Consider the following 57,671-nt stretch of genomic DNA (forward strand, 5'->3'; position numbering starts at 1 on the left):
TCGGTGACCGCTCCCCCGCCGAACCCGACGACGACGTCGGAGCGGGTCAGCGCCGCCTCGGCGCAGGCCTGCCAGCAGGCGGCGAGCGAGTCGAGGGTCTTGCCGGCCTCGGCGTCGGCGACCTCGATCCGGAACGCGGCGAGCCCGGCCGCCGCCAGCTCCGCCCGGGCGGTCTCCGCGCGGTCGGCCAGGGTCGGGGGGTGCACGAGCAGCACCCGCCCCGCGCCGGTCCCGGCGACGACCTCGGCCAGCCGGCCGGCGACGCCCGCCCCGACCAGCACCGGGTACGGCCGCTCGGCGTTCACCGCGATCCGGACCGATCCGTCCGGCTCGCGGTCGCCGGAGGCGTCCGGCAGCTCGGGGAGGCTTGGATCGGTCATCGGGTCTCCATCGGGTGGTCCGTGCCGGGGGCGCCGAAACCGGGCGCCGGCAGTGCCGAGTCGGCGCGCGGGGTGGGCCGGTCGTGCGGGTCCTCGGCGTCCGGTGCGGCGTCGGCCGCCTCGCCGCCGGGCAGCCCGAGCCCGCCGAGCACCGCCGTGACGACCTGGTTCGGGCTGCGCCGCACCGTGCTGACCTGGACCGTCGCCACCTCGGCGTAGAGCGGGGCCCGGTCGGCGAGCAGCGCCCGGAAGGTGGCCCGCGGGTTCACCCCGGCCAGCAGCGGGCGCGCGGTGGACATGCCGGTGCGCCGCATCCCGTCGGCGAGGTCGACCTCGAGCGCGACCACCCGCTGCCCGCGCAGCAGCTCCCTGGTCCGGGCGTCGAGCACCGATCCGCCGCCGAGCGCGAGCACGCCGTGCCCGGCCCGCAGCTGCTCGGCGACGACCTCGTGCTCCAGCTTCCGGAACGCCGCCTCGCCCTCCTGCACGAACATCTCCGCGATCGGCCTGCCGATCCGCTCGACGATCACCGCGTCGGTGTCGGCGAAGCCGAGCCCGAGCCGCTCCGCGAGCAGCGAGCCGATCGTCGACTTGCCCGACCCGGGCGGGCCGACGAGCACCAGGAACGGCCGCCCGTCCCGGTCCGGTCCCGGCACGGGACCCTCCGGCGCCGGGCCCGGCCCGCCCTGCGCGCCGGTCACCGGGCCTCCCCCGCCAGGTAGCCGGCGACGTTGCGGCGGGTCTCGGCCAGCGAGTCCCCGCCGAACTTCTCCAGCGCGGCCTGGGCGAGCACCAGCGCCACCATCGTCTCGACGACGACGCCGGCCCGCGGGACGGCGCAGGCGTCGGACCGCTGGTGGATGGCGGTCGCCTCCTCGCCGGTGACGGTGTCGATCGTGCGGAGCGCGCGCGGCACGGTGGAGATCGGCTTCATCGCGACCCGGACCCGGACCGGCTCACCGTTGGTCATGCCGCCCTCGATGCCACCGGCCCGGTTGGTCAGCCGGGTGACCGGCACGGTGCCCGCCGGGCCCTCGTGCGGCCCGCCGGCGGGGACCATCTCGTCGTGCGCGACCGAGCCGCGGCGGTGCGCGGTGCGGAAGCCGTCGCCGATCTCGACGCCCTTCATCGCCTGGATGCCCATCAGCGCGGACGCGAGCCGGGCGTCCAGCCTGCGGTCGGCCTGCACGTAGGTCCCGACGCCGACCGGCATCCCGTAGGCGATCACCTCGATCACCCCGCCCAGGGTGTCCCCGGCGTCGTGCGCGGCGTCGATCTCGGCGGCCATCGCGGCACCGGATGCCTCGGTGAAGGCACGCACCGGGTTCGCGTCGATCCGCTCCAGGTCGTCCGGGCCGGGCAGCGGCTCGTCGTCCGGGGTGTCGACCGCCCCGATCGCGACGACGTGCGACACGATCCGCACCCCGAGCGCCTGCTCCAGGAACGCCTTCGCCACGGTGCCCAGCACCACCCGGGCCGCGGTCTCCCGGGCGCTGGCCCGCTCCAGCACCGGCCGGGCCTCGTCGAACCCGTACTTGGTCATCCCGGCGAGGTCGGCGTGCCCGGGGCGGGGCCGGGTGAGCGGCGCGTTGCGGGCCCGGTTCGCGATCAGCTCCGGGTCCACCGGATCGGCCGCCATCACCGTCTCCCACTTGGGCCACTCGGTGTTCGCGATCCGGACGGCGACCGGCCCGCCCTGGGTGATCCCGTGCCGGATGCCGCCGATCACCTCGAGCTCGTCGGCCTCGAACGCCATCCGCGGGCTGCGGCCGTAGCCCAGCTTCCGGCGGGCCAGCTCGGCCTGCAGCTCCTTCGTCGTGATCCCGACTCCGGCGACCATGCCTTCCAGCACACCCACCAGGGCCGGGCCGTGGGACTCCCCGGCGGTGATCCATCGCAGCACGGCGTCCATCCTCTCACCCACCGGTCACGGCCCCGGAGCAGGTCACGGTCCCGGACACGACCGGGACCACCGCGGCCGGCAGCACGGCCAGCGCCGCCCCGAGCAGCGCCGGGCCGTGCGGCAGGCCACCGGCCCACCGGGCCCGCCCGGCCACCAGGGCGAGCACCGCGACCACCCCGGACAGCAGCACCGCCAGCGCCGCCGCGACCGGCAACCCGGCCCAGCCGGGCGCGGTCACCGCGGCACCGACCGGCCCGGCGAGCTTCACGTCGCCGGCGCCCATCGCGGCCGGCGAGACCAGGTGCACCGCCGCGTACGCCCCGGCCAGCAGCACCGCCCCCGCGGTGCCGCGCAGCACCGCGCCGGCACCGGCCGGGACCGCCGCCACCAGCACCAGCGGCAGCGCCGGCAGGGTCAGCACGTTCGGCAGCCTGCGGTGCGCCAGATCGGTGCTCGTGCCCGCCGCCGCCAGCCAGCACAGCACCGCCAGCAGCGGCACCCATCGGGCGGCCACCAGGCCGCCCGCCAGGAGCAGCCCGAGCCCGCCGCCCAGCACGGCGGCCCCGGTCACGCAACCCGGGGCGGTCACCCGCGCCCGGCGCCGCAGCACCAGCCGGGTCAGGGTCCCCGCAGCCGCCCCGGCAGCAGCACCGGCGGCGGCATCGGCGGCGGCACCGAGCGGGCCGAGCAGATCGAGGTCCATGCCCCGAACCTGCCGCACCCGGCACCGTCCGGATCCCCGGATCGTCGACCTGTGGATGATCCGGGCACATGGGGACAACCGGGCCCCGGCACCGCTGCGCCGCCCGCGGGCCCGGCAGGATGGCGGGATGGGCGCCGGTACCGAGGTCGAGCACGGGATCGCCGAGCTGGTGCAGGACCCGGACCGGCCCCGGTCGTGGACCCTGCTGCTCGACGGCACCGCCCAGTCGCATGTCGACCTCGACGATCCCGAGCACCTGGAGTTCGAGTACGTCCGGCGGATCGCGCACGTCGCCGACCTGGCCGCCCCGCCCGCGGTGCCGCTGCGCGTGCTGCACCTCGGCGGCGGCGCGTGGACGCTGGCCCGCTACCTGGCCGCGACCCGCCCGGGCTCGGCGCAGACCGTCGTCGAGCTGGACGCCGCACTGGCCGAGCTGGTCGCGCACCGGCTGCCCGGCCCGGACGAGGGCGACGGGCTGCGCATCGTCACCGCGGAGGCGCGGGCCAGCCTCGGCCGCTTCCCGGCCGGCGCGTTCGATCTCGTCGTGCTCGACGCGTTCGCCGGCGCCCGCACCCCCGCCCAGGTGACGACCGCCCAGTTCCTGCAGGCCGTCCGCAGGGTGCTCGCGCCCACCGGCATCCACGTGGCGAACCTCGGCGACGGCGCACCCTGGCCGTTCCTGCCGGGGCAGATCGCTACCGCGGGTGCCGCGTTCGCCGAGCTCGCCCTGATCGCGGCGCCGGACGTGCTGCACGGTCGCCGGTTCGGCAACCTGGTGCTGGCCGGGTCGGACCGCGGGCTCCCGGTGCCCGGGCTGACCCGCCGGGCCGCGGCCGACCCGTTCCCGGCCCGGGTGCTCGACGACGCCGACACCCGGGCGCTGGCCCGCGGCGCCGCCGTCGTCACCGACGCGACGGCCGTGCCGTCACCGAAACCGCCGGCCGGTCTCTGGGGGCAGTGACCGGACCGGTCAGAACGCGCCGACCTCGCGGGCCCTGGCCACGTTGGCGAGGTGCTCGTCGTAGCTCGCGGCGAAGCACGACTCGCCCTCGGTGGTGCACCGCACGAAGAACAGCCACGGGCCGTCCGGCGGGTTCTCCGCGGCCTGCAGCGCGGTCACCGACACCGACGCCACCGGGGTCGGCGGCAGCCCGGTGTTCAGGTAGGTGTTGTACGGCCCCGGGGTGCCGCGGGCCTCGGCGGTGGTGCGCAGCGCCTGCACGTCGAGCGGGTAGTTGACGGTGGAGTCCATCTCCAGGCGCTGGTTCACCGCGAGCCGGTTCTCGATCACCCGGGCCACCCTCGGCATGTCCGGGTCGAGGGCCTCCTTCTCGATGATCGACGCCACGATCAGCGTCCGGTAGGCGCCCTCGCCGGACAGCCCGGCGTCGGCGAGCCGCTCGGCGGAGGTGGTGAGGACCTCGCGCAGCACGTCCTGCGGTGCGTCCTGCGGGTCGATGTCGTAGGGCCCGGGTGCGACGAGGCCCTCCATCCGGCGCTCCGGTGCGGCGTTCCGGTATCCCGCGTGCGCCCACTCGGGCACGCCCAGGTCGGCCGGGTCGGCGTCGGCCATCGCGGCCCGCAGCTCGTCGACGCCGGTGCAGACGGGCTCGCCGTCGGCGCCGCCGAGGCAGGTCGCCTGCGAGATCTGGGACAGCACGCCCGGGCTGACGGTGCCGTTGGGGGCGCTGGTGTCGTCGATCTGCACGCCGCCCTTGACGTCCATGAACCCGACCCGGCGCTCCGGGTCGAGCATCCCGTCGACCGCGGAGCTGCCCGACATCTGCGAGCGAAGCTCGTAGAAGCCGGGCTGGACCCGCTGGATGCCGGCCTCCCGCGCGGCGGCGTCGAGGAACGCGGCCCGGGACCGCACGACGTCCTGGGCGACCAGCCGGTCGCCGATGGCGGAGGTGGAGTCGCCGGCCTGCACCCGGACGACGACCGATCCGCTGCCGGAGCCGACGTAGTCGTCGGGCCCGGTCAGGTAGACCGCCGCGGCCACCAGGACCGCGCCGGCCAGCAGCGCCGAGGCCAGCAGGGCGAGCCGTCGCCTGCGGTAGTGCACGGGCGTCGGGCGGTGGCGGACGGGCGGCGCGGTCACCGGGGCACTCACGTCCGGTCCCGTGTCCGGGACCGTCGGTTCACGTCGTTCTCGCCGGCGCCGGTCACGGCATGGAGGGTAACGGTCCCGTGACCCGGGCGAGCGGCCGGCCGCTGATGTCGATCATGTCCAGGTGCAAGGGTTTCAGCGCCCGGCGTCCAGCCAGCCCTGCAGGATCTGCACGGCCGCGGCCTGGTCCACGACGGCGCGCTGCCGGCGGCCCTTCACCCCGCGCCCGGCCAGCTGCCGGGTGGCGACGACGGTCGTCATCCGCTCGTCGGTGAGCTCCACCGGGACGTCCAGCCCGGCCTGCAGCGCGGTCGCGAACTCGCGGGCGGCCCGGGCGGCCGGGCCGTCCTCGCCGCGCAGGTTCCGCGGCAGGCCGAGCACGACGCCGACGACGTCGTGCTCGGCCACCAGCTCCGCGATCCGGCGCACGGCCGGCTCGTCGCCGTCGTCCCGGTCGCCGCGCGGGACGGTCTCCACCGGGGTCGCCAGGATCCCGTCCGGATCGCACATCGCGACGCCGACCCGGACGGCGCCCACGTCGATGCCGAGGCGCCGCCCGCGCATCCTGGTCATCCGCGGATCGCGGCGCGCAGCCTCTGGATCGCCGCGTCGATCCCGGACGGGTCGGTGCCGCCGCCCTGCGCCAGGTCGGGCTTGCCGCCGCCGCGGCCGCCGACGGCGGGCGCGAACTCGGGGATCAGCTTCCCGGCGGCCAGCCCGGCGTCCCGGGCCGCCCTCGTGGTGGCGACGACGAAGGACACCTTCCCGTCCGCGACCGCGAACAGCGCGACCACACCGGGCCGGTCGCCGAGCTTGCCGCGGACGTCGGCGGCGAGGGTCCGCAGGTCGTTGCCGCCGACGCCGTCCGGCGCGGCGACCGCGACGAGCGCGGTGCCGTCGAGGTCCTCGGCCTGCCCGGCGAGGCTGCCGGCGGAGGCCAGGACGGCCTCGGCGCGGTGCTTCTCCAGGTCCCGCTCGGCGGTGCGCAGCCGCTCGACGAGGCCTGCGATCCGGTCCGGCAGCTCCTCGGGCCGGGCCTTGAGCTGCTCGGCGAGCTGGTTGACCAGCAGGTGCTCGGTGGTGGCGTGCTGGAACGCGTCCAGCCCGACGAGCGCCTCGACCCGGCGCACGCCGGAGCCGATGGACGCCTCGGACAGCACCCGGACCAGGCCGAGCTCGCCGGTGCGGCGCACGTGCGTGCCACCGCACAGCTCGCGCGAGTAGTCGCCCATGTCGACCACCCGCACGCGGTCGCCGTACTTCTCGCCGAACAGCATCATGGCGCCCAGCTTGCGGGCCTCGTCCATGGTCGTCTCGTAGGTCTGGATCTCCCGGTCCTCCTGGAGCACCGAGTTGACCTCCTCCTCGATCTCCACCAGGGCCGCCGGGTCGACGGCGCCGGTGGGCGAGGTGAAGTCGAACCGCAGCCGGCCCGGGGCGTTCAGCGAGCCGGCCTGCGCGGCGGAGCTGCCCAGCGCCCCGCGCACCCCGGCGTGCACCAGGTGGGTGGCCGTGTGCGCGCGGGAGATCGCGGCCCGGCGCACCCGGTCGACCTCGGCGACGACCTCGGAGTCCAGGGTGACGGTGCCGGCGGTGACGACGCCGCGGTGCACCCGCAGGCCGGCCACCGGGGACTGGACGTCGTCCACCCGGATCGCGAACGAGGCTCCGGTGAGCACGCCGGTGTCGGCCTGCTGACCGCCGGCCTCGGCGTAGAACGGCGTCCGGTCCAGCAGCACCTCGACGGCGTCGCCCTCCTCGGCGGCCGGCACCGTGGCGCCGTCGCGGAGCAGCCCGACGATCCGGGCCTCGGAGCGCTGCGCCTGGTAGCCGAGGAAGTCGGTGGCGCCGTGCGTGTCGAGCACCGCCCGGTACACCGAGGCGTCGACGAACCCGACCTTGCGCCCGGCCGCGTCGGCCTTGGCGCGGGACCGCTGCTCGTCCATCAGGGCGGTGAACCGCTCGCGGTCCACCGACAGCCCGGCCTCCTGAGCCATCTCCAGGGTCAGGTCGATCGGGAAGCCGTAGGTGTCGTGCAGCTGGAACGCCTGGTCGCCGGGCAGCACGGTGCGCCGCTCCCGGCGGGCCTCGGAGACCGCGCCGGAGAAGATCCGCTCGCCGGCGGCGAGGGTGGCCCGGAAGGTGTCCTCCTCGGCCCGGATCACCGCGGAGATCCGCTCGAAGTCGGTCGCCAGCTCGGGGTAGGTGGGCGACATCGCGTCCCGGACGACGGCGGCGAACTCGCCGAGGCAGGGCCCGGTGACGCCGAGCAGCCGGGCGGACCGCACGATCCGGCGCAGCAGCCGGCGCAGCACGTAGCCGCGGCCCTCGTTGCCGGGGGTGACGCCGTCGCCGACGATCATCATCGAGGACCGGGCGTGGTCGGCGATCACCCGGAAGCGGACGTCGTCCTCGGCGTTCTCGCCGTAGCGCCTGCCGGAGAGCTCCTCGGCCTTGGCGATCACCGGGCGGACCAGGTCGGTCTCGTAGACGTTGTTGACGCCCTGCAGCAGGAACGCGACCCGCTCGACGCCCATCCCGGTGTCGATGTTCTTGTGCGGCAGGGTGCCGATCGGCGGGTGCCCCTTCTTCGGGGACAGCTCGCCGCGCTCGTCCTGCATGAACACGAGGTTCCAGATCTCGAGGTAGCGGTCCTCGTCGGCCTCCGGGCCGCCCTCGGCGCCGAACTCCGGGCCGCGGTCGACGTAGATCTCCGAGCAGGGGCCGCCGGGGCCGGGCACGCCCATGTCCCAGTAGTTGTCGTCGCCGCCGCGGCGCTGGATCCGCTCCTCGGGCAGGCCGGCGATCTCCTTCCAGAGCTCGATCGCCTCGTCGTCGTCGTGGTAGACGGTGACCCAGATGATCTCCGGGTCGAAGCCGTAGCCGCCGTCGTCCTGGCTGCGGGTGATCAGCGACCAGGCGAACTCGATGGCGCCGCGCTTGAAGTAGTCGCCGAAGGAGAAGTTCCCGGCCATCTGGAAGAAGGTGGTGTGCCGGGTGGTCTTGCCGACCTCGTCGATGTCCGGGGTGCGGACGCACTTCTGGATCGACGTGGCGCGCGGGTAGGGCGCGGGCACGTCGCCGAGGAAGTACGGCTTGAACTGGACCATGCCCGCGTTCACGAACAGCAGCTGCGGATCCTCGAGGATCAGCGAGGCGCTCGGCACGGGCGTGTGCCCGGCCTGCTCGAAGTGGGCGGTGAAGCGGCGGACGATCTCGTGGGTCTGCACCGGAAGGTCTCTCGTGACGGGTACGGCGACGGGTGCGCCGGCGACGCGGGGTCGCTGCGTGGGGACACCGTACGGCGGGACGACGCGGGCGCGCCGGGAGGCTTGCCGATCGCGGGCCGGGTCAGGAGCCCGCGCCGGGCGCTCGGCCCGGGTAGGGCTCGTCGGACGCGGCGGAGGACCGCGCGCGGGACGGCACGCGGGACGGCACTGCGCGCGCGAACCCTGCGGTGCTGGTCACGGCGGTGCTCATCACGGGGCCCTCCCCTCGATCCGTCCGGCCCGGGAACCGCCGACCAGGCTACTCCCCGTGCCCGGACCGGGATCCGCCGGTCACCGGCGGTCGAGCTCGTCGGCGAAGGTCGCCGTCCCGGTGCCCGGCTCCAGCCGGGACCGCAGCTCGCCGTACAGCACCACCAGCGCGGCGGTGGTGAAGACGACCAGCGGGATCGTCAGCAGGTTCATCAGCAGCGCGCCGACGACGGCGGGCGCGTCACCGCCGACGAGCAGACCGGGCAGTGCGGACACGGCCGCCGCCACCAGGCTGTAGACGAAGGAGAGCACCGCGAGCAGCAGCAGCCGGCCGAGCACCCCGAGGAACCGCGGGTTCACCAGCCGGAAGGTGCGGCTGAGACCGCCCCGCTCGATCGTCACCACCCCGAGCAGCGCACCGCCGAAGACCACCGTCAGGTAGATGCCCGGCAGGATCAGCAGGACGTAGCCGACGACGGTGAGCACGCTGCTCAGCAGGATCCAGCCGATCAGCGGCAGGAACCGGCGCCCGGCGAAGCCGAACGCCTCCCCCGGTGTCCATGCCCGGCCCGCCGCGTCCCGGACGATCACGAACACCGAGGCGGCGAGCCCCAGGGTGCCCAGCACGACCGAGATCAGCCGGACGGTCAGCGACTCGGTCTGCAGCACGTAGCCGAAGCCGTAGTCGGGGGCCAGCGCCTCGGCGTCGCCGAACGCGCCCAGCCCGCCGAGCAGGCCGACGATCACCGCGACCGGCACGAACACGGCCAGCTGGATCAGCACCAGCGGGACCAGGCTGCGCCGTACCGCGGCGCCGGCCGCGGCCAGCCACTCCCCGATCGAGCCCGAGACCAGCGGATCCTGCTGCGACCGAACGTCCATGTCGCGCAACCTAATCCGCAGACGGCCCGGACCGCGCCCCGAACACCGCCGATACGCCCGAACGGGGACGGCCGGTGCCGGCGTGCGCCCGAGCACGCCGGCACCGGCCGACTGCGGTCCGCGTCCGCGGCCACCGGTCCGGGGGGGACGACCGGTGATCGGGCGGGCCCGCCGTCCGGTGGGCCGGTCAGACCGCGACCGGCAGGCCGGCGGGCTCGCCCGGCCGCGGCGCCCGGTCCGTCTGATCCGTCTGCTGGGGGCGCCGCGGCGCCGGGATCGCCGCCGGGCCGGCCGGCCGGGCCGGGCGCGGGCGGGGCACCGGCGGGTGCGGCGGCCGGGGCCGGCGACCCGTCCCGGCGGGCCGCCCGCTCCTCCAGCTCGCGGCGCAGCCGCTGCAGCGCCCGGTGCTGGGCGACCCGGACCGCACCCGGGGTCGATCCCAGCGCGTCCGCGGTCTCCTCGGCCGTCAGGCCGACCGCGACCCGCAGGGTGAGGATCTCGACCTGGCGCCGGCCGAGGATGCCCAGCAGGTCGGTGAGCCGGTCGTTGCGCTCGGCGTCGAGCACCACCTGCTCCGGGTCCTCCTCGCGGCCGATCCGCTCGGGCAGCTCCTCGACCGCGTCGCAGCGGTTGCGCGCCATCGCCCGGAACGCGTCGGCGATCTTGTGCCGGGCGATGCCGAACACGAACGCGCGGAACGACATCCCGGACAGCCGGTAGTCCGGCAGCACGGCGAGCACCGCCATGCAGACGTCCTGGGCGACGTCGTCGGCCGAGCCGAGGGTCGTCTCCCGCCGGCCCAGCCGGGCCCGGCAGAACCGCTCGATCTGGGGCTGGACCCGCGACAGCAGCAGCGCGACCGCCTGCTGGTCGCCGGCGACCGCCGCCTGCAGGAGCTCCGGCGGGAGCAGGTCGGGTGCAGCGGTCCGGGCCTCCGGCGGGCCGGCCGGTGGGTCACCGCCGTGCACGGCCGGGCCGGTAACGGCCGGTTCGGTCACCGCGAGTCCGTCATGCATCGTGCCAGCGCTCCTCCGATGCAGCCCCGCCGCATCCCCGTCCCTGCGACCCCGGCGGTTCCGCCCGGTCCCGGGGGGTCGGTCGGCACGCTCGGTGTCCTCCTGCCGGGCCCCGGCGGCCCCGCAGGTCCGCTCGGCCGCACCCCGGCCTGCGATCAACCCTGGCGACACGCCCGATCGGGGTCAATCAACATGCTCAATTTGCGGTATGTGGAGACGCGGGGTAGTGCCTTTCGGCCCTCCGAGGCAACCTCTGCGCCGATCGGGCGTCCACTCCCTGTCACTCCTTCCGGGGTCGCCGCTGTGCGTGACCCGAACGGCCGCGGGCTCGTTGAGCCGGGTGCCACCCCCGCCCGCTCCCCGGAGGACCTCCCCCGTGCCGTTGCGCCGCCCGTACCGCCTGTCGCTCGCCGCCCTCGCCGGCGCCGCCGTGATCGCACTCGGCGTCGCCGTGCCGGCGGCGGCGGCACCGGTGCCGCCGGTGGGCCCGTCGGCGCTCACCGAGACCGCCGCCGCAGAGCTGGTGCCCGCCGTGACCGCGGCCGCCGGTGACGCCATCGCCGGGACCTGGTTCGACGACGGCCGGCTGATGGTGGGCGTCTGGGACCCGGCGCCGGCGGCGGTGCTGGGCGCGCTCGGCGCGACGCCGGTCCTCCGGGAGGGGCCGCGGCGCGACCCGTCGGCGGCGCTGCGGGCGCTCGGCGACCGGACCGCGGCCGGCCTGCCGGACGGGCTGGCGTCATACGGGATCGACCCGCGGACCGAGCAGCTGGTGCTCGACGTCGTCGAGGGACCGGACGCCGGCCGGCTCGCCGACGAGCTGACCGCGGGCCTGGATCCGGCCGTGGTGCGGGTGGAGCGGGTACCAGCGGTGCCGCGGCGGCAGGCCGCGGTGTCCGGCGGCGACACGATCAGCGACGGGAGCAGGCGCTGCACGGCCGGTTTCGCCGCGTCCGACGGCGCGGGTGACTGGGTGATCACGGCCGGGCACTGCCTGCGCGGGTCCGCCACCTGGTACGCCGCGGACCAGAGCACCATCGGCTCCGGTGGGCGCACCGCGGGCGACGGTGTCGACGTCGGTGCGATCCCGGTCGAGCAGGGCAGCGCCTCGCCGACGGTGGCCGGGACCCGGGTCCGCGGCACCTCGGTCGCGCCGGTCGGGTCGTCGGTCTGCCTGCACGGCTCCACCAGCGGCCGGTCCTGCGGGACCGTCCAGCGCACCGACGTGACGGTGGACTTCGAAGGCGAGCAGCAGTCCGGCCTCACCGCGGTCGGGGCGTGCGCCCGGGAGGGCGACTCCGGCGCCCCCTACATCACCTCGGGCGGCCAGGCCCAGGGTGTGCACACCGGCGCGGGCGGCTCGGGGAACTGCACCAGCTACTTCACCCCGGTCCGGACCGCGACCAGCGCGCTGAACCTGACGCTGACGACCGGCTGAGGTCAGTCCCCGGTGCCGCGGACGACCCGGCGCAGCTTCGGGAGCCGCTCGGCGAGCGTCCGCTCGAAGCCACGGCCGGACGGCGTGTAGTAGTCGGTGCCGACCACGTCGTCCGGCGGGTACTGCTGGCGCAGGACGCCGTCCGGGTCGCTGTGCGGGTAGCGGTAGCCGACCGCGTTCCCGAGCTGCTGCGCCCCCGCGTAGTGCCCGTCGCGCAGGTGCGCCGGCACCCCGCCGACCTTCCCGGAGCGGACGTCGGCCATCGCCGCGTCGATCGCCGTGATCACCGCGTTGGACTTGGGTGCGGTCGCCAGGTGCACGGTGACCTGGGCCAGCGCGAGCCGCGCCTCCGGCATCCCGACGAGCTGGACGACCTGCGCGGCGGCCGTCGCGGCGGGCAGCGCGGTCGGGTCGGCGAGGCCGATGTCCTCGGACGCGTGCACCATCAGCCGGCGCGCGATGAACCGGGCGTCCTCCCCCGCGACGATCATGCGGGCCAGGTAGTGCAGTGCCGCGTCCGGATCGGAGCCGCGGATGGACTTGATGAACGCGCTGATCACGTCGTAGTGCTGGTCGCCGGCCCGGTCGTAGCGGACGGCGACCTCGGTGACCGCCCGCTCGACGGCGGCGAGATCGACCACCGAGCCGCCCGCACCGAGCACCCCGTCGGCGGCCGCCTCCAGCGCGGTGAGCGCCCGGCGGCCGTCACCGGCGGAGAGCCGGACGAGCGCGTCCTCCCCCTCGGCGGCCAGCTCCACCGCGCCGTTCAGCCCGCGCTCGGAGGTGACGGCGCGGCGCAGCAGCCGGCGGACGTCGTCCTCGCCGAGGGACTGCAGCTGCAGCACCAGCGAGCGCGACAGCAGCGGTGACACCATCGAGAACGACGGGTTCTCGGTGGTCGCCGCCACCAGCAGGACCAGCCGGTCCTCGACGGCGCCGAGCAGCGCGTCCTGCTGGGTGCGGGAGAACCGGTGCACCTCGTCGATGAACAGCACCGTGGTGGTGCCGCTGCGGTCGCGCCTGCGCCGCGCGTCCTCGATGACCGCCCGCAGCTCCTTCACCCCCGCGGAGAGCGCGGAGAGCGCGACGAAGTGCCGGGCGGGCGCGGTGCCGCCGGGACCGCCGGCCGCCCCGGCCATCAGCCGGGCCAGGGTGGTCTTGCCGGTGCCGGGCGGGCCGTAGAGCAGCACGGACGCCGCCGCGCCACCGTCGAGCAGGCGGCGCAGCGGCGCACCGGGCTTCAGCAGGTCGGCCTGGCCCACGACCTCGTCCAGGGTCCGCGGGCGCATCCGGGCCGCCAGCGGGGCGTCGGGACGGGGGCCGTCCTCGGCGCCGTCCGATCCCGGGCCGGGGTCGATGTCGAACAGGCCGTCGGTACTCATCGCCGTCCAGCCTGCCAGGGCCGGGCCCGCGGAGCGTCAGGCGCGGTCCATCTCGTCGGCCAGTACCGGGGTGTGCACCGGGTTGTGCTCGTGGAACCGGTTCTCCGCGTAGGTGACGACGGCGGCCGCACCGGACACCAGGCCGAGCGGGATGATCAGCACGTAGTAGAGCAGCTGGGCCAGCACGACGCTGATGAACGCGAACGGCACGGTGATCAGGCCGATCAGCACGCCGGCGACCGATATCGTGATCACCAGCAGCACCCCCCGGCCGAGCACCGGGAAGAACCGCGGGTTGACCAGCGCGAACGTCCGGCCGATGCCGGCCCGCTCGACCGCCAGCACCCCGGCCAGCGCACCGAAGAACACGGTGCCCAGGTAGATCCCGGGGAGCACCAGGGCGATCACGCCGACCACGACGAGCACACCCGCGAGGAAGTACCAGCCGACCGCCGCGAGGCCGCGCTGCTTCACGAACGCCCACACCTGCTGCGGCTCGTACGGGCGCCCGGCGGCGTCCCGGATGACGACGAACACCGTCGCCAGCATCCCGAAGGCGCCCAGCACGACCGTCACCACCGAGGTGATCAGGTTCGCCAGCCCTAGCGAGACGACGCTCCCCACCGCGGGCAGCGCGCCGTCCGGCTCCACCCGCAGCCCGGTGAGCATCAGCACCGCCTCCAGCAGTGCGATCGGCACCCAGACCGCGGCCTGCACGACGAGCAGCGGCTTCCAGCTGCGCTGCAGCACACCGATGATCTTGGCGAACCAGTCGTTGAGCGAGAACGGCACCAGCGGGTCCGGGGAGGTGCCTACGGGCGCGCCGGCCGGACCGACCGGCTGACCGGGGTAGCCGCCGTACTGCTGGCCGGACGGGTAGGGCTGCTGGTAGGCGCCCTGGGTGTGCCTGCCGTACTGGTCCTGGCCCCCGTACTGCTGCTGCCCGCCGTACTGCTGGCCCCCGTACTGCTGGTCCCCATACGGCTGCCCAGCGGTGGGCTGCTCGCCGTACCCGTGCGGCTGCCCGCCCTGCGGCGCCTGCCCGGGTGACGTGCCGTACTGCGGCTGCCCGTACGGGTCCTGGGCCTGCTGCCCGCCGTACGACTGCTGACCGTGGGGCGCCTGGTGTCCGGACGCCGCGGCGCCCGCGTCGTCCGGCGTCCCCGCGGCCCCCTGCTGCGGGTCGCCGCCCGATGACGGCTCGTTGCTCATGCGCGCGGACAGTAGCCCTGCTACCGGTGGTCGCACACCGGGTTCACCGGGTCGCACCCGTTTCGTGACCTGGCACGATGATCGCCGCGGACCCCGGATCGTCGCCGGAACGCAACTCCGGCGACGCGCACCGTCACCCTCCGGCAACACGCCCGCGGCACCCTCATGGGGCATGGACACGATCCTCAGATGCCCGCTCTGCACCCGGCCGCGTACGGCCGCCGACATCCACGGCCTCGAGTGGAGCAGCCACCACGGCCCCGGCGGGGTGGTGTTCGTGTGTGGCCCGTGCACCCGGGCCCGGCTCGTCGATCTCGAGTGCGGCCTGCTCGACCCGGCCCGGGCGAGCGCACCGGCACCCGATCGGGTGGCCCGCGCGGCCTGAGCCGATCCGCCGGAGTCGGGTCCGTCACCCACGGCGTGGTGGCCGGCTCGGAACGCCCGGGGCCGACGTAGGGTCGGGCGCGTGCGCGAGATCCTCGAGTTGCTCGAACGGGACGCCTCCCTGAACCACGACACCGTCGCGACCATGCTCGGTCTGCCGGTCGACGAGGTCGACGCGCGGATCACCGAGTGGGAGCGGACCGGGGTGATCCGGCGGCACCGGGCGGTCGTGGACTGGGCCCGGTACGAGGACGGCACGACCGACGGCACGCTCGCCGGTGCCGGCCGGGCCGGTGCCCGGGTGACCGCCTTCATCGACGTCGCGGTGGAGCCCGCCCGCGGGGTCGGCTTCGACGACGTCGCCGCCCGGATCTCGCGGTTCGACGAGGTCCGCGACTGCTACCTGGTCTCCGGCGGGCACGACCTGCGCTGCACGGTCGTCGGGCCGGACATCCGGGCGATCAGCGACTTCGTGTCGCAGAAGCTGTCGACGATCGACCGGGTCCGCTCCACCGCGACGCACTTCGTGCTGGCGACGCACAAGCGCGACGGCGACTCGTTCGCCGAGCCGGAGGCCGACCACCGGCTGCCGGTGACGCCGTGAAACCGCTGAACAGCACGATCACCGCCATCCCGCCGTCCGGGATCCGGCGGTTCTTCGACATCGCCGCCGAGATGGACGACGTCATCTCGCTCGGCGTCGGGGAACCCGACTTCGTCACGCCGTGGCGGATCCGCGAGGCCGGGATCTACGCCCTGGAGCGCGGCTACACCACCTACACCGGCAACGCCGGCCTCCCCCGGCTGCGCGAGCTGATCTGCGCCGACCTGGCGTCCCGGTACGACGCGCACTACGACCCGGCGACCGAGTGCCTGGTCACCACCGGCGTGTCCGAGGGACTGGACCTGGCCCTGCGGGTGCTGCTGGACCCGGGCGAGGAGGTGATCGTCCCGGAGCCCTGCTACGTCGCCTACCAGCCGTGCGTGTCGTTCGCCGGCGGGACGCCGGTCGGCGTTCCGACCCGGGCCGAGGACGGGTTCGCGATCGACGTCGCCGCCGTCGAGGCCGCGGTCACCCCACGGACCAAGGCGATCCTGATCGGCTCGCCGGCCAACCCGACCGGTGCGGTGCAGCCGCCGGAGGTGCTGCGCGCACTCGTCGCGCTCGCCGAGCGGCACGACCTCTATCTCCTGTCGGACGAGATCTACGACCGGCTCACCTACGAGGGCGTGCACAGCTGCCTCGGTGCGGTGCCCGGCGCCCGGGACCGGACCGTGGTGCTCGGCGGGTTCTCCAAGGCCCAGGCGATGACCGGCTGGCGGGTCGGCTGGCTCGCCGCTCCCCGGCCGATCGCCGAGCTGTGCCTGCGGGTGCACCAGTACACGATGCTGTGCGCGCCGCACGTGTCCCAGATGGCCGCGATCGAGGCGCTGAGCAACGCCGAGCGGGACGTCGCGGAGATGGTCGCCGACTACGACCGCCGCCGGCGGGTGTTCGTGAAGGGCCTGCGCGAGGCCGGCCTGGACTGCCCGGAGCCGGCCGGGGCGTTCTACGCGTTCCCGAGTATCCGGTCCTCCGGGCTCGACGCGGAGACGTTCGCGGAGCGGCTGCTGCGCGAGGAGTCGGTCGCGGTGGTGCCGGGCACGGTGTTCGGCCCGTCCGGCGCGGGGCACGTCCGGTGCTCCTACGCGACGGCGCTGCCGCAGCTGGAACAGGCCGTCGAGCGGATCGGGAACTTCCTGCGCCGGCTGTGAACGACGGCGGGTGCCGGTCAGTGACCGGCACCCGCCTGCTCGTCGTACGCCGGGATCAGGGTGCGATCAGGTCGTCGAACTCGCCGTCGTGCACGCCCTGCAGGAACGCGGTGATCTCGGCCCGGGTGTAGGTCACGTACGCGCCGTCCGGCCGGGTCGAGTTGCGCACCGCGGCACCGCCACCCGGAAGTGGGGCGACCTCCACGCAGGCCCCGTTCGGGTTGCTGCGCATGCTCTTCCGCCACTGAAGGCCGTCCGGCAGATCGATCTCGCTCATCGGTATCCCTCCCGACGTTCTGGACTGATGCAATTGCAACCGTAGCAGTCGTCCGCTCCCCCGTTCGCCGTTTACGACACGTCCGGGTGGCGGCTCGAATGCACGGCGCAACCGCTACCATCGGCACGACCGGGCACCGATGTGCACGATCGGGGGCCGGGCCCGTCGGAACGGTCGAGCAAGGGAGCGTCGCAGGAATGGATCGAGCGCGATCGGTCACGCCGTCCGAGGTCGACGTCAGCACACCGAGCGTGGCTCGGATGTACGACTTCTATCTCGGGGGCAAGGACAACTACGAGGTGGACCGGCAGGCCTGCGCCGCGCTCTCCGCGGCCGCCCCGGGCACCGCGGCGCTCGCGATCAACAACCGGCGCTTCCTCATCCGGGCCGTCCGGTACCTGGCGGAGGAGCACGGGATCCGCCAGTTCCTCGACCACGGCTCGGGCCTGCCCACCCAGGACAACGTGCACCAGGTCGCGCAGGCGGTCGATCCGGCCTCGCGCACCGTCTACATCGACAACGACCCGATCGTGCTCGCCCACGGCCGCGCCCTGCTGGAGCAGGACGACGCGTCCACCGTCATCCAGGCCGACGTCCGGGACTTCGCCACCATCTACAGCGATCCCGAGGTCACCCGGCTGCTGGACTTCTCCCGGCCGACCGCGGCGCTGTTCCTGTCCTTCCTGCACTGCATCCCGGACGGCGACGACCCGGCCGGCCTGGTCGCCGGCGTGCTGGACCGGCTGCCGAAGGGCAGCGCCGTCGTGATCTCGCACCTGGCGAGCACCGACGCGGAGGTGCGGCGCAACCTCACCGACATGATGCTGACCAACACCGGGGGCAACTGGGGCCGGGTGCGCACGCCGGACGAGGTCGAGGCGCTGTTCGGCGGGCTGTCGGTGGTGGAGCCGGGCATCGTCGAGGTGTCCACCTGGCACCCGGACGACGTGGCGCCGGAGGTGCAGGCCACCAAGGAGTGGATCGAGTACGGCGGGGTGGCGTTCAAGAACTGACCGCGGGCCGCTCCGGCGGTTCGTTCTCGTACTCGTACGCGTCGCAGAACAGCTTCCCGTTGCGCCCCCAGTTCTCCCGGTTGACGTCGGTGAAGATGAAGTTGATCGTCTCCGGTCTGCAGTCGGCGATACGGGCGAACTCACGGGTGAGCACCTCGGCGAGCTCCCGCTTCTGCTCGAGGGTGCGGCCGGGGAACCAGTCCACTCGGATGAACGGCATGATGTTCCACCTTCGGTGACGGTGGGGCGCCCGTCGGGCGGTGCGCCCCACCGGGGCCGGTGGGCGGCACTGCGCCGGTGGGCGCCCCGGGGTGGGCGCCGGATCAGGTCAGGTACGGCTGCAGGGCCTCATGGACGGCCTTGGCGAGATCGACGGCGCCCGGCGTGTCGGAGTGCACGCAGATGCAGTCGGCGCGCATCGGGATGTCGGTGCCGTCGACCGCGCTCGCGACCCCCTCCCGCACCGCGCGGACGGAGCGCTCGGCGGCACGGGCGGGATCGTAGGCCACGTGTTCGCGGGTGATGATCAGGGACCCGTCGGGCCGGTAGTCCAGATCGGTGTAGTACTCGGCGATGAATCCCTGCGGCCGCGCGCCCCACACCTCCTCGTGCCGGGTGTTGGCCATCCCCATCAGCGGTACGTCGAAGACGTCCGCGGCGGCCGCGATCGCGGCGGCGACCCCGGCGTCGCGGGAGGCGAGTCCGTAGAGCGCACCGTGCGGCTTGATGTGGTGCAGCGCCATCCCTTCGGCACGCAGGAACCCGGTCAGTGCGCCGACCTGGTAGACGACCGCGGCGGTCAGCTCGTCGGCACCCATCGCCATCTCCCGGCGACCGAAGCCGTCCCGGTCCGGGAACGAGGGATGCGCACCGACCTTGACCGAGTGCGCCCGGCACAGTCTCACGGTGTTCTGCATGACGAGGGGATCCGACGCGTGGAAGCCACATGCCACGTTGGCGACGGTGATGTAGGGCATCAGCCCCTCGTCGTCCCCGCACGAGTAGATGCTGTACGCCTCACCCATGTCGCAGTTGATGGCGACCATGTCAATGATCCTTCCGGTTCAGGAGTGAGCGACCTTGGGCGTGTCGCCGTCGGGGTCGACGTAGACGTCGTCCCCGTCGAGCCGGACCGGGTAGCTGGCCAGCTCGGTGTGCGCCGGGTTGATACCCCGGCAGGTGGTGAGGTTGAACTGCCACAGGTGGCTGCGGCAGGTGAGCGTGTTCTTCGCCAGCTCGCCCTCGACCAGCTCCACCTGCTGATGGGGGCAGATGGCCTGGGTCGCGACCACCTCGCCCCCGTCGAGATGTACGACGAGGACCTCCTTGCCGCCGACGTCGAACGACTCCATGTCGCCCTCCCAGACGTCGTCGAGACTGCACACGCGGACGAAGGCCATCGGGAGCCCCCTCTCAGAGAAACCGGTCGTAGAACAGGCGGTCGGCGGCCAGGCCGCGCTCGATCACCAGGGCCCGTGCCAGTGCATCGGTCATCGCCGGCGGGCCCGCCGCGTAGCAGGCGAGATCGGCCGGCGGGTCGCCGAGCCGTTCGAGTACCGCCTCGTGCAGGAACCCGCGGTACGGCGGGTCCGCACCGTCGGTGACCGGACCGCCGCCGGACACGGCGCGGTGCAGGCGGAGCCTGCCCAGCCGCCGGGCGGCCCGGCCGACGGCCTGTGGCACGTGCAGGTCCCGCTCGGTGCGCCCGCCGACGAAGAACTCGACGGACCGGGAACCCGCGTCGGGCCGGGCCGCGAGGCCCAGCAGGATGCTCGTCATCGCCCCGATCCCGGACCCACCGCCGGCGAGGAACACCCGGCGCCCGATCCCGTCGCGCAGGTACGCGTGGCCGAAGGGCCCGTCGAGCTCGACCATCGAGCCGGGTCGCAGCCCGTCGAACAGCAGCGAGGTGGCGGCGCCGCCCGGGACACGCTTGACGACGAACGCCCACCGCCGGTGACAGTTCCCGATGTTGCTCATCGAGTAGGCACGTTCGACGCCGGCCCCCGGCAGCCTCAGCATCGCGTACTGACCGGGGGCGAAGCCGGCGTGCCGGTCGGTCTCGAACACGAACTCGGACATGTCGTGGGTGAGCGGCTGAGCGGACCGCAGCGTCGCGGTCTGGCGGACCGGCCGATGGGTGGTGAGCACCCCCGCGCCGGTGACCCTGATCCGGCAGTCCGAGCGCGGCTCGTCCTGGCAGGCCAGCCGGCGGCCCTTGCGACGGTCGCGGTCACTGAGCCCGGGGGCACCGGGACGGCGGTCGACGACCTCACCGTCGAGCAGCTCGTACCGGCAGCTGCCGCACGATCCGCTGTTGCACTCGTACCCCAGCCCGACCCCTGCGCGGAGGGCGGCACGAAGGATCGTGTCGCCCTCCGCGCAGGGGAACCCGTCCGCGCCGTCCACCGCCACGCCGTACCCCGTGGTGGTCGTCATCGTCGTTCAGACTCCGAGGCCCAGGTGCCGCTGGAACGAACGGGTCACGCTGATCGCCCGGTCCGCGGCCTCGGCGTTCTCGGCCAGCTCCTCGGCGTAGGCCCGCACGGCGTTCTCGGCCAGCGGCTGCCACCGGCCCACCCATTCCGTGAGGACCGGGATGTTCGACGGCTCCTGTGCCATGTGGGCGACCAGGGCCTCCGTCCATCGACGGGAGCGCTCGGTGTCGCGCAGCGCGGCCTCCGACAGCAGTCCCAGGAGCGTGTCCCCGTGCCGCCGGGCGCTGACGCCCAGCTGCCGGAAGACCATCTCCTCGGCCGCCGGCTTCGCGACGACGTTCAGCGCGACGAAGGCCTCCGCCCAGTCGAAGGTGGTGAGCTGACGTTCCATGAGCTCACGGAAGCCCTGCCATGCCGGGAGATCCTCCCAGTGCGAGCGTTCCCGCTCACCGAAGCCGGCCCCCGGATGGGAGATGCCCAGCTCGGCGGTGCGGTAGCCGACGTTGCTCAGCCAGCGCAGTTGGTCGGCCGTCTGGAATGCGGCACAGTTGGAGATGGTGCTGGCCGGGGCCATGTGGACCAGGTAGGCACTCGCCATCTGGAGGGTGTGCAGAAGGTAGCGGCTGGGTGTGTAGAGCTGGGCGAGGGTCGCCACCCGCTCCGGCGGAAGCCCCCTGTCGTGCCCCTCGGCGTTGTGCTGGTCGAGCAGCCCCTCGACGTAGGACTCCTGACCGTCCTGCAGGATGTTGTAGGTGCGATAGACCAGTTCGTCCGGGTCGCGGAACCCGTCCCAGTCCGGGTGGGTGATCGGGCTCCGGTTGCGATGCTGCCGGTAGTGGTCGGCCATCGGCCCGGTGTGCGCGACGTCCCACGGCTGCTCGGGATCGTCGGTGTGCCACAGCAGATTCGTCGAGACGATCTCGTACTCGCTGGGCTTGCGGCGCCGCTTGGTGAGATGGCTCCACGTCTTGAGCGGCTTCAGCGGAGCGGTCATGTGGTGGCCTCCTCGGGGGCGGCGCCGTTCCCGGAGGTGCGGCCCTTGTAGAACCGGACCGATTCGGTGCCGGTCTCGATCTGACCGACGAACGACGACATGTTCAGTTCGAGCTCGGACATACGGAACGGTCGCCCGAGTTCCTCCTCGATCGTCGCGCGGCGCAGCATGCACTCGCCGCCCTCGACCTCGATGCGGACGTAGGCGCCCCGGTCGCGGACCTGGACCTGCCGGCCCGCGTTGTCGACCTGGACGGCCGCGGCGACGGCACGGGCGATCTCGCCCGATTGCAGGATCGGGCCGACGGGATTCTCGATGGTCACGGTCGACGCCTCATTCGAAGTAGAGCTCGATGCATTCGGTCGCCTCGAGCCCGGAGGCGGCGACCGTCATCTCGCGCGGGAAGGGGGACGCGTTTCCCTGCTTGCGGACTCGGATCGTCCGGTCCGGTCGGTCGGGGACGTGGATGCCGACGGCGTTGACCTTCGCCGCCTCCGCGACCTCGTCCATGGTGTTCTCGCTGTCGACCGGCAGCAGCTTGATGACGAAGTCACCGTCGAAATGTGACGCGAGCGGAACGAGTGCCATGCCTACCCTCCGAGGATCGTGACGGTGCCGGCGGTCATCCCGCGGCGGCCAGCTGAGCGCGGTACGAGTCGAGCCAGGCGAACCCGTGCGCGTCCTCGCCGCCGTCGCTGACGACGCCGAGGCCCATGTACTGCAGGACACCGCCCAGATCGGCCGGCTGGATGTCGCCCCCGAGGAAGCGGTCGATCAGGTTCTTGTGGTTCCGGTAGCGCCGGGGGTCGTCCTCGAAGATCCATCGGTCCACCTCGGACGCGAAGTGGTATCTACGGCCCTCATGCACCAGGGAGATGTCCCGCAGGGTCTGCGACGGCGTCCCCACGATCGGGAGCTGGGAGACGTTGCAGATCACCGGGAGGGTGCCGGGCACGGTCCGGTCCCACCGGCCGTTGACCATGTTGTCGATGATCACGTCCCAGACCTTGCCGAACGTGTCGTTCCAGCCGGGGTACTTCTCCTCGAGCCAGTCCCGCTCCTCGGGGCTGACCCCGGCGGCGGGGTTCCACCACAGCGTCGGGCGCCACGAGTACGTGCCGAGCTGCTGGCCGTGGTGGTGCTCGGAGATGTCACGCAGGAAGATGTCCCAGTACCACGGCTTGTCGAGCCCCAGGTCCTCCAGGGACTGCATGAACTGGGTGACGATCCACTCCTCCATGAACTCCTTGAACGACGCCTCCCGCACCTCGAGCGGGACGTAGTAGTCCATGGGGATCCCGGACAGGATCGTGAACAGCCGGTAGGAGCGCCAGAACGAGATGTCGATCAGCTTCTGCGCGTGCGCCTTCCGGCCGTTCTCGATCAGCATCTTCAGCAGCGGCGTGCCGAGCTGGGCGTGCCGGGCCTCGTCCGACTGGATGCTCTGGATCAGCTTCGAGAACGTGTAGTCGCCGGCGTTCGCGGCGTCCCCGGACAGACCGATGAACTGCAGGTTCGTGAATCCGGTCTCGAACGAGAAGTTCGCGCAGATCGCGGTGTCGATCGCGTCCCGGGTCATGAGCATGTCGTCGAAGAAGTGCCGGGCGCCGAGGGTGACCCAGTTCTGGGTGTGCATGGCCTGGTGCGCCCAGTCGAACTGGCGGTCCTTCGTCACGTACTCGTGCGGGAAGAACAGCTGCATCTGTCCGTGCCGGATCTCGTCGAGCATCCCGAACACGGCCATGTTGCGCATTCCGGGTGCCTTCGACCACCGGGCGAACCGCGCCTCCTGGAAGGAGGCGTGGTACTCGACGACGGCGACCGCGGCGTAGTGCTCCTTCAGGATGGAGATCCACCCCGGGTCCGCCTTGTTGTACAGGTCGGCCCGCTCGAGGGTCGCCTTCACCGAGTAGGCGCCGGCGTCCTTCTGCCGCTGGACGTCGACGTACTCCCGGTAACTGATCTTGTACGGCTCGTCGTAGGTGGACCACACCTGGTCGGGGATGCCCTCGCCGCCGCTCAGCTCCGGCGGGAACAGCTCGTCGACCGTGACGTGGCGTGGGGTCCATTCGGTGTCACGGGCAATCTCGTACCACTGTGCGCGTTCCAGCAATGCCATGGAGGACTCTCCTGGGTCTGCTCGTCGGGACTCGGGGACGGTGCGCGGGTTCAGCTGCCGTGCTCGCTGCCGAGCGGGCCCTCCCCGCCCGGGTACACGAACGTCATCGAGGGGGCGTAGAAGCCGAAGGTCACCTGGAGGGGGTCGGCGGGCCGGAGCTGGTAGGTGGGGTGGTTCTCGTCGAGGAACTCGAACGAGAGGACCTCGAACTGCTCGGCCAGGTCGGCGACGTAGGCGTAGCGACCGCTGATCAGCTCGTCCGCGCGGGCGGTGATGTAGCGCAGCTGACCGGTGGCCCGTACCGGGGTGCCGACCGTGCAGCGGGCCGTCGTGCGGATGACCGGCCCGCCGCCGAGGTGGGTGGTCGCGGTGAGCAGCCCGTCGTCCAGGGTGAGCGTCGTCCTGCCGGCCTCGCCGGCCGGCACGCCGTGCGCCCGTGCGTACCGGGACATCACGTCCGAGCTGTTGAAGTAGTGGGTCCACCAGCGGGCGGGCACCCCGGCCTCGGTGTCGAGCCCGGCCAGGTCGGCGCCCAGGTAGGTCAGTGAGTAGGCGCCGAACTCCTCGTCACCGCCGGTCGCCGACGTCTGGTCGGGACCGTCGACGACGTACTGGTTGATATAGCAGGTCCCGGCCGGGGTGAGGCCCTCGGGCACCAGCTTCGCGACGGCGTCCGGGTCCTCGGGAACCCAGACCAGGTACAGCGTGCGGGAGTTCGTGACCAGCTGCGGTGGGTGCAGCGTCGTGCCCATGTGGCACCTCCAGGCTCACCGGTGTGTCCGGGACGGACCGGTCATCCCGGGCGGGCTGACCTGTGACGAAGCCTCCGGCGCCCGGGGTGGTGACGGGTATGCGCACGTTGGACAACCGGCGACGGTGACGTGTGCCACCCGGGAGAGACCGGCCGTCGGATGGTCCCGGGACGGGTCCCTCGCTTTCCGGGCCGTGTTACAGCTCGTCGCTCAGCTGGAGCGCGATCCACAGCTCGGCCCGCGTCGACGGGTCGTCGAGGTCCCGGCCGAGAGCCTCCGCGACCTTGCCCATCCGGTAGCGGAGCGTGTGCCGGTGCACCCCGAGCGAGGTCGCGGAGGCGTCCGACTGGCCGTTGTGCGCCAGGAAGGTCCGCAACGTGTGCCGGAGGTCGATCTTCGATTTGCGGTCCTTCGCCGTCAGCGGTGCGAGCAGCGTCCTGGCCCAGGTCCGGGCCTGGTCGGAGTTCAGGTGACGGAGCAGTCCGGCGGTCGCGACGTCGCTGCTGTGGGCGAGCTGCCCGGCAGTGCCCGGTGCGCTGCTGAACACCGACCGCACCTCCCGCCACGCGTCGGGTAGGCCGGTCGCCGGCGTCGGGTCGCTGACCGCACCGCGCGCCCGTGGGATCCGCCGGACCAGCGACTCCAGTGTCCGGATGTCCCCCTCCGCGGGCGGCATCAGCACGACCACGCGGCCCTTCTCGCACTCGGCGACCAGCGCGGACAGACATCGCAGGCCGTGGTCCCGCTCGGCGTGCTCGATCAGCTCGATCTCGTGCCCGGCGGGGACGCCGAGTACCGCGACCCGGAGATCGCCCTCGGGGAAGTCGACGTCGAGCGTCCGTGCCGTCGAGACCGCCATGGCGATCTGCCCCTCGACGGCGATCTGGAACACCGCGAGCCGGTTGCGCCGCTGCACGTCCAGCACGCTGCGGGCGTTGTGCAGCTCCGCGGACAGCAGGGACACCGCGGTCGTGACGACGGACTGTTCCGCGACACCCAACGGCGTCGACCGTCCGACGGCGAGGAAACCGCGGACGCTGCCGCGGACCACCAGCGGCAGCAGGCCGATCGTCTCCCCGGCGGCGGTGATGCCGAGGCTGGCGGCGGTGTCCGCGTCGCGCAGGCGGGGCAGCTCGATCCGAATGCGGTCCAGGTGCATCCGGCCCGCGGCGACGCCCGCCCGCAGCGACCCGTCGTGGTCCAGCAGCAACACCCACGCCCCGAGGGCCTTGGCCAGGCGGTCGACCATCGCGCGGGGGGCGTAGGGAGCCAGCGACGCACGCGTCAGGTCCCGCTGCGCGGCGACCGCGAAGTTGAGCTCCCGCTGACGTGCGTCGAGGATCCCGTCGGCGACGGCCCTGCTCACCCGGCCGAACCGGGTCCCGGGTGGCACCGCGATCAGTGCCAGGTCCGACTCACCCGCCGCGTCCACCAGCGCCGCGGGCACCTCGGGGTAGTAGGAGCTCACCCCGAAACCGAGTGCCACGGCACCGCCCTCCACCAAGCGGTGGACGTAGCGGCTCCACGTGGTCGTCGCACCGGAGACCCGCGATCCGGTGGTGAGCACCAGCTCACCACCGTCGACGTACGGGCGGGGGTCCGGGAGCTCGCTGATCAACGCCCAGCTCAGGCTCCTGCGGAACGCCTCGTCGGAGCCGGTTATGCGGAGCAACTTCAGATCCCGGCGGTCGAGGAGTGACTGGGCGTTGAGTGGCATGCTGCCTCCCGTAGGCCTCGCCCGGCTGAGCACAGCTGTGGTCGGCCGGAACTGCACGGCCACCATGAGCGGACAAGCTACCGCCGACGCCGACGCCTGGGCCACGTCCGGCACGTGGTGATCGTCGCACCTCACCGGAGGCGCGCACGGCGGATCAATGCGCGCGGCGGACAACCCGCCCCGGAGCTGTGTACAAGGCGTGCACGTCCGGACCGGACGCAGAACGGCGAGAATGGTGGCGGGCGCAGCCCGGAAGGGGGTGGGAGGAGGTGTCGGCGATCGTCACCGTCACCGAGGCCGGCGCCGACCGGCCGCGGATCGTCTACCGGACCGCGGGTGACCATGCCTTGCTCGTCGAGTACGGCGACGAGCTGCCGGTGGATCTCGAGGTCAACTTCTTCGTGCACGCGACCGCGCGGCACCTGGACAGCCACCCGATCCGTGGCGTCCTCGAGTTCGCACCGGGGCTGCGCTCGCTGCTCGTCCACTACGACCCGGCGATCATCAGCCAGGCCGGGGTGGTCGCCGGCCTGCAAGAGCTGCACCGCGACATCCCCGAGCCGGCGTCGATCGTGCTGCCCAGTCGCCGTCTCCGGTTGCCGATCGCCTTCGACGACTCGACCTCGCGCGACGCGATCGACCGCTACCGGATCGCCACCCGGCCGGACGCCCCGAACGTCGTCGACGGCAACAACATCGACTACATTGTCCGGTACAACGGTCTCTCCGGGCGGGAGGACCTCTACCAGCGCGTGCTCGGCTCGGAGTGGTGGAACGCGTTCAGCGGCTTCTACCCCGGCCTGCCGTCGCTGCTGCCGCTCGATCCCCGGTCCGAGATCGTGGCGCCCAAGTACAACCCGGCCCGCACCTGGACCCCGGAGGGCGCCGTGGCAATCGGCGGCCCGTGTGTGGTCATCCATCCCATCGAGTCCGCCGGGGCCTACCAGATCGTCGGCCGGACCCTGCCGATCTCCGATCTCGGCCGACGGAGCCGCTCGCACCGCGTGGACCCGATCCTGATCCAGCCCGGGGACCGGATCTCCTTCCACGTGGTGACCGAGACCGAGCTCCTGGATCTCCGTCGCCGGGTCTTCGAAGGCCGCTATGACTACGAGATCGAGCCCGGCCGGTACGCCGTCGCCGCCCACCTGCGGACCGCATCGGATCCGCAGGTCGCCGAGGAGGCCGAGCGGCGCCGGGCCGACCGGCGTGCGGCCCGGGCCCTGGCCGCGATCCCGTGAACCGATCGTCGGCGTCGGGGGTCACCCCCGTCCTGGAGATCATCGAGCCGGGGCTGGAGACCACCGTGCAGGACCACCCCGGCCGGGTGGGCCGTCAGTCGCTCGGCTTCTTCCCCTCCGGCCCGGTGGACCATCTCGCCTTCCGGATCGCGAACCGGCTCGTCGGGAACCCGGCCGGAGCGGCCGCGCTGGAGATCCCGCTGGGCCGCTTCCAGGCCAGCGTCCTCTCCCCCGGCGCGGTCGCCGTCACCGGTCCGGAGACCGCGGTATCCGTGAACGGTGATCCCGTCCCGCAGTGGGAGTCGGTCCAGGTCGCCACCGGCGACCTGCTCTCGTGCGACCGGATCCGCGGAGCCGGGCACCGCCTCTACCTGGCGGTGGCCGGGGGAATCGCGGTCCCCGAGGTGTTCGGCTCCCGGTCCACGTTCCTGCTCGCCGGGATCGGTGGCTACAACGGCCGCGCCCTGGAGCGGGCCGACATCCTCGACGCGGACGTCCCCCACCGGTCCCCCGTCGCACGCCGGTTGCCGACGGCGCTGCGCCCGAACTACGCCGAGCACTGGGAGATCGAGGTGGTCCGCGGGCCGCACGCCGATCCGGACTTCCTCACCGCCGGGGACGTCGAGGTGCTGTTCGGCTCGTCGTGGCGGTGCGACCTCAACTCCGACCGGGTCGGGATCCGCTTCAACCCGCACCGCTTCCAGTGGGCGCGCGGGTCGAGCGGGGTCGCCGGCGGTCACCCGTCGAACCTGCTGGACACCAGCTATCCGCTCGGCGGGATCCTCGCCTACGGCGACGTCCTCACCATCCTCGGACCGGACAGCAACACCTCCGGCGGCTTCGCCGTCGTCGCGACCGTGGCGTCCGGCTCGCTGTGGAAGGTCGGCCAGGTCCGGCCGGGCCGGGACACCGTGCGGTTCCGGGAGATCGACCTCGATCAGGCCGCGGCACTCGTGGAGCACGTCGCGAAGGTGCTCGACGAGCGGCACTACGATCGGACATGACCAGCACGGAGCCATCGGTCCGGACGACCGGGACCGCTCGCCGGGAACTCAGAACATGCCGCGCAGCGACGAGATCATCGCCTGCGAACGCCGCGGGGTGAGCGCGGCCGCGGCGAGCCGGTCGATGAGCACCAGGTAGGTCTCGACGTCGGTGCGCTTGTCCAGGTAGATCGCGCTGGTCAGCTGCTCCAGGTAGACGATGTCGGGCAGGTCGGCGTCGGCGAACCGCAGCAGGATGAACGGCCCGCCGGTGGCGGCGGCACCGCTCTGGTTGAACGGGAGCACCTGCAGCGTCACGTTCGGCAGCTCGGACACCCTCAGCAGGTGCTCCAGCTGGTCGCGCATGGCCTGGTCGCTGCCCATCGGGCGGCGCAGCGCCGCCTCGTCGATCACCGCCCAGAACTCGGGGGCCGACGAGCCCTCCAGGATCTGCTGGCGCTCCATCCGCAGGGTGACCCGGCGCTCGACCTCGGCAGGCGGCGCGGGGCGGCCCAGCTCGATCACGGCGCGGGCGTAGCCATCGGTCTGCAGCAGGCCCGGCACGAACTGCGGCTCGTAGGTGCGCATCGTGGCGGCGGCCTGCTCGAGCCCCACGTAGGTGGTGAACCAGTCGGGCATGGTGTCGCTGAACGGCTGCCACCAGCCCGGCTCGCTGGCCCGCTGCGCGAGGACCAGCAGCTCCGAGCGCTCGGTCGCACCGATGTTGCCGTACAGCGCCAGCAGGTCGGCGACGTCGCGCTGCTTGAACCCGACCCGGCCGGACTCCATCCGGCTGATCTTCGCCTCGGAGCCGCGGATGAGATCGGCGGCGACCGCCCGGCTGACGCCGGCGGCCTCCCGGAAACGCTTCAGGTGCGTCCCGACGAGGATGCGCAACGCCACCGGCCCGGCCGCGGTCTCGGGTGCTGCCGAACCGCTCGGACGAGACTCGCCGGAACCCATCAACCACCCCGGAACGTGGACGGACGCGTACGGAGAGTGTGACATGCCTGGCCGGTGGCACGACCCAGGCTCCCCCCGGGTGACGATCATCGCATCCGGGGGAGCATGCAGGTCCCCGTGTCGCTCAGACGCCCACCGGGAGCGGGCGGTCCGCCGACGCCGCGCGGTGCGCCCTGATCATCGCGATCCCGACGACGGCGACGGTGAGTCCGCGGGGAAGCTCCACCACGAGACCGGTCAGCACCGGCGCCTGCGGGATGACGGGCACCAGCAGCAGCAGCGCGCCCGCCACCGCGGGGACACCGGTCCAGCGCGGCAGGACCCCGCCACGCACCGTCAGCAGACCGATGCCCATCAACAGCAGGCCGGCCAGCAGCACCAGGCCGCCAACGGTCTGCAGCAACCGGAAGGCGGCAATGTCGAGGATCGCGTCGTCCGGCGGGATCAGCCCGGGAGATCGCCGGGCGAGCTCCGGGGCGACGAAACCCTCAACGACCAGGTGTGACTGGGCGCTGAGGCTGTTGCCGAGGAAGTACAGCACGAACCCGACGACGCCCACCGGGTTCAGGTTCGGGGCCAGCCACATCAGTGCGACCGGCAGCCCGGCCATCAGCAGCAGCGCACCGGTGTAGATGAGGAGCTGGGCCGCGGGGGTCAGCGGCGCCGTGAGTGCGGCCGCGGAGTGCGCATGGCCGCCGATGACCGGATGCAGTAATCCCCCGGCCAGGCTGATCAGCGCGGATCCGACGAGCGCGAGGCCGCCCAGCACGTAGAGCAGGTTGCGGGACACGGACGTTCCTTCCGACAAGGGCGGCAGGGTCGCCACCGGTCCCGGGTACCGTGCCCGGACCCGGTTGACCGCGACTTGCCGTCCTCTTGCCGCCGCGCCGGTGACGGACGGGTCGCCGGTCGGACGGCGCGGGCCCGCTCGGCCCAGTGCCCGGCCCCGAGCGACCGGGCCAGCCGGGCCGCGGATCCGGCGAACGCGTCGGCCCCCGCGTCGTCGCCGAGACAGCGCGCGGCGAGCGACAGGAACAGGTCGACCGGTCCGACGACCAGCAGGCCGTTCCCGGTGCAGGCGAGCCGCCCGGACCAGGGCAGCAGCGCGTCGTGGGCCTGCCGGGCGCCGGCCCGGTCGCCGAGCGCCGCGGCGTTGCGGGCCCGCAACGCCGTCACCACCAGCCAGGTCGCGTCCCGCGGCCAGGGCCGAGCCGGGTACGCCGCGGCCGCCTCGGTGTGCCGGCCGGCGTCGACCAGCGCGGTGACCAGCAGGTCGTCCAACGCGGCGGGTACCCGGCCGGTGAGCCCGGCCAGCTCGTCGACCAGCCCCGCGGTGCTGCCGGCCGCCAGCTCGACGGTGGTCCGGATCCAGGCCCGGATGATCTCCGCGTTCGGGTCGCCCTCGGCCGCGATCCGGTCGGTGACGGTGCCGAACCGGTCCCGCGCCTCGGCGATCCGGCCGCCGATCAGAGCGTCGGTCGCCGCCGCGATCTCGGTGGCCAGGAGCATCGCACCGAGCTGGCCGGTGCGGGCCGCCCGCACCGCGCGTTCCAGGTGCCGGTCGCGATCGGCGGTGTCGGCGCGGCCGACCGCGTCGGACGCCGCGACGAGGTGGCCGAGGGCGAGGTAGTCCGGTGCCTGAGCGGCGCCGGCGGCCTCGATCAGGTCGTCGGCGCACCGGGCGAGCACATCGACGTCGTCGTCGGCGAAGCCGTGCACCGCCCAGGCGTTCAGAGCTCGGCAAAGCAGCTGCGGGTCACCGATCCGTCGGGCCAGCGCGACCGCCTCCCGCGCACAGGGCAGCGACACGTCGACCAGCCACGGCTCCGCCTCCTGGGCGAGCGCGACGAGCAGATCGGCCCGCAGCGCGTCCGCCCGCGGGTCCAGGCGCTCGAGCAGGGCACCGATCTCCGCGGCCCGCGCCACGCTGTCGTCCGGGTCGAAGGGCCTCGCCGTCCACAGCGCAGGCACCGGCACCGGCCACGCCCGTGCGACGTCGGTGTCGTCGCCGAGTTCCCGGGCCACGGCCAGCGAGACGTCCCGTTCCCGGCGGGCCGCCCCCCGGTCCCCGCTCCCGGCGATCGCCGCCACCAGGTGCCGGTGCGCGGCGAGCCGGCCGTGGACCGTCCCGGCACCCATCCGGTGCGCCGCCAGCACCGCCCGCCACCATCCGACGGCCCGGTCCGGCGCACCGCCCGCGGTCGACCGCCGCGCGGCCCGCACCAGATGCGGCAACGCGCGCTCGGCCGTCGCGGGGACGAGCGATCGGAACGCGTGCTCGGCGAGCTCGAAGGTGTAGGTCCCGGTGTCCCCGCGCCGTTCCAGCCCGGCCAGCGCCGCACGGTGCAGGCGGGACCGGCGCAGCGGCGGGATCCGGCCGTAGGCGGTGTCCCGGAGCAGGACGTGCACGAACCGCAGACCCGAGTCACCCGTCGGCTCGAGCATTCCCGCGACGACGGCCGCGTCGAGGTGGTCGAGGACGTCCTCCTCGCGGGTGTCGGGGGTGAGTGCCATCAGCAGGTCGACGTCGATCTCCCGACCGAGCACAGCGGCCCGGGACAGCGTCTCCAGCACCCTGTCCGGGAGCAACTGCAACCGCCGGGTCAGCAGGTCGCGCAGCGCCCGCGGCAGGATCCCCGCGCTCTCCGGGCCCTCGTGTGCGACGACCCGGCCGAGCTGGCGCAGGAACAGCGGGTTGCCGGCGGCCCGGTGGACGAGGAGCCGGCGCACCGACTCCGGGAGCTCGCGGCCCGCGGCCCGGCGCAGCACCGTGCGGGCGGCGGCGTCGTCGAGCCCGCCGAGCACCAGACGGTCGATGGACCGCTCGACGGTCGCGGCGAGTGTCGCGAGCAGATCGGGGCCGACCTCGCCGGTACGGAAGGTCCCCACGACCGCAAGCCCGGCGACCTCGGTGGTCACCACCTCGCGGAGCACCTGGAGGGTCTCGTGGTCGGCGCGGTGCAGGTCGTCGAGTACGACGAGCACCGCGCCGTGCCCGGCGACGGCCCGGCCGACCCGACCGGCCAGGTCGAACGCCCTGCCGGCGCGGTCCGGCCGCTCGTGGCCGAGCGCGGCGAGCACCTCCTGCCACGCCCATCCCGGCGGAGCGTCGCTGGCCTCGGGGCATCGCCCACGGGCTACCCGCGACTCCCCCGCGGCGATGGTCAACGCCTCGACCAGCGTCGACTTCCCCGATCCTGGCTCACCCTCCACCCAGACGACGACCGGCCGCGGACCCGGCGCGGCGGTCGCGGCCAGCAGCCGGGCGAGCTCGCCCTCCCGCCCGACCGGGTCGTCCCGCCGCGCGGCCGGGGCGGGCGGGGGCGGGGGCGCCCCGCCGCCGGGGCTGTCGGCAGCGGGGCGCGACGCCGGCGGTGGCCCGTCCAGCGCCGGGTCCTGCTCCAGCACCGCGGTCTCCAGGGCACGCAGCTCCGGGCCGGGATCGAGTCCGAGCTCGTCGGCGAGGCGGGCCCGCAGCTCGCGGATCTCGGTCAGCGCCTCGGTCTGGCGCCCCGCGCGGTACAGCGCGCGAGCGCGCAGCGCGACGGCGGGCTCCCGGAGCGGGTCGAGCCGGAGCAGCGGATCGGCCAGGACGTCGTGCGGGCGGTCCAGCTGCAGCGCAGCGCCCGCGTGCAACTCCGACAGCCGAGCCCGGGCCTCGTCGAGCCTGCGACGTACGGCCGTCGCCCAGCCGGCGTCCGGGTAGGTGGCGAACGGCTCGTCCGTCCAGAGCTGCAGCGCCCGGGTGGTGAGATCGAGGACGCCTGCCGGGTCACCCGCCCGCTCCGCCCGGGCCACCAGCTCCGCGAACCACCAGAGATCGACCGCGTCGGCGGCCAGCCGGAGCGCGTACCCGGGTGCAGTGCCGGCCAGCACTGTCGCGGGGGCGCGCGGAGGACGATCGGGCTCCACCACACGACGCAGGTGGGACACCGATGCGTGCAGCGACCCCAGTGCGTTCGGCGGCGGACCGTCCGGCCACACCTCGTCGATGAGACGGTCGGCGGACACCACGCGGCCGCCCGCAGCGACGAGCACGCCGAGCACGGCCCGGCGGCGCGGGCCGCCCAGGTCCACCGGGGCGCCCCGGACGCGGGCGGAGAGCACCCCGAACGCCGTCACCCTGACGTCGGTCACCTCCGGAGCCTAGACCCCCGTCCCGGGCACCGCCGGACGAACGCGGCGGGTGCTAGCGGTCGGCGGCGCGGAACGCCGGGAAGACCGGCAGCTCGGAAGGCGCGTCCGGGAAGCGGGCGTCGAGCGCGGTGACGACGGCGGTGGCCAGCTCGGCCGTCGCGGCCCGGTCGGTGGCCGCCGCGGCGGCGCCGAGCCCCTGCCAGTAGTGCCGCAGCGCGGTGCTGATCCGCGGCGACCGCCCGGCGTCGCGTCCGATCGGGCGGTCCCGGTTCAGCACTCGCGGCAGCAGCAGCCAGGTCGACCACCACACCCAGAGCAGGTGCGCGTCGGTCAGCCTGGACTCCAGCAGCTCGGTGTCGTCGAGCTCCGGCCAGACCGGTGCGACCTCGGCCCGCCACGCGTCGAGCATCTGCTCGCGTACCGGCGATGGCAGGGCGTAGCTGGCCGCGCAGCCGGGGAACGGGACCCGCACGTAGGCGGCGTCCAGCACGACGTCCCGGAAGCATCCCCACTCGAAGTCGACGAACCGGACGCCGCGGCTGGTGACGAGATTGTTGTCGGGACAGGTGTCGGACGGGCTGAACGCCCGGAACCCGGTCCCCCCGAGCAGCCGGACACCGCCCCGGGCCTCCAGCACCGCCATCTCCGGGACCTCCACGCCGACGGCGTCGGCGAGCAGCCCGGGCAGCCCGGCGAGTGCGGCGCGGGCCTGGTCGGCGATCGGGTCCCGGCGGACCTTCTCCCCCAGCCGTCGCAGCAGCGCCCCGAAGTCACCCTCCCGGCCCGCGGTGGCCGCCTGCATCCGGCCCAGCCCCCTGGCCCAGCCGAGCAGGCAGATCCGGGCCGCCTCACGGTCCGGGCCGAACAGCTTGTCCGCGAGCGTCATGCTGCGGCCCAGGTCCTCGAGCACGAGCAGACGCTGCTCCGGGTCGTGGGCGATGATCACCGGGCTGGGCCGGACGTCGCTGGGCAGCGCGGTGAACAGCTGGCAGGACGCGACCTCGTAGCGGTACGGGTCGGACGTGATCGGGTCGTCGTCCGGGCCCGGCGGCGCGTACTGCTTGATCACGACGCTGCGCCGGTCGGAGAACGGGTTCTGCGCCATCCTCGCCCGGGCGACGACCGAGCGGCCGCTGCCGCCGAGGTCCTCCGGCTCGGAGAGCTCGACCTCCGAGCCCGCCCGCCGGGAGAGCAGCCGCGCGGCACCGGCCATCGCCGCGACCGCGCCGGGAGTCGCCTGCGGATCGGTCATCGCCTGCGGACCCTACCCCTCGTGTCGGACGTGCCCCTCCGGACGGAGCAGCTCGGAACCCGGACGCCTCCACCCTGCCGGTGTCCCGCCGGGGCCGGTAGTGCCGCCGCGGGACGTGCCCCGGCGCCCGTCGTGCCCGGTGGTGACGGGCCCCGTGTTGGGTCGGTGCTGGTGGGTCGTGCTGGTGGGTCGGTGCTGGTGCACCGCCGCGGATCGGGACGAGCCGCCCGACGTCCGCGTGCGGCGAGTGGTGTGTTGCTGCGCGGCCGGCCGGGGCGGGTTCCCGGTCCGATGGCGGCCCGCCGGTGCGGGTGGGCCGCCCCACCGGCCGGGGTACGGCGGCCGACCGGCCTGGAGCGGTCCCGGTCCGCGCCCGGGGCGCCCCGGTCCCGGTGACAGACCCGAACGCTCCGGTCGGGCCGGCCGGGACGCCGCCCGGTGCCGGTCGGGACCCTCGACGGCGGTGCCCGGCCGTACCCCGGCGCGGTGGCCGGCGGGCCGGCCACCGGTCGTGCCGGGGGCGCTCAGGCGGCCGGGCCGGGCTTCTCCGGCGCACCGCCGCCGGTCTCCGCGGGCCGCCCGGGGGCCGAGCCGCCGGGCGCCGGGCCGGCCGGGCGCGCGTCCACCCCGGCCTCCTTGCGCTGGCCCGCGGTGATCGGGGCGGGCGCCTGGGTGAGCGGGTCGAACCCGCCGCCGGTCTTCGGGAACGCGATGACCTCGCGGATCGAGTCGCTGCCGGCCAGCAGCGCGGTGATCCGGTCCCAGCCGAACGCGATCCCGCCGTGCGGCGGCGGCCCGTAGGTGAACGCGTCGAGCAGGAAGCCGAACTTCTCCTTGGCCTCGGCCTCGGACAGCCCCATGATCTCGAAGACCCGCTTCTGGACGTCCGCGTCGTGGATACGGATCGAGCCGCCGCCGATCTCGTTGCCGTTGCAGACGATGTCGTAGGCGTAGGCCAGCGCGCTGCCCGGGTCCTGCTCGAAGGTGTCGATCCACTCCGGGGTGGGCGAGGTGAACGCGTGGTGCAGCGCCGTCCAGGCCCCGGCACCGACGGCGACGTCGTCGCTGTCGGCGGTCGACTCGAACAGCGGCGCGTCGACGATCCAGACGAACGACCAGGCGGAGGAGTCGATCGCGCCGATCCGGCGGGCGATCTCGCCGCGGGCGGCGCCGAGCAGCGCGCGGGCCTCGTTCGGCTTGCCTGCGGCGAAGAAGATGCAGTCGCCCGGCTGGGCGCCGGTGGCCTCGGCCAGCCCGGCCCGCTCGGTCTCGGAGAGGTTCTTGACGACCGGGCCGCGCTCGTCGACCGTGCCGTCCTCACCGATCAGGACGTAGGCGAGGCCGCGGGCGCCGCGCTGCTTGGCCCACTCCTGCCAGCCGTCGAGCACCTTGCGGGCCTGCGACGCCCCGCCCGGCATCACCACGGCTCCCACATAGGGGTTCTGGAAGACCCGGAACCCGGTGCCGGCGAAGTACCCGGTCAGCTCGGTCAGCTCGATGTCGAACCGCAGGTCCGGCTTGTCCGAGCCGTATCGGGACATCGCCTCGGCGTAGCTCATCCGCGGGATCGGGGTCGCGATCTCGTGGCCGACCAGCTTCCAGAGCGCGACCAGGACGCGCTCGGCGAGTGCGATGACGTCGTCCTGCTCGACGAAGCTCATCTCGATGTCGAGCTGGGTGAACTCGGGCTGCCGGTCGGCGCGGAAGTCCTCGTCCCGGTAGCAGCGCGCGATCTGGTAGTAGCGCTCCAGGCCGCCGACCATCAGCAGCTGCTTGAACAGCTGCGGGCTCTGCGGCAGCGCGTACCAGGACCCGGGGCGCAGCCGGGCGGGCACCAGGAAGTCGCGGGCGCCCTCCGGGGTGGAGCGGGTCAGCGTCGGCGTCTCGACCTCGATGAAGTCCTCGGCGGCCAGCACGTCGCGGGCCGCCTTGTTGACGTCGCTGCGCAGCTTCATCGCCGCGGCCGGGCCGGGGCGGCGCAGGTCGAGGTAGCGGTGCGTCAGCCGGATCTCCTCGCCGACGCCGCTGTGCTCGTCGATCGGGAACGGCAGCGGCGCCGACTCGGACAGCACGGTCAGCTCGGTGACGGTGACCTCGATGTCGCCGGTGGGCAGCTCCGGGTTCTCGTTGCCGGCCGGGCGCGCGACGACGGTGCCGACGACCTGCACGCAGAACTCGGAGCGCAGCCGGTGCGCGCGGTCGGCCATCTCGCCCTCGCGGAACACGACCTGGGCGGATCCGGACCGGTCACGCAGGTCGATGAAGATCACGCCGCCGTGATCCCGGCGGCGGGCCACCCATCCGGCGAGGGTCACGGTCTGGCCGGCGTTCTCGGCACGCAGGGTGCCGACGGGGTGGGTTCGCATCACGGCGGACAAGGCTATCCGCACGCCCCGCCGGGCCCGCCACCAGGTTTGCGGTCCGGTGGGCCCGGCGCCGGTGGGAACCCCGCCCGGCGTCACATCAGGCTCAGCTGGCCGGCCCGCGGATCGGGCGGTGCCGGCGGCCCGGACTCCTGCCCTCTCCGGCCCGGGTCCCGCGGGTTCGGCTCCGGCCGGTCCAGCCCGTGCCGGGCCAGCAGCGGCGCCACCCGCCGGGCAAGCGCCTCCCGGTAGTCGCGCCCCGCGTACGCGCCGCGCCGGTAGAGCCGCTCGTAGCGCGGCAGCAGCGCCGGGTACTCCCGGCCCAGCCACCCGAGGAACCACTCGCGGGTCCCCGGCCGCAGGTGCAGCGCGAGCACCGTCGCGCCGCTCGCCCCGGCGGCCGCGATGTCGGCGAGCAGCGCGTCGAGTGCCTCGGCGGAGTCGGTCAGCCACGGCAGCACCGGCGCGACCATCACCCCGCAGGGCAGGCCGGCGTCGGTGATCCGCCGGACCAGGTCGAGCCGTGCCCGCGGGCTCGGTGTGCCGGGTTCGAGCCGGGACTGCAGCTCGCGGTCGAGCAGCGCGACCGACACCCCCACCCCGACCCGGACGTCGGTGTTCGCGGCGGCCAGGTCCGGCAGGTCGCGGGTCAGCACGGTGCCCTTCGTGAGCACGGAGAACGGCGTCCCGGACCGGGCGAGCGCGCCGATCACCCCCGGCATCAGCCGGTAGCGGCCCTCGGCCCGCTGGTACGGGTCGGTGTTGGTGCCCATCGCGACGTGCTCGCGCCGCCAGCCCGGGCGGGCGAGCTCCCGTTCCAGGACCCGGGCGACGTTGACCTTGACCACGATCTGCGAGTCGAAGTCCGTGCCCGCATCCAGGTCAAGGTAGGTGTGTGTGTTCCGGGCGAAGCAGTTGTGGCTGACCACGCCTGCGGCGACGAAGTCGCCGGTGCCGGTCGTGATGTCGAACATCGGCACGATGTCACCGGTGTCCTGCACGTCGACCACCCGGGGCGCGCCGTCCCGCGGTTCCTCGACGAGCGCTCCCGCCACGTCCCGGACCCGGGCGAGGGCCGGATCGGCCACCGCGACGAGACGCAACTGCTCCGCGGCCCCGCCGAGCACCCGCAGCGACCGTCCGCCCGGCCGGCCGGCCGGCTCGGAGGCGACCCGGAACCCGAGCCTGCGCAACGCGCCCACGGTCACCCGGGTCAGCTGCTCGTCGCCCGGGGTGATCCGCAGGACACCCGCGGACACCTCGCCGCTCGCGTCGAGCACTCCCCCGAGGAAGCCGGCGGACCAGCCCGGCCCCGGCCGCTCCGGCCACACCGTCGGCGAGGGGGCGGCGCGGTGCGGTGCCCGGGTGTCGGAGGCGTGCCGCGCCGATGCCGCCTGCCGCGCACCCGCCGGACCGGCGCCCGCCGGGACGCGGCCCGCGCCGGCCGCGCCGGGACGGTTCGCCGCGCCCGTGCCGGTGGCGTCCGCGCCGCCCGGGCCGCCCTGGCCGCCCGAGGTGAGCAGGTGGTGCGCACGGGCCAGTGCCTCCAGCTCGACCCAGTCGGACGGGAACGGCTCCGCGGACCCCCTGCTGCGGACCGCGTCGGCCCGGACCAGCCCGCACAGGTACCCCTCGGCCCAGCCGGCCGGGTGGCCCTCCGCGGGCATCGCCGCCGCACCGGGCCCGACCAGCGCCGATCCGGCGGTCAGGTGCGGCCGGTCCGCCGACGAGCGGCAGCGCCCCGGCCGGACGTGCGCCCAGCCCTCCCGGGTCAGGAACCGGTGCTCGGCCGACGTCACGAGGACCGTCCCGTCGTCCAGGGACACCCGCTGTGCGCGGCGCCGGGTCGACCAATGGGCCAGCACCGGGGTGCGCACGAACCGGCGCCTGCCGTGCCCGTCGGTCACGGTGCCGATCACCTCGTCGCCGGGGCGGAGATCGGCGATCGGCCGGGACCGGCCACCGGCGGTCAGCACCGGGGTGTCCCCCCGCAGGCAGTACGTGCAGGCGTGGGCGCATCCCCGGTACGGGTTCACCGTCCACCCGAAGGGCACCGGCGACGACGGCCCCACCCGGTTCAGCGCCGAACGCGCCTCCACCTCGTGGAAGACCGCGCCGGCGAACTCGGGGGTCCGCACCGAGCGCAACAACCCGGCCATGCCCGGCAGCACCGCATCCGCCCCGACCCCGTCGGTTCCCACCTGCTGTCCGCTCCACCGCACGGGCATCAGTCGAACACAAGTTCGAACAACGGGCAACCGGTCGTCGCCCGGCAGTGCCCTCCGGGCGAGCACCGCTCCGGCGCCGGGTGATCACTTGCGAGGATGCCGGGGTGCACCCCGACGATCCCGACCGGTCCGCCGGTGACGTGCGTCCGGACCGGGAACCCGGCGGGCGTCGGCGGGCGGACGGGACGGGCAGGCACCAGCGGCCGGAGTCGCCGCCGCGGTCCGCCGGCGCACCGGACGAGCCGGCCCCGGCCGGGGGCCGTACGGCCGGCCGGCCGGCCGTACCGCGCTCCGGCGGCACCGGTGGGGGTACCGGCGCCCGGCCGTACGACGCGGACGGCCCGCAGCGCGGCGCCCGCCGTGGCGCACCGGGCCCGTACGAGCGCGATCCGGCGCCGGGCGGGCCCGGTGCTGAGCGGCCCGGTACTGAGCGGCCCGGTACTGAGCGGCCCGGTGCCGGGCCCGGCCCGGCCGCGGCCCGGCCGTGGGCGGCCGGACCCGGTGCCACGGGGGGCCGTCCGCCGGGCACCGCGCCGCAGCCCCGCCGCAGCGGTCCGGCCGGGCACGGACGCGGGGACCGCGATGCGGGGGCCCGTCGGTGGGCCGGCCGGGGCGACACCGGCGGGACGTACGGCCACGGCGCTCACGACGAGGAGACGCCCACGTACCGCCGCAGCCGGGCGGAGACCGGCGAGTACCCGGCCGCGGCGCCGGAGGCCACCGGGGCACAGGTCCGCGACACCGCGCACGGTCCCCCGGCGGACCGGACCCGCGGCCTGCCGGACGGCGGCGGGCGTCGCGTCCGCGGGTCGGCACCGGCCGCGGAGGACGCCGGTCCCGACGACGACGCCGGGATCGCCGGGACCGGCCCGGTCACCGCCGGATCCGCCGCTGCCGCCGGACACCGATCGGCCCCTCCGACCGGCCACGGCCACGGGCACGGGCACGGCAGCCCCAGCCCGGCCGGACGGCGGGTGCGGAACCTGCTGGTCGCCCTGCTGATCCCGTGCGCGCTCGCCACGCTGGCCGGCGTCGCACTGCTGTGGCCCGGAGACGTCCCGACGCCGGAGTTCGCGCCGACCGAGCAGGTGCGCGGGGACGTCACGGCGGTCGCCGTCGCGGACTGCTCCCCCGGCTCCGGGGACGGCGCCTGCACCGGCGTCACGATCGCGATGACCGACGGTCCCCGGGCCGGACGCGACCTGGTGCAGCTGGTGCCGAACGAGCCGTCCAGCCCGCGGTTCGCGGTCGGCGACCCGGTGACCCTGGCCTGGTCCGGCGGCGATCCCGACTCCGCCGGGTCGTACCAGCTCAACGACTTCCAGCGGACGCCAGCGCTGATCTGGCTGGCGGCCGCGTTCGCTCTTGCCGTCGTGCTGCTCGGGCGGCTGCGCGGGTTCGCCGCGCTGATCAGCCTGGGGCTGACGTTCGTCATCCTGCTGTGGTTCGTGCTGCCCGCGATCCTGTCCGGCGGTCCACCGCTCGCGGTGGCGGTGACCGGTGCGTGCCTGATCATGTTCGTGGTGCTGTACCTGACCCACGGGTTCAGCGCACGGACGTCGTGTGCGGTGCTCGGCACGCTGGTGTCGCTGGCGCTGATCGGTGTGATCGGTTACGGCTTCACCGCCGCCGCGCGGCTGACCGGGCTGGACGACACCACGGCCAACCTGATCGGCACCCTCGGCGGGATCCCGATCGACCCGCGCGGCCTGGTGCTCGCCGGGCTGGTGATCGGCGCGCTCGGTGCGCTCGACGACGTGACGGCCACCCAGGCGTCGGCCGTCTGGGAGCTCGGCGCGGCGAACCCGGAGCTGGGTGCCCGGGAGCTGTTCTCCGCCGGGATGCGGATCGGGCGGGACCACGTCGCGTCGGCGGTGAACACCCTGGTGCTCGCCTACGCCGGTGCGGCGCTGCCGCTGATGCTGCTGTTCTCGGTCGCCGCCGGGGGTGTGTCGGACGTGCTGACCAGCCAGGACGTCGCTACCGAGATCGTCAGGACGCTGGCCGGGAGCATCGGTCTGGTCGCCGCGGTTCCGGTCACCACCGGCCTGGCCGCCCTCGTCGCCGCGTATCGCTGACCCGCAGGCCCCCGGTCCTCGCGGCCCTGGGCCGTCGGCGCACCGGGCCCGCGGCTGCGACCACCGCCGGACCGCTCAGCGCATCACGGCCGGCGGGCCAGCAGGTGCGCCTCCCCGTCGGCCTCGTGGTGGGCGAGCACCTCGAACCCGCCGAACGCGGCGAGCAGCTCCCCGGGGGCCGCGCGGAACCGGCCGCCGGAGTCGCCGACCTCGGACAGCACGGTGATCGCGAGCAGCCCGCCGGGGGCCACCGCGGCGGCCAGCGCCGGGTACAGGGCGGGCACCCGGAACCGCTGGCAGACCACGACGTCGTAGACGCCGTCGTCGGTGGGGAAGCCGTCGTCGAGGTCGGCCTCGACCCAGCGGATCCGGCCGGGCGGGGCGAGGGCGGTGGCCAGCTCGGCGCCCGCGGCGAGCCCGGCCGGGGACACGTCGACCGCGACCACGTCGAGCCCGCGCCCGGCGAGCCACACCGCGACCGCGCCGCGACCGCAGGCGAGATCGAGCGCCCGGCCGGTCTCCGGGACGAGCTCGAGCCGGCCGCGCAGCGCGTCCGGGGGCAGCGCAGCACCGGCACCCGCACCGACGGCGCGGTGCCTGCGGTCCCAGTCATCCCGGTCCGAGGCGGCCATCGCGGGGCTCAGCCGACCTCGGCGGCGACCGCGGTCACCACGGCGTCGACCACCCCGTCCAGCGGGACGTCCTGCTGGTCACCGGAGACCAGGTCCTTCAACCCGATCGTGCCGTTCTCCAGGTCGCGGCCGCCGAGCACCAGCGCGAACCGGGCGCCGGAGCGGTCGGCGGACTTCATCGCGCCCTTCAGGCCGCGGTTGCCGTAGGACAGGTCGACCCGCACCCCCTGGGCGCGCAGCCGGGCCGCGATCACGACCAGCCGGCGGCGGGCGTCCTCGCCGAGCGGCACGCCGAACACCTCGGCCCGGGCGGCCGACCACGGCTGCACGCCCTCGACGGTGCAGGCCAGCAGCGTGCGGTCGACGCCGATGCCGAACCCGACGCCGGACAGGTCCGGACCGCCTAGGGTGCCCATCAGACCGTCGTAGCGGCCGCCGCCGCCGATCCCGGACTGGGCGCCGAGGCCGTCGTGCACGAACTCGAACGTGGTCTTGGTGTAGTAGTCCAGGCCGCGGACCATCCGCGGGTTCGGGGTGTAGGCGACGCCGAGGGCGTCGAGGTGCGCCAGCACCGCGGCGTGGTGCTCGGCGGCCTCGGCGGACAGGTGGTCCATCAGCAGCGGCGCGTCGGCCGTCGCGGCCCGGACCTCGGGGCGCTTGTCGTCGAGCACCCGCAGCGGGTTGATCGCGGCCCGCTCGCGGGTCGGCTCGTCCAGGTCCAGCCCGGCGAGGAACTCCTGCAGCAGCTCGCGGTACCGCGGCCGGCAGGCGGCGTCGCCGAGCGAGGTGAGCTCCAGCCGGTAGCCGGTGAGGCCGAGCGCCCGGAAGCCCTCGTCGGCGATCGCGATGACCTCGGCGTCGAGCGCGGGATCGTCGACGCCGATCGCCTCGACGCCGACCTGCTGCAGCTGCCGGTAGCGGCCGGCCTGCGGGCGCTCGTACCGGAAGAACGGCCCGGCGTAGCGCAGCTTGACCGGCAGGCCCTGCTTGTCCAGGTTGTGCTCGATCACCGACCGGACGACGCCCGCGGTGCCCTCCGGCCGCAGCGTCACCGAGCGGCCGCCGCGGTCGGCGAAGGTGTACATCTCCTTGGAGACGACGTCGGTGGACTCCCCCACCCCGCGCGCGAACAGCGCGGTGTCCTCGAAGACCGGCAGCTCGATGTGGCCGTACCCGGCGCGCGCGGCGGCCCCGGCCAGGGTGTCCCGGACATGGGTGAACCCGGCCGAGTCCGGCGGCAGGTACTCCGGGATGCCCTTCGGCGCGGCGAACGGTTCGGGCTTGCGCGCCCGGCCCTCCGCCTGCTGCTCGGTGGCGGTCACTGCAGGTCCACGTCCTCTCGTGCCGGTGCGCAAGGCTCCCCCAGCCTAGAACCGGTGTCTCCCCGATCCGCCCCCAGGTGCCCCCGATACCCTCCGGTGACCGGTGATCGACTAGGGAGCAGCAGAGCGTGGCGACGAACGAGCAGCGCCGGGAGGCGGCCAAGCGGAAGCTGGCCGCCCAGCAGGCGCACCGGGTGGAACGGGCCCAGAAGCAGAAGCGGAACACGACGATCGCCGTCGTGGCGACGGTGCTGGTGGTCGCGGTGGCCGCCGGCGGCGTCTACGCCCTGACCGCGGCGTGGGGCGGCGGCGACACCGAGCCCGCCGACCCGGCCGCGCAGGCCCAGCAGGACACCGGACCGGACACCTCCGGGCTCCCGGTCGTGCCGCTGCCGACCCGCCCGACCGCGCTCCCCGCGTCGGTGAACTGCGCCTACCCGGCCGAGGCGCCCGCGTCGAAGCCGGTGGACCCGCCCGCCGACGGCGAGGTGTCCGCCGAGGGCACCGTGCCGGCGTCGTTCAGCACCAGCGCCGGCACGATCGATCTCACCCTGGACCGCGCGCTGGCGCCGTGCACGGTGCACAGCTTCGAGAGCCTGATCCAGCAGGGCTACTACAACGGGACGTCCTGCCACCGGCTGACCACCAGCCCCGGCCTGCAGGTGCTGCAGTGCGGCGACCCGACCGGGCAGGGCGCCGGCGGTCCCGGCTACACCATCCCGGACGAGGTGTTCGACGGCCTCACCTACGGCCGCGGCCTGCTGGCGATGGCGAAGACGGCGGCCCCCAACAGCGGCGGCAGCCAGTTCTTCATGATCTACGGCGACGCTCAGCTGCCGCCCGAGTACACCGTGTTCGGCTCGATCGGCGAGGAGGGCCTGCGGACCCTGGACGCGGTCGCCCGGGCCGGCGAGTCCACCGGCGGCGGTGACGGCACCCCGAACACCCCGGTCGACATCGAGAGCGCGACCGTCGGCTGAGCCGGCCCCGGGGGGCGGGGAGTCCCGCCCCCGGGCCGCTCAGGCCGCCGAGGTGACCCGGTAGACGTCGTAGACGCCCTCGATGTTGCGGACCGCCTGCAGCAGGTGGCCGAGGTGCTTGGGGTCGCCCATCTCGAAGGAGAACCGGGACACCGCGACCCGGTCCCGGGAGGTCGTCGTCGAGGCGGACAGGATGTTGACCTTCTCGTCGGCCAGCACCTTCGTCACGTCGGACAGCAGCCGGTGCCGGTCGAGCGCCTCGACCTGGATCGCGACCAGGAACACCGACTCCGGCGACACCGACCAGGCCACCTCGACCAGCCGCTCCTCGCGGGCGGTGAGATCATCGGCGTTGGTGCAGTCGGTGCGGTGCACGCTGATCCCGCCGCCGCGGGTGACGAAGCCGAGGATCTCGTCGCCGGGCACCGGGGTGCAGCAGCGGGCGAGCTTGACGTAGAGGTCGCCCATCGCGTTGCCGTCGCCGTCCTGCACGACGACGCCGGCGTTCCCGGACGGCCTGCGGTGCCGGACGGTCGACGGCGTCGCCCGCTCGGCGAGCTCCTCCTCGGCCTCCTCCTCGCCGCCGAACCAGGCGACCAGCCGCTGCACGACGTGCTGGGCGCTGGTCTGGTTCTCGCCGACCGCGGCATAGAGCGCGGACACGTCGGAGTAGTGCAGCTCGCGGGCGATCGCGGACATCGCGTCGCCGGAGATGAGCCGCTGCAGCGGCATCCCGGTGCGGCGCGCCTCCCGGGTGATCGCCTCCTTGCCCTCCTCGACGGCCTCCTCGCGGCGCTCCTTCGCGAACCACTGCTTGATCTTCGCCTTGGCCCGCGGCGACTTCGCGATGGCCAGCCAGTCCCGGCTGGGCCCGGCGTCCTCGGCCTTGGAGGTGAAGATCTCGACGACGTCGCCGGAGGACAGCTGCCGCTCCAGCGCGACCAGCTTGCCGTTCACCCGGGAGCCGATGCAGCGGTGCCCGACCTCGGTGTGCACGGCGTAGGCCAGGTCGATCGGGGTGGAGCCGGTGGGCAGGGTGACGACGTCGCCCTTGGGGGTGAAGACGAAGATCTCCCGGGCGGCGAGGTCGAACCGCAGCGAGTCGAGGAACTCGCCGGGATCGGCGGCCTCGCGCTGCCAGTCGAGCAGCTGGCGCATCCACGCCATCTCCTCGACCTCGACCTCCTTGCCCTGACCGCCCTTGACCTCCTTGTAGCGCCAGTGCGCGGCGATGCCGTACTCGGCGGTGCGGTGCATCGCGTGCGTGCGGATCTGCACCTCGAGCGGCTTGCCGTCCGGGCCGATCACGGTGGTGTGCAGCGACTGGTAGACGCCGAACCGGGGCTGGGCGATGTAGTCCTTGAACCGGCCGGGCATCGGCTGCCACAGGGCGTGCACCATGCCGATCGCGGCGTAGCAGTCGCGCACCTCGTCGACCAGCACCCGGACGCCGACCAGATCGTGGATGTCGTCGAAGTCCCGGCCCTTGACGATCATCTTGCGGTAGATCGAGTAGTAGTGCTTGGGTCGGCCCTCGACCTTCGCCGGGATCCGCGCCGAGTCCAGCTGGGAGGCGACCTCGTCGATCACCTGGCGCAGGTAGGTGTCCCGGGACGGCGCCCGGTCGGCGACCAGCCGGACGATCTCCTGGTACTTCTTCGGTTGCAGGATCGCGAAGGACAGGTCCTCCAGCTCCAGCTTCACCGTCGCCATGCCGAGCCGGTGGGCGAGCGGGGCGAACACCTCGAGGGTCTCGTTCGCCTTCTTGATCTGCTTCTCCGGCCGCAGGAAGCGCATCGTGCGCATGTTGTGCAGCCGGTCGGACAGCTTGATGACCAGCACCCGCGGGTCGCGCGCCATCGCGACGACCATCTTGCGGATCGTCTCGGCCTCCGCTGCCGTGCCGAACTCGACCTTGTCCAGCTTGGTGACGCCGTCGACCAGGTGCGCGACCTCGTCGCCGAACTCAGCGCGCAGCCGTTCGAGGGAGTAGTCGGTGTCCTCGACGGTGTCGTGCAGCAGCGCCGCGACCAGCGTCGTCGTGTCCATGCCGAGCTCGGCGAGGATCGTCGCGACGGCCAGCGGGTGCGTGATGTACGGGTCGCCGGACTTGCGGGTCTGCCCCTCGTGCTTGGACTCGGCGACATCGTAGGCGCGCTGCAGCAGGACCAGATCGGCCTTGGGGTGCAGCGACCGGTGCACCGCGGCGAGCGGTTCCAGCACCGGCGTCACGATCGCGACCCGCTGCGGTGTCATCCGGCGCGCGATCCGGGCCCGCACGCGCCGGGTCGCGGACGGGCGGGGTGGTTCGTCGTCGGGCGTGAGCGGGCGTGTGGCGGGATGTGCGTCCGCCGTGGTGCTCGTCCGGTCGACCTCGGTCACCGCACCTCCTGCTCGTGCCCGGGTAGCGGGTGGTCCGTCCCCGAGGATAGTCCGCGGACCGTCCCCCGGCGGAACCGCGCCGGATCAGGCGCTCAGCAGCGCATCCACCCGCAGGTCACCGAGCCGTCCCCGGCCGTTCAGCGCGGTCAGCTCGAGCAGCGTGCCGAACCCGGCGATCTCCGCGCCGACGTCGGTGAGCAGCGCGCAGGCCGCGGCCGCGGTGCCGCCGGTGGCCAGCACGTCGTCGACGACGTAGACCCGGGTGCCGGGCTCCACGACGTCCGCCGGGAGCTCCAGGGTGGCGCTGCCGTACTCCAGCTCGTAGCTGCGCGACGCGGCCACCGCGGGCAGCTTGCCCGCCTTGCGGACCGGGACCGTCCCGACACCGGCGACGAGCGCGACGGCGGCAGCGAGCAGGAACCCGCGGGCCTCGACGCCCACCACCAGCTCGGCCTCGCCGGTGTGCGCGGCCAGCTCGGTGGCGACCGTCGCGAACGCGCCGCCGTGCGCGAGCACCGGCGTGATGTCGCGGAACAGCACCCCGGGCTCGGGGTGGTCGGGCACCGAGCGGATCAGGTCGGCGATCCGCAGCAGGTCCTCCGCGGAGTCGCCGTCGACGCCGGGGCCGGGCCGGATGTCGTCGACGGCGGTCACCGGCGGGCCCGCCCGGTCTTGCCGGTGGGCCGGGACGCCGTGCTGGGGCGGGAGCTGCTCACGACCGCGAGGGTATCCGCCGCGGCCGCGCCGCCCTCCGGGGTGGTGCGCGCCCGGCGCGCGGCGACCCGCAGTGCCTGGTCGCGGAACCGCTTGTCGCGCAGCTTGATGTCCACCAGCAGCGGGGTCGCCAGCAGCAGCGACGAGATCACGCCGGTGATCATCCCGACGAGCTGGACCAGCGCGAGATCGGCGAGCGTGCCGACGCCGAGCAGCCCGACGCCGATCACCAGCAGGCCGAGCACCGGCAGGATCGCGATCAGCGAGGTGTTCAGCGAGCGCATCAGGGTCTGGTTCAGCGCGAGGTTCGCCGCCTCGGCGTAGGTCCGGCGGGTCCGCTTCAGCAGGCCGCGCGCGTTCTCCCGGACCTTGTCGAAGACGACGACGGTGTCGTAGAGCGAGAACCCGAGGATGGTGAGCAGGCCGATCACCGTCGCCGGGGTCACCTCGAGGCCGATGATCGAGTACACCCCGGCGGTGACGACGATGTCGTTGACCAGCGCGACCAGCGCGGCCGCCGCCATCGCGCGTTCGAAGTAGACCGCCAGGAAGATCGTCACCAGCACGATGAACACGGCCAGTGCGATCAGGGCCTGGCTGGTCACCTCGCCGCCCCAGGTGCCGGACACCTGGGAGTCGCTGATCGCCGCGGCGCTCGGCACCCCGTCCGGGCCGAGCGGCTGCAGCTGGGTGAACAGCGCGTCCCGCAGCGGGATCAGCTGCTCCGGGGTCAGCGGCTCGGACTGCACCACGATCGACGCCGCGGCGCCGCTGCCGACCGCCTGGGTGACCTCGGGCGGGCTGCCGATCACGCCCTGGTAGACCTGCTCGACCTGCTGGGTGCTGATCACGCCGCCGACGCCGGTGACCGGCAGCTGGAGCTGCGAGCCGCCGGTGAAGTCGATGCCCAGGTTGAACCCGCGGAACACCAGCGACAGCAGGCAGATCCCGACGAGCACGGCGAACCCGATGTACCAGGTGCGGCGGCGGCCGACGATGTCGACGTCGGCGGTGCCGGTGGTGAGCCGGGTCCAGCCCGACACCCGCTCGGGCGCGGTCATGCCCGTCCTCCCTGCGCTGCGACGCGGCGGCCCGCCGCGGGGGCGGTGCGGCGGTGCCGCGCACCGATCCGGTCGACGGCGGCCAGCCCGGACAGCCCGGGCCGGCCCAGTGTCCGGGACCGGGATATCAGTACGACCAGCGGGAACGTCACCAGGAACACCACGACCAGGTCGAGCACGGTGGACATGCCGAGGGTGAAGGCGAACCCGCGGACCTCGCCGACGGCCAGAATGTAGAGCACCGCGGCGGCCAGGAAGCTGACCGCGTCGGCGGTGAGGATCGTCCGCCGGGCCCGTTCCCAGGAGCGCGGGACCGCGGAGCGGAAGGTGCGACCCTCGCGCATCTCGTCCTTGAGCCGTTCGAAGAAGATCACGAACGAGTCGGCGGTGATGCCGATCGCGATGATGAACCCGGCAACGCCCGCCAGGTCCAGGGTGAACCCGATCCAGCGGCCGAGCAGGATCAGCACCGCGTAGACGACCAGCCCGGACAGCACCAGCGACAGCATCGTGAGCAGCCCGAGCAGCCGGTAGTAGGCCAGGCAGTAGACGAGCACCAGTGCCAGGCCGACGGCGCCGGCGATCAGCCCGGCCTCCAGCGAGGCCAGGCCGAGGGTGGCGGACACGGTCTGCGCGGTGCCGGAGTCGAAGGCCAGCGGCAGCGAGCCGTAGCGCAGCACCTGGGCGAGCTCCTGGGCCCGCTCCTGGTTGAACTGGCCGGAGATCTCGGTCGCGCCGCCGAGGATCGGGACGGTGATCTCCGGGGCGGACACCACGTCGCCGTCGAGCACGAACGCGACCCGTTGGCCGATGTTCTGCGTCGTGTACTCGCCCCACGCCTGGGCGCCCTGCGACTCGAAGGTGAGGCTCACGACGTAGCCGGCGCCCTGCGGGTTCGGCTGGGCCTGCGCGGACGCGATCTGGGTGCCCTCGATGAAGGTGGGCCCGAGGACGTACTTGACCGAGCCGTCCTCGCTGCAGGTGACCAGCGGCCGGGCCGGGTCGTCGTAGCCCTGCAGCGGATCGGTGCCGGTGCAGTCCAGTGCGAGCAGCGCCTGCGCCTGGACCGCCGGATCGTCGCTCTGCCGGGTCTGCCTGGCCTGCGACACCTCCGCGGCGATCCGCGGGTCGTCCGGCGCCGGGGGTTCCGGGGCGGGCGGCGGGTCCTGCAGCGGGCCGCCGTACGCCACCGGTGCGACGGCGGCGGACCGCTCCGGCGGACCGCCCATGCCCTGCGGGACGGTCGCGTCCCCGGCGGCGGGCGGGGTGCCGGTCGGCGGCGGGGTCGCGGCGGGCGGCGGGGCGGCCGGGACCTCCTGGACCACCTCGCGGAACCGCAGCTGCGCGGTCTGGCCGAGCGAGCGGGCCTGCTCGCCCTCGTCACCGGGGACGGTGATGACGATGTTGCTGCCGTCGAGCTGGACCTCGGTGCCGCTGACCCCGAGGCCGTTGACCCGCTGCTCGATGATCTCCTGCGCCTGCACCAGCTGGTCACGCGGCGGCGGCAGGCCGTCCGTCGTGCGCGCGGTGAGCGAGACGCGGGTGCCACCCTGCAGGTCGATGCCCAGCTTCGGCGTGAGGTTCCCGCCCCCGGTGAACAGCACCAGGGTGTAGAGGATCACGACGATGCCGAGGAAGGCCGTCAGGTAGCGCCAGGGGCGGACATGCTGCTGCCCCGACGACGGTGCCACGTTGATGTTCTCCTGCTCCGACTCGTGCGACGGCCACGGCCGGCCTCACGGTCGGTCGCCCGGACCCGACCGGCCCCGGCCGGACCCTCAGGGGGTCCGATGCCGGGCCGGGCCGCGGGACCGGGGCAGCCGGAGCGGGACGTGGCCCGCTCGGCGGCCGCTCAGTGGATCGTCGGCTTGTTCTCCGACTTCTGCTGCGAGGCGTCCGTGTCGCCGGCGGACTCGGTGGAGTCACCGGAACCGGACTCGTCCTCCGACGCCGCGTCGGGGTTGACCTTCTCCCGGATCGCCGCACGCAGCCAGGTCGTGACCACGCCGTCGGCGATCTCGAGGTCGATCGTGTCCTCGTAGGAGGCGTCGGTGACGGTTCCCCGCAGCCCGGACGTGGTGACGACGACGTCGCCGTCCTCCAGCGCCTGCTGCATCGCCTGGGTCTCCGCCATCTGCCTGCGCTGCTTGCGGCCGTTCAGGAACAGCGGCACGAACAGCAGCAGGATGATGAGGAAGGGCAGCAGCGACAGCAGACCGGAACCACCGGCCTCCTGCGCAAGAATCAGATCCATCGTGCGGGGTCTCCGTCTCGTTTCGCCACGTATCAGTGTGCCAGTCGCCGGGAAATCACCGAGCAACCCCCGACCATTCAGGCCGCTCGTCGCAGAATCGCGGGACGAACGGTGGTGCTGCGCCTGCTACACCACTCAACGGCACTGATGTTCGGATTGTCCCACACTGCCCGATCCGGACCTGCATGTCCGTGCCGGGCGGTCCGCGCGGTCCCGGCGGGACCCGCTCGGGACCGCCGGGACCGGCCCGGGACCCGGCCGTCACCGGCGCCGCCGCGGCGACGGTACCGCCGTGCGGGCATCCCGCGCCGGACCGTGCCGTGGACGGTCCGGCGGATTGCGTCCGAATTGTCGCGGGCGGTCCGGATTGCGCCGGATAACGGCGTTGCGAACCATTTCCGGAACGGGCCCGGCGACCGGTCGGTGCAATTCCCCCGGCGGTGCCGGGAATCAGAACAGCGGTTCGATCCGGTGCCCGGCGGGCGCGTCGGCGGGCGCGGTGAGGCCCAGGTGCGACCACGCCAGCGGGGTGGCGACCCGGCCGCGCGGCGTGCGGGCGAGCATCCCGGCCCGCACCAGGTAGGGCTCGCAGACCTCCTCGACGGTGCCCTGGTCCTCCCCCACCGCGACGGCGAGGGTGGAGATGCCGACCGGGCCGCCGTGGAACGAGCGGACGAGCGCGCCGAGCACGGCCCGGTCCAGCCGGTCCAGGCCGAGCTCGTCGACGTCGTACACGGCGAGCGCGGCGCGGGCGATGTCGCGGCGGATCACGCCGTCCGCGCGGACCTCGGCGAAGTCGCGCACCCGGCGCAGCAGCCGGTTCGCCACCCGCGGGGTGCCGCGGCAGCGGCCGGCGATCTCCTCGGCGCCGTCCGGCCGCAGGTCGATGCCGAGGATCCCGGCGGCCCGGCGGAGCACCTGCTGCAGCTCGCCGTCGTCGTAGAACTCCATGTGCGCGGTGAAACCGAACCGGTCGCGCAGCGGCCCGGTCAGCGATCCGGCGCGGGTGGTGGCGCCGACCAGGGTGAAGGGTGCGACGTCGAGCGGGATCGAGGTCGCACCCGGACCCTTGCCGACGACGACGTCGACCCGGAAGTCCTCCATCGCCAGGTACAGCATCTCCTCGGCGGGCCGGGCGGTGCGGTGGATCTCGTCGATGAACAGAACGTCGCCGGGGACGAGATTGGACAGCATCGCGGCGAGGTCGCCGGCCCGCTCCAGGGCGGGCCCGGAGGTCAGCCGGATCGCGGCGCCCATCTCCTGGGCGACGATCATCGCGAGGCTGGTCTTGCCGAGCCCGGGCGGGCCGGAGAGCAGGATGTGGTCGGGCGGGTCGCCGCGCCGCCGCGCGCCCTCCAGCACCAGCTCCAGCTGCTCGCGGACCCGGGGCTGGCCGATGAACTCGTCGAGCGAGCGGGGCCGCAGGGAGGCCTCGACGTCGAGATCGTCGGGATGGACGACCGCGTCGACGTCGCGGAACTCGGCGTCGTCCCCGGCGGTGGTCACCGGGACCGGCCCAGCGACGACAGCGCGGTGCGCAGCAGGGTGCTGGCCCCCGCGTCCGGCGACCCGGCCAGCACCGCGTCGACCGCCTGCTCGGCGGGCTTCTGGGTGAAGCCGAGACCGAGCAGCGCCTCCACCACCTGGTCGCGGGTGGAGGTGACGGCGGACGGTGCGGCGGCCGCCGGGGTGGCGGCGGGCGCGGTCACCTTGTCGCGGAGCTCGACGACCAGCCGCTCGGCGCTCTTGCGCCCGACGCCCGGGATCCGGGTGAGCACGGCCAGGTCGCCGTCGGCCAGCGCGCGGCGCAGCGTGTCCGGTTCCAGCACGGCGAGGGTCGCCAGGGCGAGCCGGGGCCCGATCCCGGAGACCGTCTGCAGGAGCAGGAACAGCTCGCGCTCCTCGGTGTCGACGAAGCCGAACAGGGTCAGCGACTCCTCGCGCACCACCAGCGTGGTCGCGAGCCGGGCCTGCTCACCGCGCCGCAGCCCGCCGAGCGTCGCCGGTGTGGCGTACACGGCGAGCCCGACCCCGCCGACCTCGACGACGGCGTGATCGAGCCCGATCTCCAGCACCGGGCCGCGCACCGAGTGGATCACCGACGGGTCCCCTTCCCGCGAACGGTCGTTCGAGATCCGACGCTACCGGGCGCCTCCGACACCCCCGGCGACCAGGTGCCGGCCGACCGCTCTGCGGCGGCGCGGGCGGCCGCCCACTGCGCGGCGGCGGTCGGTGCGGCGTTGCCCTGCTGGGCCTGGGCCTGCGCGAGCCGGGCCCGGTGCACCGCGGCCAGCTCCTCGGCGCGGGCCCTGGCCTGCGCCATCCGGTCCTGCATCGGCGAGCGCCAGCAGTGGCAGATCGCCAGCGCCAGCGCGTCCGCCGCGTCGGCCGGCTTCGGCGGCGCGTCCAGCCCGAGCACCTTCGCGACCATCGTCGCGACCTGGGCCTTCCCGGCCCGGCCCTCGCCGGTCACCGCCGCCTTGACCTCGCTGGGCGTGTGGAAGGCGACCGGCAGCCCGGCCCGCGCGGCGACCAGCGCGACGACGCCGCTGGCCTGCGCGGTGCCCATCACGGTGCGCACGTTGTGCTGGCTGAAGACCCGCTCGACGGCGATCACGTCCGGCCGGTGCCGGGCCACCCAGCGCTCGACCTCGTCGGCGACCGTGAGCAACCGGCGCTCCAGCGGGACGTCGGTCCCGCTGCGGACCACACCGACGTCGACGAACCCGACCGCCCGGCCGGCGCCGGTCTCGACGACGCCGATCCCGCACCGGGTCAGTCCCGGGTCGACCCCGAGCACCCGCACCGGCGTCACCCCTCCCGCACGTGCGTTCGAGATCCGCACGCTACCGGCCGGTCCGCGCGGCGACGCCGGGGGCGCGCCGGGCGGGGCCGCCTCGATCGGGCCGGGACCGTCGATGGCAGGGTGCGCGGGTGACGTCGTTCCTCCGCGCGCTCGCCCTGCTCTGGGCGGTCGTGCTGCTGTTCGTGCTGGTGGGTGCCTTCCGGCCGGAGACACCGGTGGCCGGCTTCGCCGGGTCGTTCGTCACCGGCCAGTACCCGCTGCACCTGGCGCTGGCCGCGGTGCTCGGGATCCTGTTCGGCCTGGCGGCCCGCTCGGCGGGCGCCCGGTTCAGCGGGTACGCGGCGGCGACGCTGTCGCTGGCCGCGGTGGTCGGGATGGTGACGGTGCTCGCCGCGCAGGGCCGGGCGGCCGCCGCCGAGGGCGTCCGGCTGGACTGGACGGCCGCCCTCACCGAGATCGGCCAGCCCGCCGGGGACCCGGACCGCTCCGTCGAGTTCACCGAGGGCCGCGCGCTGGACCTGTACCTGCCGTCCGGCCCCGGCCCGCACCCGGTGCTGGTGTGGGTGCACGGCGGCAGCTGGGTGCGGGGCGACCGGGAGGACCGGACGGCGCTCAACCGCTGGCTGGCCGACCGCGGATGGGCGGTCGCCGCCGTCGACTACCGGCTCCCGCCGCCCGAGCCGGTCGGCCGCGACCAGCAGCGCGACGTCGCCTGTGCGGTCGACTGGATCCGGGCGAACGCCGGCGGCGAGCTCGATCCCGGTCGGCTGGTGCTCGCCGGCCAGTCCGCCGGGGCGACGCTCGCGCTCAGCACGACGTCCGGGCTGCTCGACGGCACGCTCGCCTGCTCCGACGCGCCCGCCTCGGCCGGCGGCACCGGCCCGGCCGACGCGCCGCTGCCGGCGCCGGGGCCGCCACCGGCCGGCGTCGTCGCGTACTACCCGCCGGTCGACCTGGCCCTGATCGACCCGGACCTGCAGCAGGCCCTGTTCGGCGGGCCCGCCGCCGACGCGCCCGGACTGATGCGGCTGGTCTCGCCGTCCGAGCAGGTCCGCGCGGACCTGCCGCCCACCCTGCTGCTGCTCGGCTCGGCCGACCACTACGTGTACCCGGACCGGGTCGCCGCCTACGACCGGGAGCTGCGCGACGCGGGCGTCCCCGGCCGGCTGGTGACGGTGCCCTACGCCGATCACGTCTTCGACCGGCCGTTCGGCAGCCCCGGCGCGCAGCTGACCCGCGAGGCGGTCATCCGGTTCCTGACCGGGGTGGGCTGAGCGGGACCGGCCGACCGGGGTGGGCCGACCGCGGTGGCCCGCCACCGCTCCCGTGGACCCGCACCGGCGCCCCGACCGTCCGGCGCCACCGGCGCACCGTCCGGCCGCACCGGGCGACCGCCCGGCCCGGGCCGCTAACGGCTGGTCGGGGACCTGCGAGTCCGTCGGCACCGAACCGCGCGGAGGTGACGCCGATGTCCCCCGTTCCGTACCCACGGACCTCCACCGACCCGGCCCGGCGGACCGTGCTGCGGCGCGACCTGCCCGGGGACCGGGTCGTCTGGGCCGCCCGGTCGGCCCGGATCAGCGGGCTGCTGCTCGCGCTCGCCGAGCTCGGGGCCACCGGGGTGGAGCTGCCGGCCCCGGTCGCCGAGCGCCGGGCGCTGCGCGCGTGGACCCGGTCCGCCGGCCCCGCGGTGCGGGTCGCCGGGCTGCGCGGGGCGAGCTTCACCGTCGATCTCGACGACGTCGACGCGCTGGCCGACGCAGGCCGGGCACTGGCGCTGGTGCTGTGCCGCGCCCGGCACCGGATCCCGCGGCCCGGGGACCCGGGCACCGCGGCGGTCGCGCAGGTGCTGCACCGGGTCGCCCGGGACCACGACATCGCCGCCGAGCAGCTGGTCGCCGAGCTGGGCCGGGCGGCCCGGCTGCTCGCCCCGGCGCACCTGCGGTCCTCGCCGGCCCCGGTGCCGGAGACAGCCCCGGCACCGTCGACCGGACGCCCGCCGGCCGACCGGGACCCGGTCGGGGCGGTCGGCGGCTGAGAAGCGGGCCCCGGACCGGCCCTCGGTGGCGGGGACCGGGCGGGGCCGTCGGCGAGGGGCCGGGCCGGGCTCAGTGCGCCGCGGCGTCCCAGCTGCGGCCGTAGCCGACCGAGACCTCGAGCGGCACCGACAGCTGCGCGGCGGCGCCCATCTGCTCGCGGACCAGCTTCTCCAGCGCCTCCCGCTCACCGTCGGCGACCTCGAGCACCAGCTCGTCGTGCACCTGCAGCAGCATCCGGCTGCGCAGGCCCTCCTGCTCCAGCGCCCGGTACACGCCGAGCATCGCGACCTTGATGATGTCCGCGGCGCTGCCCTGGATCGGCGCGTTGAGCGCCATCCGCTCGGCCATCTCGCGGCGCTGCCGGTTGTCGGAGGTCAGGTCCGGCAGGTAGCGGCGGCGGCCCAGGATGGTCGCGGTGTAGCCGTCCTTGCGGGCCTGCTCGACGACACCGGCCAGGTAGTCGCGCACCCCGCCGAACCCGGCGAAGTAGTCGTCCATCAGGCCCTTGGCCTCGTCGGTGGAGATCCGCAGCTGGCCGGACAGCCCGTAGGCCGACAGCCCGTAGGCCAGGCCGTAGTTCATCGCCTTGATCTTGGCCCGCTGCTCGACCGACACCTCGGTCGCCTCGACGCCGAACACCCGCGCGGCGGTCTCGGCGTGGAAGTCGTGCCGCGACCGGAACGCCTCGATCAGCGCAGCGTCCTCGGACAGGTGCGCCATGATCCGCATCTCGATCTGGCTGTAGTCGGCGGTCATCAGCTCCGCGTACCGCTCCCCATCGGGGCCGGTGCCGACCACGAACGCGTCCCGGATGCGGCGCCCGGCCGCGGTCCGGATCGGCACGTTCTGCAGGTTGGGGTCGGTCGAGGAGAGCCGGCCGGTGGCCGCGATGGTCTGCGAGTAGGTGGTGTGGATCCGGCCGTCGTCGGCGACCGTCTTGATCAGCCCGTCGACGGTGACCTTGAGCCGGGTCGCGTCCCGGTGCTGCAGCAGGAACTGCAGGAAGGGGTGCTCGGTCTGCTCGTAGAGGCTCTGCAGCGCGTCGGCGTCGGTGGTGTAGCCGGTCTTGGTGCGCTTGGTCTTCGGCATGTTCAGCTCGTCGAACAGCACGACCTGCAGCTGCTTGGGCGAGCCGAGGTTGATCTCCTTGCCGATCACCTCGTAGGCGCTGGACGCGGCCTCGCGGACCTGGGCACCGAAGTCGGACTCCAGGTCGGACAGCGTCTCCGAGTCGACCGCGATCCCGGCCGCCTCGCAGCCGGCCAGCACGAACGCCAGCGGCAGCTCCAGATCGGCGAGCAGCTCGGTGCCGCCGAGCCGGGCCAGCTCGGCGTCGAGCGCGTCGGCCAGCTCGGCGACGGCCGAGGCGGCCAGCATCTCCTGCTCCGCGGCCTGTGCGTCGGCCTCCTCCTCGCCGCCGAGCAGGGACAGCTGCCCGTCCGCGGGCTGCTCGGTGCGCAGCTCGCGGCGCAGGTAGCGCAGCGCCAGATCGGCCAGGTCGAAGGTGCGCTGGCCGGGCCGGGCCAGGTAGGCGGCGAGCGCGGTGTCGCTGGTCAGCCCGGCGACCGACCAGCCGCGGGCGCGCAGCGCGTGCAGCACCGGCTTGATGTCGTGCACGGCCTTCGGGACGGCCGGGTCGGCCAGCCAGTCGCCGAGTGCGGCCTCGTCGTCCGGGGTGAGCCCGGTGAGCGCCAGGTGGCCGGCCTTCGGCACCCCGGCCGCGGCACCGGCGGCCCGCTGCTCGACGGTCGGCTCGCCGACGGCCAGCGCGACGCCGGTGAGGTCCCGGCCGGCGACCGGACCGGCCACGCCGGCGAAGCTCAGCCCGACCCGGCGGCCGTCCCGGGCGTGCGTGTCCAGCCAGGCCCGCACGCCGCCGGGGGCGATCACCTCGCCGGAGATCTCGAAGCCGTCCTCCGCCTCCGGCTCGGCCGAGGAGAGGGTGGCGAACAGCCGCTCGCGCAGCACCCGGAACTCCAGCTCGTCGAACAGCCGGTGCACCGCGTCCCGGTCCCAGGCGCGGACCTCCAGCTGCTCCGGGCCCGCGCCCAGGTCGACGTCGCGGACCAGCTCGGTCAGCTGCCGGTTGAGCAGCACGTTCGCCAGGTTCGCGCGCAGCGCGTCGCCGGCCTTGCCCTTCACCTCGTCGACCCGGTCGGTCAGCTCGGCCAGCGAGCCGAACTCGCGGACCCACTTGGCGGCCGTCTTCTCCCCCACCCCGGGGATGGAGGGCAGGTTGTCCGAGGGGTCGCCGCGCAGCGCCGCGAAGTCCGGGTACTGGA

At 74.3% G+C, this 57,671-nt stretch carries 50 protein-coding genes and 1 pseudogene (2 of these 51 running past the window's edge); 12 read left to right on the plus strand and 39 right to left on the minus strand.

Annotated features, from left to right (window positions below):
* The 4 genes in view from aroB to ACVJO7_RS03125 are tightly spaced (at most 13 nt apart) and all read right to left on the minus strand, a layout consistent with a single transcriptional unit that may run on beyond the window.
* Positions 1–380: the start of a 3-dehydroquinate synthase gene (gene aroB, locus ACVJO7_RS03110; protein WP_491671627.1), read on the minus strand. It extends 754 nt beyond the left edge of the window; the window shows 380 of its 1,134 coding nt (coding positions 1–380); it begins with the start codon at positions 378–380; the stop codon falls past the left edge of the window.
* Positions 377–1,081, minus strand: a complete 705-nt coding sequence (locus ACVJO7_RS03115; protein ID WP_491671628.1) for a shikimate kinase — start codon at positions 1,079–1,081, stop codon at positions 377–379. The genes aroB and ACVJO7_RS03115 overlap by 4 nt, the downstream gene beginning before the upstream one ends.
* A complete protein-coding gene (aroC, locus tag ACVJO7_RS03120; RefSeq protein ID WP_491671629.1) occupies positions 1,078–2,283 on the minus strand; it encodes a chorismate synthase in 1,206 nt (401 codons plus the stop codon). The genes ACVJO7_RS03115 and aroC overlap by 4 nt, the downstream gene beginning before the upstream one ends.
* 13 nt (positions 2,284–2,296) lie before the next feature.
* On the minus strand, positions 2,297–2,986 hold the full coding sequence (locus tag ACVJO7_RS03125; protein ID WP_491671630.1) for a prepilin peptidase: 690 nt from the start codon (positions 2,984–2,986) through the stop codon (positions 2,297–2,299).
* Between ACVJO7_RS03125 and ACVJO7_RS03130 the strand changes: the two genes are divergently transcribed.
* The gene (locus ACVJO7_RS03130) at positions 2,985–3,947 is read left to right on the plus strand and encodes a spermidine synthase (protein ID WP_491671631.1); all 963 of its coding nucleotides are present in this window, start codon (positions 2,985–2,987) and stop codon (positions 3,945–3,947) included. The genes ACVJO7_RS03125 and ACVJO7_RS03130 overlap by 2 nt on opposite strands.
* Before the next feature lie 9 nt (positions 3,948–3,956).
* On the opposite strand, the gene ACVJO7_RS03135 is transcribed toward ACVJO7_RS03130, so the two are convergent.
* The 5 genes from ACVJO7_RS03135 to shbA form a co-directional block, all read right to left on the minus strand.
* A complete protein-coding gene (locus ACVJO7_RS03135) occupies positions 3,957–5,099 on the minus strand; it encodes an endolytic transglycosylase MltG (RefSeq protein WP_491671632.1) in 1,143 nt (380 codons plus the stop codon).
* A 132-nt stretch (positions 5,100–5,231) separates the two neighbouring features.
* Positions 5,232–5,669, minus strand: coding sequence for a Holliday junction resolvase RuvX (gene ruvX / locus ACVJO7_RS03140; protein WP_491671633.1), 438 nt, complete (start codon positions 5,667–5,669; stop codon positions 5,232–5,234).
* Positions 5,666–8,326, minus strand: coding sequence for an alanine--tRNA ligase (gene alaS / locus ACVJO7_RS03145; protein WP_491671634.1), 2,661 nt, complete (start codon positions 8,324–8,326; stop codon positions 5,666–5,668). The genes ruvX and alaS overlap by 4 nt, the downstream gene beginning before the upstream one ends.
* Before the next feature lie 330 nt (positions 8,327–8,656).
* A complete protein-coding gene (locus tag ACVJO7_RS03150) occupies positions 8,657–9,457 on the minus strand; it encodes a hypothetical protein (protein WP_491671635.1) in 801 nt (266 codons plus the stop codon).
* Positions 9,352–10,473 (minus strand): RNA polymerase sigma factor ShbA, encoded by a 1,122-nt coding sequence (gene shbA, locus ACVJO7_RS03155; RefSeq protein ID WP_491671636.1) that lies wholly within the window; start codon positions 10,471–10,473, stop codon positions 9,352–9,354. Before shbA ends, ACVJO7_RS03150 begins: the two co-directional genes overlap by 106 nt.
* A gap of 376 nt (positions 10,474–10,849) precedes the next feature.
* Between shbA and ACVJO7_RS03160 the strand changes: the two genes are divergently transcribed.
* Positions 10,850–11,911 (plus strand): S1 family peptidase, encoded by a 1,062-nt coding sequence (locus tag ACVJO7_RS03160; protein ID WP_491671637.1) that lies wholly within the window; start codon positions 10,850–10,852, stop codon positions 11,909–11,911.
* Positions 11,912–11,913: 2 nt separating this feature from the next.
* On the opposite strand, the gene ACVJO7_RS03165 is transcribed toward ACVJO7_RS03160, so the two are convergent.
* Positions 11,914–13,293 (minus strand): replication-associated recombination protein A, encoded by a 1,380-nt coding sequence (locus tag ACVJO7_RS03165; protein ID WP_491671638.1) that lies wholly within the window; start codon positions 13,291–13,293, stop codon positions 11,914–11,916.
* A gap of 36 nt (positions 13,294–13,329) precedes the next feature.
* Positions 13,330–14,505 (minus strand): hypothetical protein, encoded by a 1,176-nt coding sequence (locus ACVJO7_RS03170; RefSeq protein WP_491671639.1) that lies wholly within the window; start codon positions 14,503–14,505, stop codon positions 13,330–13,332.
* 172 nt (positions 14,506–14,677) lie between these two features.
* On the opposite strand from ACVJO7_RS03170, the gene ACVJO7_RS03175 reads away from it, so the two are divergent.
* From ACVJO7_RS03175 to ACVJO7_RS03185, 3 genes are all read left to right on the plus strand, one after another.
* Positions 14,678–14,890, plus strand: a complete 213-nt coding sequence (locus ACVJO7_RS03175) for a hypothetical protein (RefSeq protein ID WP_344029979.1) — start codon at positions 14,678–14,680, stop codon at positions 14,888–14,890.
* Between the two features lie 81 nt (positions 14,891–14,971).
* Positions 14,972–15,493, plus strand: coding sequence for an Lrp/AsnC family transcriptional regulator (locus tag ACVJO7_RS03180; protein ID WP_344029977.1), 522 nt, complete (start codon positions 14,972–14,974; stop codon positions 15,491–15,493).
* Positions 15,490–16,644 carry an aminotransferase class I/II-fold pyridoxal phosphate-dependent enzyme gene (locus tag ACVJO7_RS03185; RefSeq protein ID WP_491671640.1) on the plus strand — a complete coding sequence of 385 codons (1,155 nt, stop codon included), beginning with the start codon at positions 15,490–15,492 and terminating at the stop codon, positions 16,642–16,644. The genes ACVJO7_RS03180 and ACVJO7_RS03185 overlap by 4 nt, the downstream gene beginning before the upstream one ends.
* Positions 16,645–16,699: 55 nt before the next feature.
* On the opposite strand, the gene ACVJO7_RS03190 is transcribed toward ACVJO7_RS03185, so the two are convergent.
* Positions 16,700–16,921 carry a DUF397 domain-containing protein gene (locus ACVJO7_RS03190; RefSeq protein WP_344029973.1) on the minus strand — a complete coding sequence of 74 codons (222 nt, stop codon included), beginning with the start codon at positions 16,919–16,921 and terminating at the stop codon, positions 16,700–16,702.
* 260 nt (positions 16,922–17,181) lie between these two features.
* Between ACVJO7_RS03190 and ACVJO7_RS03195 the strand changes: the two genes are divergently transcribed.
* Positions 17,182–17,934, plus strand: coding sequence for an SAM-dependent methyltransferase (locus tag ACVJO7_RS03195; protein WP_491671641.1), 753 nt, complete (start codon positions 17,182–17,184; stop codon positions 17,932–17,934).
* Here the strand turns inward: ACVJO7_RS03195 and ACVJO7_RS03200 are convergent.
* The 10 genes from ACVJO7_RS03200 to ACVJO7_RS03245 form a co-directional block, all read right to left on the minus strand.
* On the minus strand, positions 17,924–18,154 hold the full coding sequence (locus ACVJO7_RS03200) for a tautomerase family protein (protein ID WP_491671642.1): 231 nt from the start codon (positions 18,152–18,154) through the stop codon (positions 17,924–17,926). The two genes, ACVJO7_RS03195 and ACVJO7_RS03200, sit on opposite strands and share 11 nt — an antisense overlap.
* 103 nt (positions 18,155–18,257) lie before the next feature.
* A complete protein-coding gene (gene pxpA, locus ACVJO7_RS03205; RefSeq protein ID WP_491671643.1) occupies positions 18,258–18,980 on the minus strand; it encodes a 5-oxoprolinase subunit PxpA in 723 nt (240 codons plus the stop codon).
* Positions 18,981–18,998: 18 nt separating this feature from the next.
* Entirely contained in the window at positions 18,999–19,334 is a 336-nt protein-coding gene (locus ACVJO7_RS03210; protein ID WP_491671644.1) for a monooxygenase system ferredoxin subunit, read from the minus strand.
* A gap of 13 nt (positions 19,335–19,347) precedes the next feature.
* Positions 19,348–20,373 (minus strand): 2Fe-2S iron-sulfur cluster-binding protein, encoded by a 1,026-nt coding sequence (locus tag ACVJO7_RS03215; protein ID WP_491671645.1) that lies wholly within the window; start codon positions 20,371–20,373, stop codon positions 19,348–19,350.
* Positions 20,374–20,379: 6 nt separating this feature from the next.
* Positions 20,380–21,366 carry an aromatic/alkene monooxygenase hydroxylase subunit beta gene (locus ACVJO7_RS03220; RefSeq protein WP_491671646.1) on the minus strand — a complete coding sequence of 329 codons (987 nt, stop codon included), beginning with the start codon at positions 21,364–21,366 and terminating at the stop codon, positions 20,380–20,382.
* Positions 21,363–21,689 (minus strand): MmoB/DmpM family protein, encoded by a 327-nt coding sequence (locus tag ACVJO7_RS03225; protein WP_491671647.1) that lies wholly within the window; start codon positions 21,687–21,689, stop codon positions 21,363–21,365. The genes ACVJO7_RS03220 and ACVJO7_RS03225 overlap by 4 nt, the downstream gene beginning before the upstream one ends.
* A gap of 10 nt (positions 21,690–21,699) precedes the next feature.
* The gene (locus tag ACVJO7_RS03230) at positions 21,700–21,954 is read right to left on the minus strand and encodes a toluene-4-monooxygenase system B family protein (RefSeq protein ID WP_491671648.1); all 255 of its coding nucleotides are present in this window, start codon (positions 21,952–21,954) and stop codon (positions 21,700–21,702) included.
* Positions 21,955–21,988: 34 nt separating this feature from the next.
* Positions 21,989–23,485 carry a ferritin family protein gene (locus tag ACVJO7_RS03235; protein WP_491671649.1) on the minus strand — a complete coding sequence of 499 codons (1,497 nt, stop codon included), beginning with the start codon at positions 23,483–23,485 and terminating at the stop codon, positions 21,989–21,991.
* 50 nt (positions 23,486–23,535) lie between these two features.
* Positions 23,536–24,237: a hypothetical protein gene (locus tag ACVJO7_RS03240; RefSeq protein ID WP_491671650.1), complete on the minus strand. Its 702-nt coding sequence runs from the start codon at positions 24,235–24,237 to the stop codon at positions 23,536–23,538.
* Positions 24,238–24,433: 196 nt separating this feature from the next.
* Positions 24,434–26,020, minus strand: a complete 1,587-nt coding sequence (locus tag ACVJO7_RS03245) for a PucR family transcriptional regulator (RefSeq protein ID WP_491671651.1) — start codon at positions 26,018–26,020, stop codon at positions 24,434–24,436.
* Positions 26,021–26,223: 203 nt separating this feature from the next.
* On the opposite strand from ACVJO7_RS03245, the gene ACVJO7_RS03250 reads away from it, so the two are divergent.
* Positions 26,224–27,195: a carboxyltransferase domain-containing protein gene (locus ACVJO7_RS03250; RefSeq protein WP_491671652.1), complete on the plus strand. Its 972-nt coding sequence runs from the start codon at positions 26,224–26,226 to the stop codon at positions 27,193–27,195.
* Positions 27,192–28,199 carry an allophanate hydrolase gene (locus tag ACVJO7_RS03255; RefSeq protein WP_491671653.1) on the plus strand — a complete coding sequence of 336 codons (1,008 nt, stop codon included), beginning with the start codon at positions 27,192–27,194 and terminating at the stop codon, positions 28,197–28,199. The genes ACVJO7_RS03250 and ACVJO7_RS03255 overlap by 4 nt, the downstream gene beginning before the upstream one ends.
* A gap of 48 nt (positions 28,200–28,247) precedes the next feature.
* On the opposite strand, the gene ACVJO7_RS03260 is transcribed toward ACVJO7_RS03255, so the two are convergent.
* The 6 genes from ACVJO7_RS03260 to ACVJO7_RS03285 form a co-directional block, all read right to left on the minus strand.
* Complete coding sequence (locus ACVJO7_RS03260; RefSeq protein WP_491671654.1) at positions 28,248–29,081, minus strand: Sco1979 family transcriptional regulator; 834 nt, start codon at positions 29,079–29,081, stop codon at positions 28,248–28,250.
* Positions 29,082–29,265: 184 nt separating this feature from the next.
* Positions 29,266–29,931: a hypothetical protein gene (locus ACVJO7_RS03265; protein WP_491671655.1), complete on the minus strand. Its 666-nt coding sequence runs from the start codon at positions 29,929–29,931 to the stop codon at positions 29,266–29,268.
* The gene (locus tag ACVJO7_RS03270) at positions 29,874–33,278 is read right to left on the minus strand and encodes an ATP-binding protein (protein WP_491671656.1); all 3,405 of its coding nucleotides are present in this window, start codon (positions 33,276–33,278) and stop codon (positions 29,874–29,876) included. Before ACVJO7_RS03270 ends, ACVJO7_RS03265 begins: the two co-directional genes overlap by 58 nt.
* Before the next feature lie 52 nt (positions 33,279–33,330).
* Positions 33,331–34,530, minus strand: a complete 1,200-nt coding sequence (locus ACVJO7_RS03275; RefSeq protein ID WP_491671657.1) for a hypothetical protein — start codon at positions 34,528–34,530, stop codon at positions 33,331–33,333.
* A gap of 524 nt (positions 34,531–35,054) precedes the next feature.
* Positions 35,055–36,899 (minus strand): aspartate--tRNA ligase, encoded by a 1,845-nt coding sequence (gene aspS / locus ACVJO7_RS03280; protein ID WP_491671658.1) that lies wholly within the window; start codon positions 36,897–36,899, stop codon positions 35,055–35,057.
* Positions 36,900–36,988: 89 nt separating this feature from the next.
* A complete protein-coding gene (locus ACVJO7_RS03285; protein WP_491671659.1) occupies positions 36,989–39,094 on the minus strand; it encodes an intein-containing Rv2578c family radical SAM protein in 2,106 nt (701 codons plus the stop codon).
* Between the two features lie 1,001 nt (positions 39,095–40,095).
* Between ACVJO7_RS03285 and ACVJO7_RS03290 the strand changes: the two genes are divergently transcribed.
* Positions 40,096–41,199: a YibE/F family protein gene (locus tag ACVJO7_RS03290; protein ID WP_491671660.1), complete on the plus strand. Its 1,104-nt coding sequence runs from the start codon at positions 40,096–40,098 to the stop codon at positions 41,197–41,199.
* Positions 41,200–41,282: 83 nt separating this feature from the next.
* On the opposite strand, the gene ACVJO7_RS03295 is transcribed toward ACVJO7_RS03290, so the two are convergent.
* The gene (locus tag ACVJO7_RS03295) at positions 41,283–41,831 is read right to left on the minus strand and encodes a class I SAM-dependent methyltransferase (protein ID WP_491671661.1); all 549 of its coding nucleotides are present in this window, start codon (positions 41,829–41,831) and stop codon (positions 41,283–41,285) included.
* Between the two features lie 8 nt (positions 41,832–41,839).
* A complete protein-coding gene (hisS, locus tag ACVJO7_RS03300) occupies positions 41,840–43,153 on the minus strand; it encodes a histidine--tRNA ligase (RefSeq protein WP_491671662.1) in 1,314 nt (437 codons plus the stop codon).
* Between the two features lie 128 nt (positions 43,154–43,281).
* Between hisS and ACVJO7_RS03305 the strand changes: the two genes are divergently transcribed.
* Positions 43,282–44,133 carry a peptidylprolyl isomerase gene (locus ACVJO7_RS03305; RefSeq protein ID WP_344029950.1) on the plus strand — a complete coding sequence of 284 codons (852 nt, stop codon included), beginning with the start codon at positions 43,282–43,284 and terminating at the stop codon, positions 44,131–44,133.
* 39 nt (positions 44,134–44,172) lie between these two features.
* On the opposite strand, the gene ACVJO7_RS03310 is transcribed toward ACVJO7_RS03305, so the two are convergent.
* The 8 genes and pseudogenes from ACVJO7_RS03310 to ruvC all read right to left on the minus strand — a co-directional run.
* Complete coding sequence (locus ACVJO7_RS03310; RefSeq protein WP_491671663.1) at positions 44,173–46,515, minus strand: RelA/SpoT family protein; 2,343 nt, start codon at positions 46,513–46,515, stop codon at positions 44,173–44,175.
* A gap of 84 nt (positions 46,516–46,599) precedes the next feature.
* Entirely contained in the window at positions 46,600–47,169 is a 570-nt protein-coding gene (locus ACVJO7_RS03315) for an adenine phosphoribosyltransferase (protein ID WP_491671664.1), read from the minus strand.
* Entirely contained in the window at positions 47,166–48,290 is a 1,125-nt protein-coding gene (gene secF / locus ACVJO7_RS03320) for a protein translocase subunit SecF (protein WP_491671665.1), read from the minus strand. Before secF ends, ACVJO7_RS03315 begins: the two co-directional genes overlap by 4 nt.
* Positions 48,287–49,981 (minus strand): protein translocase subunit SecD, encoded by a 1,695-nt coding sequence (gene secD / locus ACVJO7_RS03325; protein WP_491671666.1) that lies wholly within the window; start codon positions 49,979–49,981, stop codon positions 48,287–48,289. Before secD ends, secF begins: the two co-directional genes overlap by 4 nt.
* Positions 49,982–50,142: 161 nt before the next feature.
* Positions 50,143–50,544 (minus strand): preprotein translocase subunit YajC, encoded by a 402-nt coding sequence (gene yajC, locus ACVJO7_RS03330; RefSeq protein ID WP_344029934.1) that lies wholly within the window; start codon positions 50,542–50,544, stop codon positions 50,143–50,145.
* 450 nt (positions 50,545–50,994) lie between these two features.
* Positions 50,995–52,050, minus strand: coding sequence for a Holliday junction branch migration DNA helicase RuvB (gene ruvB, locus ACVJO7_RS03335; protein ID WP_344029931.1), 1,056 nt, complete (start codon positions 52,048–52,050; stop codon positions 50,995–50,997).
* Positions 52,047–52,643, minus strand: coding sequence for a Holliday junction branch migration protein RuvA (gene ruvA / locus ACVJO7_RS03340; RefSeq protein WP_344029928.1), 597 nt, complete (start codon positions 52,641–52,643; stop codon positions 52,047–52,049). Before ruvA ends, ruvB begins: the two co-directional genes overlap by 4 nt.
* A gap of 116 nt (positions 52,644–52,759) precedes the next feature.
* Positions 52,760–53,350 (minus strand): annotated as a pseudogene (ruvC, locus tag ACVJO7_RS03345) (crossover junction endodeoxyribonuclease RuvC); the annotation flags it as partial.
* A gap of 128 nt (positions 53,351–53,478) precedes the next feature.
* On the opposite strand from ruvC, the gene ACVJO7_RS03350 reads away from it, so the two are divergent.
* The gene (locus ACVJO7_RS03350) at positions 53,479–54,624 is read left to right on the plus strand and encodes an alpha/beta hydrolase (RefSeq protein WP_491671667.1); all 1,146 of its coding nucleotides are present in this window, start codon (positions 53,479–53,481) and stop codon (positions 54,622–54,624) included.
* A 194-nt stretch (positions 54,625–54,818) separates the two neighbouring features.
* On the plus strand, positions 54,819–55,388 hold the full coding sequence (locus ACVJO7_RS03355; protein WP_491671668.1) for a hypothetical protein: 570 nt from the start codon (positions 54,819–54,821) through the stop codon (positions 55,386–55,388).
* A 70-nt stretch (positions 55,389–55,458) separates the two neighbouring features.
* On the opposite strand, the gene polA is transcribed toward ACVJO7_RS03355, so the two are convergent.
* Positions 55,459–57,671: the 3' portion of a DNA polymerase I gene (polA, locus tag ACVJO7_RS03360; protein WP_491671669.1), read on the minus strand. It continues 628 nt past the right edge of the window; only the last 2,213 of its 2,841 coding nucleotides appear in the window; the start codon falls outside the window, past its right edge; it ends in the stop codon at positions 55,459–55,461.

The organism is Pseudonocardia sp. DxW (assembly GCF_058448985.1).

Coding starts and splice junctions, on each gene's coding strand:
- ACVJO7_RS03130 (WP_491671631.1), top strand. CDS start 2,985: ATGCCCCGAACCTGCCGCACCCGGCACCGTCCGGATCCCCGGATCGTC.
- ACVJO7_RS03125 (WP_491671630.1), bottom strand. CDS start 2,986: ATGGACCTCGATCTGCTCGGCCCGCTCGGTGCCGCCGCCGATGCCGCC.
- ruvX (WP_491671633.1), bottom strand. CDS start 5,669: ATGACCAGGATGCGCGGGCGGCGCCTCGGCATCGACGTGGGCGCCGTC.
- ACVJO7_RS03150 (WP_491671635.1), bottom strand. CDS start 9,457: ATGGACGTTCGGTCGCAGCAGGATCCGCTGGTCTCGGGCTCGATCGGG.
- shbA (WP_491671636.1), bottom strand. CDS start 10,473: ATGCATGACGGACTCGCGGTGACCGAACCGGCCGTTACCGGCCCGGCC.
- ACVJO7_RS03165 (WP_491671638.1), bottom strand. CDS start 13,293: ATGAGTACCGACGGCCTGTTCGACATCGACCCCGGCCCGGGATCGGAC.
- ACVJO7_RS03170 (WP_491671639.1), bottom strand. CDS start 14,505: ATGAGCAACGAGCCGTCATCGGGCGGCGACCCGCAGCAGGGGGCCGCG.
- ACVJO7_RS03175 (WP_344029979.1), top strand. CDS start 14,678: ATGGACACGATCCTCAGATGCCCGCTCTGCACCCGGCCGCGTACGGCC.
- ACVJO7_RS03190 (WP_344029973.1), bottom strand. CDS start 16,921: ATGAGCGAGATCGATCTGCCGGACGGCCTTCAGTGGCGGAAGAGCATG.
- ACVJO7_RS03195 (WP_491671641.1), top strand. CDS start 17,182: ATGTACGACTTCTATCTCGGGGGCAAGGACAACTACGAGGTGGACCGG.
- ACVJO7_RS03200 (WP_491671642.1), bottom strand. CDS start 18,154: ATGCCGTTCATCCGAGTGGACTGGTTCCCCGGCCGCACCCTCGAGCAG.
- pxpA (WP_491671643.1), bottom strand. CDS start 18,980: ATGGTCGCCATCAACTGCGACATGGGTGAGGCGTACAGCATCTACTCG.
- ACVJO7_RS03210 (WP_491671644.1), bottom strand. CDS start 19,334: ATGGCCTTCGTCCGCGTGTGCAGTCTCGACGACGTCTGGGAGGGCGAC.
- ACVJO7_RS03215 (WP_491671645.1), bottom strand. CDS start 20,373: ATGACGACCACCACGGGGTACGGCGTGGCGGTGGACGGCGCGGACGGG.
- ACVJO7_RS03220 (WP_491671646.1), bottom strand. CDS start 21,366: ATGACCGCTCCGCTGAAGCCGCTCAAGACGTGGAGCCATCTCACCAAG.
- ACVJO7_RS03230 (WP_491671648.1), bottom strand. CDS start 21,954: ATGGCACTCGTTCCGCTCGCGTCACATTTCGACGGTGACTTCGTCATC.
- ACVJO7_RS03235 (WP_491671649.1), bottom strand. CDS start 23,485: ATGGCATTGCTGGAACGCGCACAGTGGTACGAGATTGCCCGTGACACC.
- ACVJO7_RS03240 (WP_491671650.1), bottom strand. CDS start 24,237: ATGGGCACGACGCTGCACCCACCGCAGCTGGTCACGAACTCCCGCACG.
- ACVJO7_RS03245 (WP_491671651.1), bottom strand. CDS start 26,020: ATGGTGGCCGTGCAGTTCCGGCCGACCACAGCTGTGCTCAGCCGGGCG.
- ACVJO7_RS03275 (WP_491671657.1), bottom strand. CDS start 34,530: ATGACCGATCCGCAGGCGACTCCCGGCGCGGTCGCGGCGATGGCCGGT.
- ACVJO7_RS03295 (WP_491671661.1), bottom strand. CDS start 41,831: ATGGCCGCCTCGGACCGGGATGACTGGGACCGCAGGCACCGCGCCGTC.
- secF (WP_491671665.1), bottom strand. CDS start 48,290: ATGACCGCGCCCGAGCGGGTGTCGGGCTGGACCCGGCTCACCACCGGC.
- yajC (WP_344029934.1), bottom strand. CDS start 50,544: ATGGATCTGATTCTTGCGCAGGAGGCCGGTGGTTCCGGTCTGCTGTCG.
- ACVJO7_RS03355 (WP_491671668.1), top strand. CDS start 54,819: ATGTCCCCCGTTCCGTACCCACGGACCTCCACCGACCCGGCCCGGCGG.